Source organism: Paraburkholderia caffeinilytica, from assembly GCF_046030355.1.
Taxonomy (GTDB): domain Bacteria; phylum Pseudomonadota; class Gammaproteobacteria; order Burkholderiales; family Burkholderiaceae; genus Paraburkholderia; species Paraburkholderia caffeinilytica_B.
In genome coordinates, this window is sequence record NZ_JAQQCQ010000011.1 from 115,344 (window position 1) to 173,014 (window position 57,671).

The 57,671-nt window shown below is 62.0% G+C and carries 48 protein-coding genes and 1 pseudogene (2 of these 49 cut by a window edge); 34 read left to right on the top strand and 15 right to left on the bottom strand.

The features are described from left to right. On the bottom strand, nucleotides 1–1,276 hold the 5' portion of the coding sequence (locus tag PQQ95_RS18290) for a GntP family permease (protein ID WP_201126580.1). 125 nt of this gene lie to the left of the window's left edge; the window shows 1,276 of its 1,401 coding nt (coding positions 1–1,276); its start codon is at nucleotides 1,274–1,276; its stop codon lies off the left edge, out of view. Nucleotides 1,277–1,589: 313 nt separating this feature from the next. Here PQQ95_RS18290 and PQQ95_RS18295 point away from each other — a divergent pair, with 313 nt between their 5' ends. The 9 genes from PQQ95_RS18295 (at nucleotide 1,590) to PQQ95_RS18335 (ending at nucleotide 12,073) form a co-directional block, all read left to right on the top strand. Then, nucleotides 1,590–3,056: a sigma-54 interaction domain-containing protein gene (locus PQQ95_RS18295; protein WP_408438899.1), complete on the top strand. Its 1,467-nt coding sequence runs from the start codon at nucleotides 1,590–1,592 to the stop codon at nucleotides 3,054–3,056. 87 nt (nucleotides 3,057–3,143) lie between these two features. Further along, entirely contained in the window at nucleotides 3,144–3,404 is a 261-nt protein-coding gene (locus PQQ95_RS18300) for a hypothetical protein (protein ID WP_408438901.1), read from the top strand. A 511-nt stretch (nucleotides 3,405–3,915) separates the two neighbouring features. Then, on the top strand, nucleotides 3,916–4,119 hold the full coding sequence (locus tag PQQ95_RS18305) for a hypothetical protein (RefSeq protein WP_408438902.1): 204 nt from the start codon (nucleotides 3,916–3,918) through the stop codon (nucleotides 4,117–4,119). Nucleotides 4,120–4,582: 463 nt separating this feature from the next. Then, nucleotides 4,583–4,873 carry an H-NS histone family protein gene (locus PQQ95_RS18310; RefSeq protein ID WP_408438903.1) on the top strand — a complete coding sequence of 97 codons (291 nt, stop codon included), beginning with the start codon at nucleotides 4,583–4,585 and terminating at the stop codon, nucleotides 4,871–4,873. A gap of 639 nt (nucleotides 4,874–5,512) precedes the next feature. Beyond that, complete coding sequence (gene fae, locus PQQ95_RS18315) at nucleotides 5,513–6,037, top strand: formaldehyde-activating enzyme (protein WP_408438905.1); 525 nt, start codon at nucleotides 5,513–5,515, stop codon at nucleotides 6,035–6,037. Between the two features lie 66 nt (nucleotides 6,038–6,103). Then, the gene (locus PQQ95_RS18320; RefSeq protein WP_408438906.1) at nucleotides 6,104–7,141 is read left to right on the top strand and encodes an aldo/keto reductase; all 1,038 of its coding nucleotides are present in this window, start codon (nucleotides 6,104–6,106) and stop codon (nucleotides 7,139–7,141) included. Continuing rightward, on the top strand, nucleotides 7,138–8,577 hold the full coding sequence (locus tag PQQ95_RS18325) for an NAD-dependent succinate-semialdehyde dehydrogenase (protein WP_408438907.1): 1,440 nt from the start codon (nucleotides 7,138–7,140) through the stop codon (nucleotides 8,575–8,577). Before PQQ95_RS18320 ends, PQQ95_RS18325 begins: the two co-directional genes overlap by 4 nt. Before the next feature lie 130 nt (nucleotides 8,578–8,707). Beyond that, nucleotides 8,708–10,093, top strand: a complete 1,386-nt coding sequence (locus tag PQQ95_RS18330) for an MFS transporter (protein WP_408438908.1) — start codon at nucleotides 8,708–8,710, stop codon at nucleotides 10,091–10,093. Nucleotides 10,094–10,471: 378 nt separating this feature from the next. After that, nucleotides 10,472–12,073: a peptide chain release factor 3 gene (locus PQQ95_RS18335; RefSeq protein WP_408438910.1), complete on the top strand. Its 1,602-nt coding sequence runs from the start codon at nucleotides 10,472–10,474 to the stop codon at nucleotides 12,071–12,073. A 107-nt stretch (nucleotides 12,074–12,180) separates the two neighbouring features. Here PQQ95_RS18335 and PQQ95_RS18340 read toward each other — a convergent pair whose 3' ends face one another. The 4 genes from PQQ95_RS18340 to PQQ95_RS18355 all read right to left on the bottom strand — a co-directional run bounded on the left by PQQ95_RS18340 (nucleotide 12,181) and on the right by PQQ95_RS18355 (nucleotide 15,163). Further along, nucleotides 12,181–13,515, bottom strand: a complete 1,335-nt coding sequence (locus PQQ95_RS18340) for a type II toxin-antitoxin system HipA family toxin (RefSeq protein WP_408438912.1) — start codon at nucleotides 13,513–13,515, stop codon at nucleotides 12,181–12,183. A gap of 11 nt (nucleotides 13,516–13,526) precedes the next feature. Beyond that, a complete protein-coding gene (locus PQQ95_RS18345; protein WP_408438914.1) occupies nucleotides 13,527–13,850 on the bottom strand; it encodes a helix-turn-helix domain-containing protein in 324 nt (107 codons plus the stop codon). Between the two features lie 180 nt (nucleotides 13,851–14,030). Beyond that, nucleotides 14,031–14,900 (bottom strand): LysR substrate-binding domain-containing protein, encoded by an 870-nt coding sequence (locus PQQ95_RS18350; protein ID WP_408438916.1) that lies wholly within the window; start codon nucleotides 14,898–14,900, stop codon nucleotides 14,031–14,033. A gap of 113 nt (nucleotides 14,901–15,013) precedes the next feature. Next, nucleotides 15,014–15,163: a hypothetical protein gene (locus PQQ95_RS18355; protein WP_408438918.1), complete on the bottom strand. Its 150-nt coding sequence runs from the start codon at nucleotides 15,161–15,163 to the stop codon at nucleotides 15,014–15,016. Nucleotides 15,164–15,255: 92 nt separating this feature from the next. On the opposite strand from PQQ95_RS18355, the gene PQQ95_RS18360 reads away from it, so the two are divergent. Continuing rightward, nucleotides 15,256–17,829 carry a bifunctional acetate--CoA ligase family protein/GNAT family N-acetyltransferase gene (locus PQQ95_RS18360; protein ID WP_408438919.1) on the top strand — a complete coding sequence of 858 codons (2,574 nt, stop codon included), beginning with the start codon at nucleotides 15,256–15,258 and terminating at the stop codon, nucleotides 17,827–17,829. Nucleotides 17,830–17,930: 101 nt separating this feature from the next. Here the strand turns inward: PQQ95_RS18360 and PQQ95_RS18365 are convergent, their stop codons facing one another. Together PQQ95_RS18365 and PQQ95_RS18370 are read right to left on the bottom strand one after the other, a co-directional pair. Further along, nucleotides 17,931–18,476 (bottom strand): hypothetical protein, encoded by a 546-nt coding sequence (locus PQQ95_RS18365; RefSeq protein ID WP_408438921.1) that lies wholly within the window; start codon nucleotides 18,474–18,476, stop codon nucleotides 17,931–17,933. Nucleotides 18,477–18,610: 134 nt separating this feature from the next. Next, entirely contained in the window at nucleotides 18,611–19,399 is a 789-nt protein-coding gene (locus tag PQQ95_RS18370; RefSeq protein WP_408438922.1) for an IclR family transcriptional regulator, read from the bottom strand. Nucleotides 19,400–19,671: 272 nt separating this feature from the next. Between PQQ95_RS18370 and PQQ95_RS18375 the strand changes: the two genes are divergently transcribed. The 9 genes from PQQ95_RS18375 to PQQ95_RS18415 all read left to right on the top strand — a co-directional run bounded on the left by PQQ95_RS18375 (nucleotide 19,672) and on the right by PQQ95_RS18415 (nucleotide 28,829). Further along, nucleotides 19,672–20,721, top strand: a complete 1,050-nt coding sequence (locus PQQ95_RS18375; RefSeq protein ID WP_408438924.1) for a sugar ABC transporter substrate-binding protein — start codon at nucleotides 19,672–19,674, stop codon at nucleotides 20,719–20,721. Beyond that, nucleotides 20,718–22,238 (top strand): sugar ABC transporter ATP-binding protein, encoded by a 1,521-nt coding sequence (locus PQQ95_RS18380; RefSeq protein WP_408438926.1) that lies wholly within the window; start codon nucleotides 20,718–20,720, stop codon nucleotides 22,236–22,238. Before PQQ95_RS18375 ends, PQQ95_RS18380 begins: the two co-directional genes overlap by 4 nt. After that, nucleotides 22,228–23,283, top strand: a complete 1,056-nt coding sequence (locus PQQ95_RS18385; protein WP_408438928.1) for an ABC transporter permease — start codon at nucleotides 22,228–22,230, stop codon at nucleotides 23,281–23,283. The genes PQQ95_RS18380 and PQQ95_RS18385 overlap by 11 nt, the downstream gene beginning before the upstream one ends. A 19-nt stretch (nucleotides 23,284–23,302) precedes the next feature. Then, nucleotides 23,303–23,653, top strand: a complete 351-nt coding sequence (locus tag PQQ95_RS18390; RefSeq protein WP_408438929.1) for a UxaA family hydrolase — start codon at nucleotides 23,303–23,305, stop codon at nucleotides 23,651–23,653. Nucleotides 23,654–23,695: 42 nt separating this feature from the next. Next, entirely contained in the window at nucleotides 23,696–25,009 is a 1,314-nt protein-coding gene (locus PQQ95_RS18395) for a UxaA family hydrolase (protein ID WP_408438931.1), read from the top strand. A gap of 231 nt (nucleotides 25,010–25,240) precedes the next feature. Continuing rightward, a complete protein-coding gene (locus PQQ95_RS18400) occupies nucleotides 25,241–26,281 on the top strand; it encodes an aldo/keto reductase (RefSeq protein WP_408438933.1) in 1,041 nt (346 codons plus the stop codon). A gap of 7 nt (nucleotides 26,282–26,288) precedes the next feature. Continuing rightward, nucleotides 26,289–27,119 (top strand): amidohydrolase family protein, encoded by an 831-nt coding sequence (locus PQQ95_RS18405; RefSeq protein WP_408438934.1) that lies wholly within the window; start codon nucleotides 26,289–26,291, stop codon nucleotides 27,117–27,119. Between the two features lie 55 nt (nucleotides 27,120–27,174). Beyond that, a complete protein-coding gene (locus PQQ95_RS18410) occupies nucleotides 27,175–27,918 on the top strand; it encodes an SDR family oxidoreductase (protein WP_408438936.1) in 744 nt (247 codons plus the stop codon). Between the two features lie 62 nt (nucleotides 27,919–27,980). Then, nucleotides 27,981–28,829, top strand: a complete 849-nt coding sequence (locus PQQ95_RS18415) for an ureidoglycolate lyase (RefSeq protein ID WP_408438937.1) — start codon at nucleotides 27,981–27,983, stop codon at nucleotides 28,827–28,829. Nucleotides 28,830–29,038: 209 nt separating this feature from the next. Here the strand turns inward: PQQ95_RS18415 and PQQ95_RS18420 are convergent, their stop codons facing one another. Further along, nucleotides 29,039–29,473 (bottom strand): PaaI family thioesterase, encoded by a 435-nt coding sequence (locus PQQ95_RS18420; protein ID WP_408438939.1) that lies wholly within the window; start codon nucleotides 29,471–29,473, stop codon nucleotides 29,039–29,041. Between the two features lie 267 nt (nucleotides 29,474–29,740). Between PQQ95_RS18420 and PQQ95_RS18425 the strand changes: the two are divergent. Beyond that, nucleotides 29,741–31,362, top strand: a pseudogene (locus tag PQQ95_RS18425) (methyl-accepting chemotaxis protein). Nucleotides 31,363–31,474: 112 nt separating this feature from the next. On the opposite strand, the gene PQQ95_RS18430 reads toward PQQ95_RS18425, so the two are convergent. Beyond that, nucleotides 31,475–31,678 carry a cold-shock protein gene (locus tag PQQ95_RS18430; RefSeq protein ID WP_007178724.1) on the bottom strand — a complete coding sequence of 68 codons (204 nt, stop codon included), beginning with the start codon at nucleotides 31,676–31,678 and terminating at the stop codon, nucleotides 31,475–31,477. Nucleotides 31,679–31,896: 218 nt separating this feature from the next. Between PQQ95_RS18430 and PQQ95_RS18435 the strand changes: the two genes are divergently transcribed. Continuing rightward, nucleotides 31,897–32,172: a hypothetical protein gene (locus tag PQQ95_RS18435; protein ID WP_408438941.1), complete on the top strand. Its 276-nt coding sequence runs from the start codon at nucleotides 31,897–31,899 to the stop codon at nucleotides 32,170–32,172. Between the two features lie 54 nt (nucleotides 32,173–32,226). On the opposite strand, the gene PQQ95_RS18440 is transcribed toward PQQ95_RS18435, so the two are convergent. Beyond that, nucleotides 32,227–33,336, bottom strand: coding sequence for an AGE family epimerase/isomerase (locus PQQ95_RS18440; RefSeq protein WP_408438943.1), 1,110 nt, complete (start codon nucleotides 33,334–33,336; stop codon nucleotides 32,227–32,229). 265 nt (nucleotides 33,337–33,601) lie between these two features. Here PQQ95_RS18440 and PQQ95_RS18445 point away from each other — a divergent pair, with 265 nt between their 5' ends. The 5 genes from PQQ95_RS18445 (at nucleotide 33,602) to PQQ95_RS18465 (ending at nucleotide 38,286) form a co-directional block, all read left to right on the top strand. Then, complete coding sequence (locus tag PQQ95_RS18445; RefSeq protein WP_408438945.1) at nucleotides 33,602–34,288, top strand: MgtC/SapB family protein; 687 nt, start codon at nucleotides 33,602–33,604, stop codon at nucleotides 34,286–34,288. 132 nt (nucleotides 34,289–34,420) lie between these two features. Then, nucleotides 34,421–35,869: a hypothetical protein gene (locus PQQ95_RS18450; protein WP_408438947.1), complete on the top strand. Its 1,449-nt coding sequence runs from the start codon at nucleotides 34,421–34,423 to the stop codon at nucleotides 35,867–35,869. Between the two features lie 465 nt (nucleotides 35,870–36,334). Continuing rightward, a complete protein-coding gene (locus PQQ95_RS18455) occupies nucleotides 36,335–36,493 on the top strand; it encodes a hypothetical protein (protein ID WP_167470499.1) in 159 nt (52 codons plus the stop codon). Between the two features lie 430 nt (nucleotides 36,494–36,923). After that, nucleotides 36,924–37,223: a hypothetical protein gene (locus PQQ95_RS18460; protein ID WP_408438949.1), complete on the top strand. Its 300-nt coding sequence runs from the start codon at nucleotides 36,924–36,926 to the stop codon at nucleotides 37,221–37,223. 148 nt (nucleotides 37,224–37,371) lie between these two features. Further along, nucleotides 37,372–38,286, top strand: coding sequence for a 3-hydroxyacyl-CoA dehydrogenase family protein (locus PQQ95_RS18465; protein WP_408438951.1), 915 nt, complete (start codon nucleotides 37,372–37,374; stop codon nucleotides 38,284–38,286). Between the two features lie 110 nt (nucleotides 38,287–38,396). Here PQQ95_RS18465 and PQQ95_RS18470 read toward each other — a convergent pair whose 3' ends face one another. Further along, nucleotides 38,397–39,752 carry a type II toxin-antitoxin system HipA family toxin gene (locus tag PQQ95_RS18470; protein ID WP_408438952.1) on the bottom strand — a complete coding sequence of 452 codons (1,356 nt, stop codon included), beginning with the start codon at nucleotides 39,750–39,752 and terminating at the stop codon, nucleotides 38,397–38,399. Nucleotides 39,753–39,754: 2 nt separating this feature from the next. Continuing rightward, nucleotides 39,755–40,150 carry a helix-turn-helix transcriptional regulator gene (locus tag PQQ95_RS18475; RefSeq protein WP_408438953.1) on the bottom strand — a complete coding sequence of 132 codons (396 nt, stop codon included), beginning with the start codon at nucleotides 40,148–40,150 and terminating at the stop codon, nucleotides 39,755–39,757. Nucleotides 40,151–40,410: 260 nt separating this feature from the next. On the opposite strand from PQQ95_RS18475, the gene PQQ95_RS18480 reads away from it, so the two are divergent. Then, nucleotides 40,411–41,022, top strand: coding sequence for a flavin reductase family protein (locus tag PQQ95_RS18480; protein WP_408438955.1), 612 nt, complete (start codon nucleotides 40,411–40,413; stop codon nucleotides 41,020–41,022). A 283-nt stretch (nucleotides 41,023–41,305) separates the two neighbouring features. After that, nucleotides 41,306–41,740, top strand: coding sequence for a cupin domain-containing protein (locus tag PQQ95_RS18485; protein WP_153142139.1), 435 nt, complete (start codon nucleotides 41,306–41,308; stop codon nucleotides 41,738–41,740). Nucleotide 41,741: 1 nt separating this feature from the next. Here the strand turns inward: PQQ95_RS18485 and PQQ95_RS18490 are convergent, their stop codons facing one another. Further along, the gene (locus PQQ95_RS18490) at nucleotides 41,742–43,202 is read right to left on the bottom strand and encodes a polyhydroxyalkanoate depolymerase (protein ID WP_408438957.1); all 1,461 of its coding nucleotides are present in this window, start codon (nucleotides 43,200–43,202) and stop codon (nucleotides 41,742–41,744) included. Nucleotides 43,203–43,421: 219 nt separating this feature from the next. Here PQQ95_RS18490 and PQQ95_RS18495 point away from each other — a divergent pair, with 219 nt between their 5' ends. After that, complete coding sequence (locus tag PQQ95_RS18495) at nucleotides 43,422–44,075, top strand: glutathione S-transferase family protein (RefSeq protein WP_408438959.1); 654 nt, start codon at nucleotides 43,422–43,424, stop codon at nucleotides 44,073–44,075. Between the two features lie 113 nt (nucleotides 44,076–44,188). Here the strand turns inward: PQQ95_RS18495 and PQQ95_RS18500 are convergent, their stop codons facing one another. Next, entirely contained in the window at nucleotides 44,189–46,498 is a 2,310-nt protein-coding gene (locus tag PQQ95_RS18500; protein ID WP_408438960.1) for a heavy metal translocating P-type ATPase, read from the bottom strand. Between the two features lie 365 nt (nucleotides 46,499–46,863). Here PQQ95_RS18500 and PQQ95_RS18505 point away from each other — a divergent pair, with 365 nt between their 5' ends. Both PQQ95_RS18505 and PQQ95_RS18510 read left to right on the top strand, forming a co-directional pair. After that, entirely contained in the window at nucleotides 46,864–48,279 is a 1,416-nt protein-coding gene (locus PQQ95_RS18505; RefSeq protein ID WP_408438962.1) for a DUF1254 domain-containing protein, read from the top strand. 312 nt (nucleotides 48,280–48,591) lie between these two features. Continuing rightward, nucleotides 48,592–52,401 (top strand): DUF748 domain-containing protein, encoded by a 3,810-nt coding sequence (locus PQQ95_RS18510; RefSeq protein ID WP_408438964.1) that lies wholly within the window; start codon nucleotides 48,592–48,594, stop codon nucleotides 52,399–52,401. Nucleotides 52,402–52,410: 9 nt separating this feature from the next. Here the strand turns inward: PQQ95_RS18510 and pdxR are convergent, their stop codons facing one another. Then, nucleotides 52,411–53,964 carry a MocR-like pyridoxine biosynthesis transcription factor PdxR gene (pdxR, locus tag PQQ95_RS18515; protein WP_408438966.1) on the bottom strand — a complete coding sequence of 518 codons (1,554 nt, stop codon included), beginning with the start codon at nucleotides 53,962–53,964 and terminating at the stop codon, nucleotides 52,411–52,413. Nucleotides 53,965–54,094: 130 nt separating this feature from the next. Here pdxR and PQQ95_RS18520 point away from each other — a divergent pair, with 130 nt between their 5' ends. From PQQ95_RS18520 to PQQ95_RS18530, 3 genes are all read left to right on the top strand, one after another. After that, nucleotides 54,095–55,192 (top strand): ABC transporter ATP-binding protein, encoded by a 1,098-nt coding sequence (locus PQQ95_RS18520; RefSeq protein ID WP_175049712.1) that lies wholly within the window; start codon nucleotides 54,095–54,097, stop codon nucleotides 55,190–55,192. Between the two features lie 115 nt (nucleotides 55,193–55,307). Further along, on the top strand, nucleotides 55,308–56,357 hold the full coding sequence (locus PQQ95_RS18525) for an ABC transporter substrate-binding protein (RefSeq protein WP_408438968.1): 1,050 nt from the start codon (nucleotides 55,308–55,310) through the stop codon (nucleotides 56,355–56,357). 134 nt (nucleotides 56,358–56,491) lie between these two features. Continuing rightward, nucleotides 56,492–57,671 carry the 5' portion of an ABC transporter permease gene (locus PQQ95_RS18530; RefSeq protein ID WP_408439122.1) on the top strand. It continues 89 nt past the right edge of the window, so only the first 1,180 of its 1,269 coding nucleotides appear in the window; its start codon is at nucleotides 56,492–56,494; its stop codon lies off the right edge, out of view.

The window sequence follows — 57,671 nt, forward strand, 5'->3', positions numbered from 1 at the left end:
TGATCACCGCGCCGTTATGCGGCAGCGTGTCCATCCCGCCGCTCGCCATTGCGACGACCCGGTGCAGCACTTCCATCGGGATATGCGCCGCTTCCGCACCCTTGATGAACGTGTCCGACATGGCCGCGAGCGCGATGCTCATCCCACCCGACGCTGAACCCGTGATACCTGCAAGCGAACTCACCGAAACGGCGGCATTGACCAGCGGGTTCGGAATGCTCTTCAGCGCGTCGCTAACCACCAGGAAGCCCGGCAAAGCCGCGATCACGCCGCCGAAGCCATACTCCGACGCCGTATTCAACGAAGCCAGCAGTGCGCCTGCCACCGCAGCCTTGGTGCCGACCGCAAAGCGTTCGCGCACGCGGCCGAATGCCGTCACCACGACCATCACGATACCGAGCAGCAGGGCGCCTTCAACGGCCCAGATCGCGACGACGCTTTTGATCGTCGTCGTAACCGGCGCATGGATGCCCGGCAGGATGTCCGGTGCGATGGTGTACGTTGCGCCGTACCAGTTCGGAATCCAGCGGGTCAGCAGGAAGTTCGCCACGCCAACGAGCACCAGCGGCGCGACCGCGAGCAGCGGATGCGGCAGTTGCTTCGATTCGACGCGTTCCGGCTCGTTGACGAGGTCCGTGCCGTAGCCTTCGCCGGTCGCCATCGCTGCGCGGCGGCGCCATTCCAGATACGTGAGACCCACCACGATGATGAAGAGCGAGCCGATCACGCCAAGCGTGGGCGCGGCCCAGGACGTCGTCTTGAAAAAGGTGGTCGGGATGATGTTCTGGATCTGCGGCGTGCCCGGCAGCGAATCCATAGTGAACGAGAACGCGCCGAGCGCGATGGCGCCAGGCATCAGGCGTTTCGGAATATTGCTCTGACGGTACAGCTCAGCGGCGAACGGATACACCGCGAACACCACCACGAACAGCGAGACGCCGCCGTAGGTGAGCAAGGCGCACACTGCGACGATCACCGCGTTGGCGCGTGAGCGGCCAATGTAGCGGATGGCCGCCGCCACGATCGACTCAGAAAAGCCGGACAATTCGATGACTTTGCCGAACACCGCGCCGAGCAGAAACACGGGAAAGTAAAGCTTCACGAAGCCGACCATCTTCTCCATGAAGATCCCGGAGAACACCGGTGCGACGGCGCCCGGATCGGTCAGCAGCACCGCGCCGAGGGCGGCGATCGGCGCGAACAGAATGACGCTGTAGCCGCGATACGCGGCAAACATCAGAAACGCCAGTGCGGCGAGGACGATTACAAAGGACATTGAGTCTCCAAAGCTTGGTTGTTCTACGTGTACGCCGTTCCGGTGAGTGCGACGGCCCGGCGCCCGCAAATGCAGATTCCATGCCACGCACGCCGCAGCGGCCTGTCCGTTGATTTCACAGGCCGAAGTTCGAAACGTGATGCGGCCGATTGTACCCAAACGTCTCAAAAACGGGATGCGGATCAGCCAAACATCGCCCTGATTGAGGTTAAACCCTTATAGAGCGGACTTGATGGCGATCTCGCCAATGAGATAAGCTTGTCTACGAAATGAGATATGCATAAATAGAACAATAGCCGGAGACAGCGACACCATGATGAACGACTGGGCGGGCCTTCCTGCCACTTATGGCGACGTACTCCGCCGGGCGATGGATTCGCTCTTCCGCACGTTCGAAAACTTCAGCGAAGGGACGTTTATCGTCGATGCCCAGGCGCGCGTCGTCTGGATCAACAAGCGCTACGCGGCGCGCTTCGGTTTTTCGGACCCCGAGCAGGCGATTGGCCGGGATTGTGAAGAAGTCATTCCCAATAGCCTGATGCGCGAGGTCGTGAACACCGGCAAACCGATTCTGCTCGACATTCTCGAAACGGACCGCGAGCCGCTTGTCGTGACGCGCCTGCCGCTGAAAGACGATGCGGGTGAAACGGTCGGCGCGGTGGGCTTCGCGTTGTTCGACGAGTTGAAGGCGCTCACGCCGCTTTTTTCCCACTACTCGCGCGTGCAGCAAGAGTTGATCGCGACGCGTCAATCACTCGCCCAGGCAAGACGGGCCAAGTACACGTTCGGCAGTTTTGTCGGCACGAGCGCGGCCAGTCTCGAAGTAAAACGGCAGGCGCGCCGCGCCGCGCAACTCGAGTCGCCGGTGCTGCTGCTCGGTGAAACCGGCACAGGCAAGGAACTGCTGGCGCATGCCATTCACGGCGGGTCGGCGCGGGCGAATCAGCCGCTCGTGACGGTCAACGTCGCGGCGATTCCGGACACCTTGCTCGAGGTCGAATTCTTCGGTGCTGCGCCCGGCGCCTATACCGGCGCCGACCGGAAGGGGCGGGTCGGCAAATTCGAACTTGCGAACGGCGGCACGCTGTTTCTCGACGAAATCGGCGACATGCCGTTGCCTTTGCAGGGCAAGCTGTTGCACGTGCTGCAGGACAAGGAATTCGAGCCGCTTGGCTCGAACCGCATCGTGCGCGCGGACGTGCGGATCATCGCCGCCACGTCGGCTGATTTGCCGGCGCTGGTCGCGGCGGGGCGTTTTCGCGCGGACCTGTTCTATCGGCTGAACGTGCTGACGATCCAGGCGCCGCCACTTCGCGAGCGTTCGTCCGATATCGAGGCGCTGGCTTACGCCATGCTCGAAGACCTGTCGACGCAAGCGCGCGGCGCCAGTCACTTCGAATTACAGGACGACGCGTTGCGCCTGCTGTGTGCGTATGGATGGCCCGGCAATGTGCGCGAACTGCGCAACACGCTGGAGCGGGCGGTGATGCTCGCGGACAGCGAGCGAATCGATGCGCGTGCGCTGGCGCCGTTCATCGGCCCGGCACAAGGCGGTCACCGTCCGCAGGTATCGGCCGTCTCTAAAGCGCACGTTTCTGACGTGACTGCACAGGCGCCCGAAACGACGTCGTGGAGCGACGCCATGGCCGCGTTCGAAAAGCGCTACCTGGCCGACGCCTTGCGCGCCAACGGCGGCCGCGTGATCGAAACGGCCCTGCAGATCGGCATGGGTCGCGCGACGCTCTATAAGAAGATCGCGGCATACGGTATCGAGGTGTGACGAGGTCCAGCAACATGGTGTGACGCAGTGCAATTGCCGCGTGGCACAATCGCGTGATCGAAAAACAAGATGTGATCGGGGTTTCTAATGAAACGCAGTCTCTCCTCTTTCGCGCGCCGGGCCTGTGCCTCACTGGCGCTTCCCGCCATCGCCATGCTGAGCGGTTGCAGCAGCAGCGCACCGCTGTTTCTGTCGGACGGCCGTCCGACCACACTGGTTCAATGTCCAGCAGGCTCCGATTCGTGCTCGCAGCAGGCAAACGCGGCTTGCGGCGGCGCTTTTGATGTCGTGCGCCAGTCCAGCGACAACGGCACGCTCAGCCTGATATACGCCTGTCGGGCGAAGTGACACATTGCCGGCCCATGTGTTGGCTTTGCGCAGACGATTGACACTTTTCTTTCATGATCCGTCGCTCGGCTATGGCGGCGGGCGTCCCCCTCTCTCTGCAGATTTCGCTTAATCGAACCACGCCCGGGTTATGCGCCGAGCGCGTGTCATGCAAAACGCATATGCCGGTCATAATGTCTGGCTCTAATGCGGATTTACCGAAACGGTTATGATGCGCAATAATATTTAGCGAAATGCTTCGAGATTATTACTTTACGGTTTTCACTGGCAACAAAGCGCTCGGGTTTCACCGTTAAACGAAGTCGGTGCGGCATCTAACGGAACGCGAAGTTTCGCCGCAGTATCCTCATCTGGCCGGCTCACAATCAAAACAATCTGCAGGTTTTGCCGGTTCTGCTGCGGCCCGAATTATTGACTTCAGAAAGATTTTCCGTTTCAACAGAATGGCTGAAGCAATAAAGGCACGCTTTATGCTTTTAAACTGGCTCATTGAGGAATTCCGGGGACAGCAATGAATCACCTCCAACTTGAAAAAGATATTGAACACCTTGAAAAGGTAATCACCCATCTTTCTGCTGAAGACCGCATCCCGCTGTCCTATTGGCGCAACCGCATTGACTCGGTGTCCGGGGCGGTACTGGTGCCGGCGCAGGCCAGTCGCGTCAAACGGCTCAATGCGGCCCTCTGCGCACTGGAGGCGCGCCAGAAAGCGTAGCCATCCACGGGAGGAGGATGATGCGTACCGTCTGAGGGGTAACGTTTCCTGCAAAAATAAGGGAACGTAACGCCGGTTGACGCTGCGGCTTTCAACAGCATTAACGCGCGTGGGATGCCGCTGAGCAACTCACGCTTTGGCGATGGCGTATGGCGTCGAGCCGTCGAACGCTTCCCAATATCGGTCGATTTTGAGCGCCGCGTGTACGATGCAATTGACGATTGAGTGCGCTGGCCGCGGCAGTTGGGCGGGCAGCCTTAACGGCGGTTAGTCGCGGGCCGTTCTGCGCGGACCACGCTCCGCTCTGCGTGGCGTTCCCTGTGCGGGCCCCCTGCGGGTTACCCTGCGCTGACTACCCCATCGGGCCACCCTATGCGGGCCACCCTATCCGGCACTTTATTCGTCTGATAGTGTCCGCAAGTGTTCGCACTGCAGTTCGCCAAAATCGATCGGAGTACCCGCCATGGCCTCATACAAACAGTTGACTGCCCAGCTCGAAAAGCTCCACAAGGAAGTCGCGGTGGCGCGCGAAAAAGAAATCGCGCAAGCGATTGTCGAGATCAAGCAAAAAATCGTCGAATACGATCTGACAGCGGAAGAGCTGGGTTTTACGAGCAAGCGTGCAGCGGTACGCAAGACGGCCTCGGTCGCCAAGTACCGCAACCCGAAAACCGGCGAGACGTGGAGCGGCCGCGGCCGTTCGCCTGGCTGGCTCGTGGGCAAAAACCGCGAGCGCTTTCTGATCGAAGTCTGAAGCCCTGTCGAGCATGGCGTTTGCGCGCGCAACGCGTCGAACTTTTCTGAAGTGAAGTTGCCTCGGGGTTTTCTCGCACCGCTGAGCGGGTCCCGAAAACGCTCACCTTTCGTGTGAGTGTGCTGCGCGCGCCGCGAGTTTCGCGAGGCGTCTCGCGTCAGGCTTTATTGTTTCGGTGAGCCTGGTTTACTCGGACGACGCACCTTGCGGGGTGGTTGCCGCTGCTGTTCCCCGTAGCTGCATCATCTTCCTTGAAACCCGCGTCAGCCTTTGCTGGCGGGCATTCCCAGGCAGCGCGAAGCGTCGCGCAGGCCGTCGTTCGGTTCTCACACCATCTTTTCCGCAGACCTTGCTTCGCCGCTGAGCTTCGCGCTGCGGGTGCGTAAGCGGTCGCCGGCATGTTCACCTTTCACCTCGATTCGAGGCTCGTCGACACAAGTCCCGAAAACGCTCACCTTTGCGCTCGTCCGTGTGCGCGACCCGATGCGCCGACTAGCCGCCAACTAGCCGCCACCTAAGGCGCCCCGGGGCAAACCCGGAGATGAGTTTGTCTCATACCCCGGATCAAAACTCATCGCTACATGGTCGCGAAGACCGAACCGCACAATCGGTCATCCACTCAACCCCGACGGAAAGACCATGAGCGTATCGACGGACAAACAACTCTTTATCGGCGAAGGATTCGAAGGCCCCGGCGTCAACCTCGCACACATCAACGTACTGGTCGGCCCGCGCAACGGGCCCGCGGGGCAAGCCTTCGCCACGGCGTTGGCGACACCTTCCGCGGGGCATGCGCCGTTCGTCGTGATCGCGCGGCCGGGTGTGCCGACCAAGCCGTTGACGCTGTATGTGAACAAGGCGCAGATCGGCAGCGACTTCCACGGCAACGCAACGTGGGGCGCCTCGCAGGCCGGCATCGCGAAGGCCGTGGCGGAGTCGCTCGAGAACGGCACGCTGCCGCCGGAAGCGGAAAACGATTGGGTCGTGGTGTCGGCGAACTGGGTCAACCCGGGCACCGACGATCTCGACGCCGTCTTCGAGAACAACTACCGCGCGTGCAAGAACGCGATCCTCGCTGCAATGAAGGGACTGCCGCATCGCGATGAAGTGTTCGCCGCCGCGCGCGACGTATCGAATCCGTTCTACACCCCCAAACAACGTTAATCACACGTCACGCGGTTCGCGCTGCTGCGTGGACTACTGAATGCGATCAGGAAGGAGACAAACACGATGGAATACATTCGCCTTGGCCAATCGGGTCTGAAGGTATCGCGCCTATGCCTCGGCACGATGAACATGGGCACGCCGCAATGGAAGCCGTGGATTTTCGATGAAGCGCAGAGCGAGCCGATCGTGCGTCACGCGCTTGAAGCTGGCGTCAATTTCATCGACCTCGCCGATTTCTATTCGACGGGTGTGGGCGAAGAAGTGGTGGGCCGCATTTTGAAGCGCATCGCGCGCCGTGAGGAAATCGTCGTGACGACCAAGGTCGGCTATGACATGGGCGCGTATCAGAACGCCGGCGGCCATTCGCGCAAGCACATCATGGACGGCATCGACGCATCGCTCACGCGCCTCGGCATGGATTACGTCGATATCTACATGCTGCATTTCTTCGACGTGAACACGCCCGTCGAAGAAACCATGGGCGCGCTCAACGATATCGTGTGTGCCGGCAAGGCGCGCTATATCGGCGTGTCGACCATGTACACGTGGCAGTTCGCGAAGATCATGCAGGTCTGCGAGCGCCACGGCTGGCACAAGCCGATCAACATGCAGTTGCAATTGAATCTCGCGTACCGCGAGGAAGAGCGCGAAATGATTCCGTACTGCCAGGATCAGGGCGTCGGCGTTTCCGTGTTCAGTCCGCTGGCGCGCGGTCTGCTAACCTGCGACGCGAATTCCACGCGCAATCAGACCGATTTCTTCACCGCGCAAATGTACGGCGATATCGCCTCGCGTGAGATCGCTGCGTCGGTGGCGCGCGTGGCGGCGCGGCGTGGCGTGTCGGCTGCGCAGATCGCGCAGGCGTGGGTGCTGAATCATGGCGGCGTGGCAAGCATGCTGGTCGGCGCCGACACGCCCGCGCAGTTCGATAGCGCGCTGGCCGCGCTCAGCACCAGGCTCTCCGCCGACGAGCTGTTCGAACTCGAACGTAACTACACGCCGTGCGACTTGATCAACGACTACACCGCGGGCAAGCGCATCGCTCGTGAAGCGCGGCTCGCACAGGGTGTGTTCGTCGAAACCTTGGAGAAGGCAGCATGAACGCGTTTCTTCGAACTGGACACTACATTGGCGGCGAATGGTACGACAGCGCCACCACGTACCCGGTGCTGAATCCCGCGACCGGTGAAACCATTGCACACGTGGCACGCGGCGGCGCGGCGGAAGCAACCCAGGCCGTCGCCGCAGCCGAGCGGGCCTTTCCCGCGTGGCGCGCGCTGACGGCGAAGGAGCGCGGCGCACGTGTCAGACGTTGGGGCGAGCTGATGCTGGAAAACCGCGATGCGCTGGCCGAGTTGCTGACCCTCGAACAAGGCAAGCCGTTGGCCGAAGCGCGTGGCGAAGTGGGCTACGCGGCCAGCTTTTTCGAATGGTTCGCGGAAGAAGCGAAGCGCAGCTATGGTGACGTGATTCCCAGCCCGAACCCGAATGCGAAAATCATCGTGACGCGCGAGCCGGTCGGCGTGGTCGCGGCGATCACGCCGTGGAATTTCCCGCTCGCGATGATCACGCGCAAGGCTGGCCCGGCACTCGCAGCAGGGTGCACGATGGTGCTGAAACCCTCGGAGGAGACACCGCTTTCCGCGTTCGCACTCGCCGTGCTGGCGGAGAAGGCTGGCGTTCCGCCCGGCGTATTCAATATCGTCTCCGGCGATGCGGTGGCGATCGGCGGCGTGCTGACTGAATCGGAAGTCGTGCGCAAGCTGTCGTTCACCGGCTCGACGCGGGTGGGCAAGCTGCTCGCGAAGCAGTCGGCGGATACGTTGAAGAAGCTGTCGCTGGAACTGGGCGGCAACGCACCGTTCATCGTTTTCGACGATGCCGATATCGACGCGGCCGTCCAGGGCGCCATGGCCTCGAAATTCCGCAACACCGGGCAGACCTGCGTGTGCGTGAATCGTTTCTACGTGCAGGACGGCGTTTATGATGCGTTCACGCGAGCGTTGACCGCGGCGGTGCAAAAAATGCGCGTGGGCAATGCGTTGCAAGGCGAGGTCGAGCAAGGTCCGCTGATCAACGCGGCGGCGCTGAAAAAGGTCGAAACGCATGTCGCCGACGCGTTGCAGAAAGGCGCGAAGGTGCTGACCGGCGGCAGGCCGCACGCACTGGGCGGCACGTTCTACGAACCGACGGTGTTGGCCGATGCATCGAAGTCGATGCTGATTGCCGCGGAAGAAACCTTCGGTCCGGTTGCCGCGTGCTTCCGCTTCAAGACCGAAGACGAAGCCATTGCTGCAGCCAACGACACGCCGTTCGGCCTCTCCGCCTATTTCTACACGCGCGACCTCGCGCGCGCCTGGCGCGTTGCCGAAGCGCTGGAAAGCGGCATGGTCGGCATCAACGAAGGGATCCTGTCCACCGAAGTCGCGCCGTTTGGTGGCGTCAAGCAGTCCGGACTTGGCCGCGAAGGTTCGAAGTACGGCCTCGATGAATACACCGAACTGAAATACATGATGATGGGCGGCCTCGGCCGCTAGCCGTCGCATCGAGCGTTTACGCGTCCGCTTCGCGCTACACGCAGGCGAAGCGGACGATGCAGCCCTGTGTACAAAAAAGCCGGTTACACGCCGGCTGCGCAAGGGTTGTCCATATAACGAAGGAGACAGTGTGAGCAATCAGGAATTCCCGGCCGCCACTCTCGGCCTCGCCCCCACTTTGCCGTCCGCCGCTGCTGCGGCCGTGCGCGGCCCCATTTCTCTCGACGACGTTCCGCTGAACGCGTTTCACGTCAAGATCGCCGGGCTGACATTCGGCGCCCACTTTACCGAAGGTTTCGCGCTCGGCACGATCGGCTACGCGCTTGCTTCGCTGAATCGCCAGATGCCGCTCGACGCGTTCTGGATGGGCATGATCGGCAGCTCCGCGCTGATGGGCATCTTTGTCGGCAGCCTGGTGTTCGGCTGGCTGTCGGATCGGCTGGGACGGCAGAAGATCTTTCTGCTGAGCTTCCTGATCATCACGGCTGCGGCCTTCGCGCAGTTTTACGTGAGTTCGCCATTCGAGTTGTGTTTGCTGCGGGTGTTGATCGGCTTCGGCATGGGCGGCGATTTTGCGGTTGGACATGCGATCCTCGCCGAATTTTCGCCACGCAAACATCGCGGCACCTTGCTTGGGTCGTTCAGCGTGGTGTGGACCATCGGCTATGTCGTGGCTAACGTGCTCGGTATGCACTATGCCGACGCGTCGCCCGATGCGTGGCGGTGGCTGCTTGCGTCGGCGGGCATTCCGGCGCTGATCGTGCTGATCTTGCGCATGGGCACGCCGGAGTCGCCGCGCTGGCTGTACGGCAAAGGACGCGTTGCCGAAGCCAAAGCGATCGTGCTCAAGCATTTTGGTCCGAACGTGACGCTCGATGGCGGCGACGATGAGCACACGCAAGCGCGTGGCGGCTTCATGCGCCTGTTCAAGAAGGATCTGATCCGCAGAACGGTTTTCAATTGCGCATTTTTCGTGTGTCTCGTGATTCCGTACTTCGCGATCTACACGTTTCTGCCGACCATTCTTAAGGCAATCCATTTGAACGACGGCTCGGGTGCGGATTTTCTGCTGAACGGTTTCCTCGTGCTTGGCGCGTTGATCGGCATCTGGCTCACGATCAAATTGTCGCGTCGCATGTTTCTGATCGGCTCGTTCGCGGTGACCTGTTTATCGCTGGTGGCGTTGAGCGTGCTGCCGGAATCCGCAACGCTCGCAATGATCGTCGCGTTTGCCGTCTTTACGCTGACGATGTCGGCGTTCTCGAATCTGGTCGGCGTGTTTCCGCCGGAGTGTTTTCCGACGGAAGTCCGCGCGTGCGGTGTTGGGCTTGCGATCGCCTGCAGCCGTCTTGGCTCTGCGGTCGGCACTTTTCTGCTGCCGCTCGGCATCCTCCACCTGGGTTTCCACTTGACGATGATGGTGCTTGCCGCTGTGCTGCTGATCGGTATGGTCGTATCGATCGCCTGGGCGCCCGAGACAAAGCACTTGACGTTGAACGAAGCTAGCGGCGCGTAACGCGTTTACGCCTCGCTATAACCCGCCTCACTGGCAACGGTGCGGCGGGTTTTTCTATGATGGGCCACCAGTTCGAAGTCAACACCGCATTTCGCAGGCTGCGCCCCGTCGCACCGCATCTGCCCCCCAAAGCCCGTTTTCCATACGACAGCCCCCATGACGTGTATCATTCGTTCCCTGCGCTGTTCTGTGCCGGCAATTCCCGTATTTTCTAACGCCCGTTCGTAACCTGGTTGCGACGCGGCGGAGTTGCCGCGTGAAGCGGGTCTTCAGACCCAGCTCCCGCAGCAGCTCGACGCCGCCGCGCAAGGCGCGGCAGACCGGAAGCCGCAAGCTTCCGGAGACCGCCCGAACCCCTATCCGTGACCGCCAGACCCGATGTCAGTCTCCGAACTCAAACGCCGCCGCACGTTCGCGGTCATTTCCCACCCGGACGCGGGTAAGACCACGCTCACGGAAAAGCTGCTGCTGTTCTCGGGCGCGATCCAGATCGCCGGCACCGTGAAGGGCCGCAAGAGCAATCGCTACGCGACCTCCGACTGGATGGAGATCGAAAAGCAGCGGGGCATTTCGGTGGCCAGCTCGGTGATGCAGTTCGAATACGGCGACGCCGTGATCAACCTGCTCGACACCCCGGGTCACGAAGACTTCTCTGAAGATACCTACCGTGTGCTGACCGCGGTCGATGCCGCCGTGATGGTGATCGACGGCGCGAACGGTGTCGAAGCGCAAACGCTCAAGCTGCTCGAAGTTTGCCGCAGCCGCAAGACGCCGATCGTCACGTTCATCAACAAGCTCGACCGTGAAGTGCGCGAACCGCTCGAACTGCTCGACGAAATCGAGCAGCATCTGGGCGTCGCCGCTGTGCCGTTCACCTGGCCGATCGGCATGGGTAAGGAATTCCAGGGCGTCTACGACATCCAGCGCGATCAGGTGCGCTTGTTCCGCGCCGGGCAGGATAAGGCGGGCGGCGACGTAGAAACGCTGCAAGCGCTCAGCGACGAAGAAGGTGAACGCCGCTTCGGCCATAGCTGGATCAAGGCGAAGGAAGAGATCGATCTGATTACCGGCGCGTCGCCTGATTTTGACCGCGAGCAGTTCCTGGCAGGTCAGCAATCGCCGGTGCTGTTCGGCTCGGCGATCAATAACTTCGGCGTGAAGGAAATTCTCGACGCGTTGGTCGATCTGGCGCCGCCGCCGTCGATGCGCATGACCGTGCAACGTCCGGTGCTGCCGGATGAACCGAAGTTCACCGGCGTCGTGTTCAAGGTGCAGGCGAACATGGACCTGGCGCACCGCGACCGCGTGGCGTTCATTCGCGTGTGTTCAGGGCATTTCGAACGCGGCATGGCTGTGAAGGTGACGCGCACGAACAAGACGTTCCGCGCGAATAACGTGGTGACGTTCCTGTCGCAGCGCCGCGAGACGGTCAGCGAGGCGTATCCGGGCGACATCATCGGTATCCCGAATCACGGCACGTTGAGTCTTGGCGATACGCTGACCGAAGGCGAGCAATTGCAGTTCGTCGGCTTGCCGTTCTTCGCGCCGGAAATTTTCCAGACTGTCGAAGTGGTCGATCCGATGCGCGCCAAGCAACTCGGCGAAGCGCTCAAGCAGTTGGGCGAGGAAGGCGCGATTCAGGTGTTCCGTCCGGAAGTCGGCGGCTTGATGATTCTTGGCGCGGTTGGTCAACTGCAGTTCGAAGTGGTGTCGCATCGCTTGTCGACGGAATACAAGGTCGATGTACGGATGGCGCCGGCGCGTTACCGGATGTCGCGTTGGGTGACCTGCGACGATGCAGCCGAATTGCGCCGTTTCACCGATTCATACGCGGCGCGGATCGCGCTCGATGCATCGGATGCGCCGACGTATCTGGCCTCGCATGTGTCGGAAATCGAAGTCGCGCAGAAGGCGTGGCCGAAAATCGTCTTTAATGAATTGCGCGAGCATTCGGGTGCGCCGTTCAAGAAGGCGATGTAAGTGCTGATACGCCGGGCTGGTGAGGCCCGGCGGGTGTTTGGGTACTAGTCCATCACGCAAAAGGCCCTGTTCACGTATGTAGTACGGAAAGCCTGGTTGCCCGCTCGCTATCTTGCTTCTTTCTCAAGTTCGGGCCGTAGTATCGGCCGCCCCAGCAGCTTGCGAGCCTGATCCGTCTGGTCATGCTCAAAGGCATCCTCGAAGTCCGGCAGTTCGTGAAGCGTAAGGCCGACTTCGGGCGTGACCGCCACCTGCTTCCACTCCAGTACCGCGTCGAGAACTTCGGCCAGGATGACGAGTGCCTGATCCTCGGACAGCGCAAAATAGGCGCACGCATCCAGAAGCATCTGAACCGAATCAATAGGCCCCGCGTCTTCCGTGAGCCAGGTCTTGGACTCGCGAAGCTTGCCGGGCATCGGGTTCACGTCGAACGCTGGCGCGATGCGCCACTGACCGTTGCCGTCGTACAGGAAGCCCAGGTTCTGAAGATGGTCATCAGTGTTGGTGATGAGAAGGTTAAAGACCAGCCTTCGCCACAGTTCCCGCGCATCCTTGTCAGGATGTGAGCACTTCTGCTGCATGACATCCACGATTTCGGTGTAAGCGTGTTCGTCCTGACGCGAGGCCTGCAACATGGACGCGGCGGACAGGTAGGGAATACGCAGGTCAGCGCCTTCCCGATCAAACCGCTCGATGACGGCGACCGGTGTGCCATTGAGATCGACGCAACGGGCATCGGCTGTCGTGATGCCTGCTTTGCGCGCGAGGTGCAGTGCAAGTACTTCGGCCCGCGTAACGTTGAGGGTGTCATTGACGCTTGGGAACTTGCCGATGGCAAGCTTGCCATTTTCATCCAGCAAGGTGCATTTGGGACGCATGCCTCCAAGCGAGGTGCCCTTGCCTTGCAGATAGCGCAGGTCTTCGGTGGTGTCCTTGTTCGTCTCGACCGCACGCGTTGCCTTATACATCCGCTCAAGCTCAATCAGAGGCGGTGTCGCGCGCCGGCCTTCTGCAACCGTGCGTAGATATACACCGTTCTCGCAAAGTCGGAGCGCGCCAACGCGGCTGAAGTCATCCACGCTGCACAGGTAGTCGAGTTCGTTCAAGGGCGGTAGGCGTGGATTGCGCCTGCGCTCCCTGGCGCGTGCCCGTTCGATGACGCGGCGCCCCCACGCGTCAGGGGCGGTATCCGCCAGCGCAAAATGAAATGGCGAGTCTCCTGCATTGGCTGCCCGACGCGACTGATAGCCCGAAACCAGCGGCAGATCAGGCGAGACCTCAAATTTGTCCGGGTTCGTCAACCAGGTGTCGTCATAGACGAACTGTGACACCTCGCGACGCCCCTGACTCGCGTAGGTCAGATGCCCGACAAGTTGCCCAGACGCCCCGAGGTGAACCTCGAGGTTCTGGCGAATGCCGGGTTTGGCAGCTTTGGTTTCCATTCGCAAGGACTTCAGAATGCTTTGGTGGTTTTTTTGCGGGTGCGCACCCGCTGAGGGAGCTTCTCATCCATCAACATGAGACCTGTATCGTCCTGGCCACTGTCGAGGAGATCATTGAGGCGCTGCAATTCTCCGAACAGATAGAGTGCTCGAACCAGGAAGTGCAGTTGCACGCGCGGGTCGCCCGCCTCCATCCGCTTGACAGTATTGAGCCCTGCCCCAATTCGCTCGGCGAGCGCCTGCTGCGTCAACCCTCGCCGACGACGTGCACGATTGAGGTCTTCGCCGAGTTTCGAAAGCGTTCGCTGCACCGGTGTGGGGAGCGGTTTTTCCACGTTACGGCCCTCATATGGGCTTTTAACTGATTTAGTAGACTCCATGAGGGCCATTATAGTTGGTATAGCCAAATCGCGTTAACAAAACTATTTAACGGCCCATGCAAGGGCCTTTAAATTACTTAACAGCCCTTGCACGGGCCGTTAAGAATGTGATCGCAAGATTTGACCTCGCGAACCTCACCCCATCTTCAAAACCTCTTCCCGCATCCAGCTGGCAAACGCCTGCACATATTCAAGCGCCGCGTGACGTTGCGCCACGTCGAGCCAGTAACCGAACGGTCCGGCCACTTCGATATCGGAAAACTGCGCGAGACTGCCATCCGCCAGTTCTTCAACAATCATGTTCCGGTCGACGATCGCCAGCCCCGCACCTTTGCGCGCCGCACGGATCGCCTGCTCCAGCGTGGAGAACTCCGTGCCGTTTTCCGCGTAACGCGCCGGCAAGCCGGCCTTAGCCAGCCAGTTCGGCCATAGGTCCAGGCGCGCATCGTTATGCAGTACGTGCAATGCGGGCATATGCTCGAGCAGCATGTCGAGTGATTCACTGAGCAGACGCGGTGCGCCGACCAGTACGTGGCGCTCGGTCATCAGCAATTCGGAATGGGCGTCTGCCAGCGCATCGCGGCCGAAGCGGATGATGCAGTGGCAGTCTTCCGAGGGCGACGTGCGAACCGACAGTTCGACATCGGGCATTTCGTCCGCCAGCGAACCGAGCCGCGGCGAGAACCACTGTGTCGCAAAAGTGGGCGGCACGGCGACGACGAGACGCCGCCGTTCTTTGGCTGCAGTGATCTGCCGGAAGCCGCGCTCGATCGTGTCAAAGGCGTCGGAAAGGCAGGGCAGGAGTTGCAGGCCGGCGGGCGTCAAGCGGATACCCTTGTGATCGCGCTCGAACAACTTCTCGCCGAGTGATTCTTCGAGCAGCTTGATTTGCCGGCTCACCGCGCCTTGCGTCACGCAGAGTGCGGTGGCGGCGCGATTAAAACTCATATGACGGGCCGTTTCTTCAAAGAAGCGCAACGCGATGAGCGATGGCAAGCGCCGCATAAATCACCTTCTGTCTCTTTGATCATCCGCGCACGGCTGAGGTCGGGCCGTCGCCGTCGCGGAATCCATGTTGGTGCCGCGCGTTGTCTCCACGCGCTCTGCAAGCCGTTTAATCAGCCTGCAAATTCCTTGCCGATGCGCCGTTCGGCATCCCGAAGATTGTCGCATTTCGGCTCGATATTTTGCTTGGACACGCTAAAAAATTCTGGTGCGCATTGGTGGAGATCAAGATGGATTTCACGCACCTTGCGCAACCCAATCATTCATAAACAGCGCGCGGGTCTTCGACTTCGCCTATCCTGACGAAGACGCGCGCCGCGCTGCCGGTGCGCTTTCCCCACTTCGCGGAGCGCCCGTGACCGTTCGAAATCTCGATGCCTTGTTCCGACCCAAATCCGTCGCCGTGATCGGCGCTTCCGAGCGGCCCGGCAGCACGGGAGCAATGGTGTGGGCGCGCGTGCTCGAAGGCGGTTTCGACGGCCCTGTCTGGCCGGTCAATCCTAAATACGAAACGCTCGGCGGTTATGCGGTAATCGGTGACACGGGCGATCTGCCGCAAGCGCCGAGCGTGGCGCTGATCTGTACGCCGCCCGATACCTGGCCCGGCATTATCCATAAACTGGGGGGCTTGGGCACGCGCGCGGCGATTATCGTCGGCGAGGCGCGTAGTGATGACGATCGCCTGCAACTTCGGCATGCGCTCTCGGCGGCGCGGCCGCATCTGCTGCGCATTGTCGGGCCGGGCAGTCTCGGCGTGGTGTCGCCGGCGCTGCATGCGCATTTCGGCGCGCCGTCGTGCACGGTGAAGGCCGGCGGCGTGGCGTGGGTGTCGCAGTCGAACGCGCTGACCAACGCCGTGCTCGGTTGGGCGCATGCGCGTGGCCTTGGCTTTTCGCACGCCGTGGCGTTGGGTGGCGAAGCCGACGTGGATGCCGGCGATGTGCTCGACTATCTGGCGAGCGATCCTGGCACGCGCGCGATCCTTCTGGAACTGGATACGGTGCGCGCGGCGCGCAAGTTCATGTCGGCGGCGCGGGCGGCGGCGCGCAACAAGCCGGTACTGGCGTTGCGCTCGGGCCGTGCCGATCCCGCCGATGGACTCTACACCGCCGCGTTCCGTCGCGCGGGCATGGTGCGCGTCGACTCGCTCGACGATCTGCTCGACGAAATCGAAACGCTCGGTGTCGGACGCGTCGCGGCGGGCGCCACGGCTACGCTGATCACCAGCGACAGCGGCCTCGCCACGCTGGCCTGCGACGCCTTCGCAGCCGCTGGCGACACACTCGCGCCGTGGCCCGCCGAAGCCGATGCGGCGCTTACAGAAGCGCTGCCGTACGCGGTGCCGGGCAACCCGCTGCAACTCGGCAACGACGCCCGTCCCGAGCACTTCGGCACGGCACTCAAGCTACTTGCCGAACATCGCAGCACCGGCACGGCCTTCGTGGTCCACGCGTCGACGCATGGCGCGCCGGTCGGCGAGGTCGCGCAGGCGTTGATTGCGAATCAGCGTTTCGCGTATCGTGGTTTGCTCGCATGCTTTTTTGGCGGCGTGGATGCGGCCACACGCGATGCGCTGCACGCGCAGGGCATTCCGGTTCATACGACGCCGCAGCGGCTCGCTCGCGCTTTCGCGCGGCTGGTCGATTACCGGATGGGCCGCGAACTGCTGATGCAGACGCCGGAAGGTTTGCCGGCACAGATTCCCGAAGCGATCGACGCCGCTCAAGCGCAAGCGCGTGCCGCCATCGCTGCAGGTGAGCACCAACTAACTGGAGAGGCAGCGACGCGGTTTCTAGCGCGTTTCGGGCTGCGTGTCGAACCGCAAGTGGGCGAGCGGACCGTGCGTGCGACGCAAACAGCGGCGCTGAAGTCGACGAAAGAGCAAGCGCAAGGGCCGATGCAAGGAACGGCGCTAGAGGTGACGCAAGAGCCAGTGCAAGAACCGGCGCCGCCGCCTGCAGCGGGACCACTAGACCTAGCGACGGGCGACTGTTCCGATCAGGCCGCCGGGCAGTCCAGCAAACCCGTTGTCGACATCGACGTCGAGCTTCATGACGACGACAACTTCGGCCCCGTCTTCCGCTTCACCGCACCGTCGATGGATGGCGTGTCCGATCCACTCCGTGTCTACGGTCTGCCGCCGCTCAATCCGATACTCGCGCGCGACATCGTCACGCGCTCGCGTTACGCGAGGCTGATCGCGCCGGAGCCGGCGTTGGCCGCGTTGACGGCGCTGTCGCAGGCGGTCTGCGACGTCAAGGAGATCGTCGGTCTCAATCTGACACTGCGAGTGTTCAGCGACCATGTCGTGGTGGTCGAGCCGACTCTGAGCATCGCTTCGACGCGCAGCCGTCTCGCAATCGTTCCGTATCCGCGCCGTTTCGAAGAGACGATCGACTGGCAAGGCTTGCGTGTGACCGTACGGCCGATCCGCCCGGAAGACGAAGCCGCGCATCACGATTTCGTCGAGGCGATGACGCCCGAGGACTTACGCCTGCGGTTTTTCGGCGCGGTCGGCAGTTTCGACCACTCGCAACTCGCGCGGATGACACAGATCGACTACGACCGCGAGATGGCGCTGATCGCGACCGTGACGAGCGAAGAGGGTTTCACGCGCACACTGGGCGTGGTGCGTGCGGTGGCCGATCCGGACAATGAAACCGCGGAGTTCGCAGCCGCGGTGCGCTCGGACCAGAAAGGCCGGCGCCTTGGGCAATTGCTGATGGACCGGATCATCAAGTACGCGCGGGCGCGCGGGATTCATTGGCTCGTCGGCGAGGCGTTGCGCGAAAACACTCCGATGATCGCGCTGGCCCGATCCTGTGGCTTCACCATTACGCCGACGGAAGATCCGGGCGTGGTCGGTTTCAGGATGGCGCTGGATGAAACGGCGGGGGACAGTGCGAACGTGGCGAGCGCCAGGAATTGAACCGGGAAGCGGGCGATCAGGCGGGGCAATCACTGCCCGCGCCGATGAGGCGGCTAAGGCAGTGATCGGAAAGCCGGCGACACTGACGGCCGCCAGCCTGATTACGCCGGCAGCTTCGCCGCGGCTTCGTCGACCTGCGTGCGGGTCACGGACAACTCTTCCAGCCACGTTTCTGCGTAGACCGCGCCGGTCTCGCGTTCCAGACGCGCGATGGTTGCCGCGCAACGATTCGTGTCCTTCAGCGTCGCGATGAATGGCTTCACTGATTCACCGGCCTTGAAGGCGTCGAACAGCGGCACGCGGATGTCGTCCGGCAGCGGACGCGTCGTCCATTGATACGGCTTGCCGTTGAACGTGAACTGAGGCGGCAGCACGCGCTCTTTCTTCGCGGCCGGAATCAGACCAAAAGTACGCGCGGCGTCGCCGATCTGCTCGGCCGAAAACAGCTCGTCCGGGCTGATGTCGAATTGCTGAATGAAGGTCTCGATGCTTTGCATCGCCGCGGCGCGGTCGTCACGGCGCTTTTGCGCATGAGCGACGATGTCGCGCAGTTCGTCGGCTTCTTCAGGCGTGATCGTGAAGCTCGACTGCTTCTGCTGGAGTTCGGAAAAACGCAGGAATTCGGAATCGGTCAGAAGTTTCGCCATTGCTTGATCGTTGGGCGCGCATGGGGGGACCCATGCGGCGTGATTTTTGAGAGGGTCGCCATTCTAAACCATGTGCAGAAACGGACGATTTGTGCGCAGCCTGCCGCAACCATTCGTCCTCCGGCAACGGCGCGCTAGACGGCTTCTTCCCGAAACATCGACAGCGCCTGCACTGTCTCGCGCAGCAATGCAGTCGCCGCCTCCAACGTCGGCGCAACGTATTCATCGATGCGCCTCAAGTACGGGCAAGTGAGTACTGCGATCGCCTGGCCTGACGGCCCTTGGATCGGGAACGTGACGTCGGTCACGCCGAACGTCTGCTGACTGTCCTTCTGTGAAAAACCCGCCGCGCGAATCCGCTCGCATGCCTGTTCCAGGGCTTCGCGATCGATCGTGACTTCGCCTTTCACCTTGGTGTGTTCGACCAGCATCTGGTCGCGCTGCTCGATGCTTTGAAACGCGAGCATCACGCGGCCCGAACCTGTATCGATCAGGCCGACCCGCGAGCCGAGCCGCACCGACATGCCCCAGGTGCCCGGCCCATCCACCTGGGCGATCACCAGCAGATTGCCGCGGTCGTACACCACGAGGTGACACGATTGCTCGGCGGCATCGGCAAAGCGCTGCATGAGCGGCAGCGCTTCGGAGATGAGGCGGTTCATCGGCGGATGACGATGCGCGAGCGCATACAACTTCAGACTCAGCGAATAACGGTCGCCCCCTGCCGACCGCACCACGTACTGCCGCGCGACCAGGCGTTCCAGCATCCGGTACATCTCGCTCGCGTTGCGTCCCAGCAGCTTGGTGATTTCGGCGCGCGTCAGCCCCTCTTTCTGCTCGGCGAGCAGTTCGAGGATATCGAGGCCCTTGTCCAACGCGGGGGCGCGATAACGGTCCGCGTCGTCTTTGTCTTCTGCGTCCATGGTGAGCAGGGTTCCGTGTGTAGTTCTCATTATCTGGCGCGTGAGTGTAAGTGCGTGGGGAATCTCATGCGAGGTGGCACTGCGCCAGGGGAAACACTGACGCATGGTGCAGTGCACGTTGCTTGACTTCAAAAGGTTTGTATATGAATAATGCGTTCATTGGTGAATAAACGCACACCAATACTTCATAAGAAAGCGCAGGACCAGGTGCTCACCACTCGCATGGCGGGTTCACGCAGTTCCCACAACGCAAGCATCAGTAGGAGACAACCATGTCGTTCGCGAAAGGGCCGCACGCGGCTCGCCGTTTGTTCCAGAGTTCGTTGTTCGCCGTTGCGGCGGCAGCTTGCGTCGCCGGCCTCGCCGTCAGCGGTGCGGCACAGGCTGCCGATGCCGGCAAAGTCGGTCTCGGTTTGCCGCTGCTCACGTCGCCTTTCTGGCAGTCGTACAACAACTATCTGCCCAAGTACGCGAAGGACATGGGCATCGATATCCTCGCGCCGGTCAATTCGAATGGCGATCCGGCCCAGCAGATCACTGACATGAACAACCTGCTGAACCTCGGTGCGAAAGGCATCGTGGTCGGCCCGCTGGATTCGGCGGCGATCAGTCGCGCGCTCGATGCGGCATCGGCGAAGAACGTGCCAGTGGTCGCCGTCGACGTCGCGCCGACGCAAGGCAAGGTGGCGATGGTGGTGCGCGCCGACAATCACGCCTACGGCGAGAAAGCGTGCAAGTACATCGGCGAGCACGTGAAGTCGGGCAAGGTCGTGCAGATCATGGGCGACCTGGCGTCGGTGAACGGGCGCGACCGGTCCGAAGCGTTCCGCTCGTGTCTGAAGGGCTTTCCGGGTTTGTCGCTGCTGGAAATTCCGGCAAGCTGGAAGGGCGACGTCGCGGCTACCGCGCTCGACAGTCTGCTCACCGCGAATCCTGACGTGAAGGCTATCTACATGCAGGCAGGCGGTGTCTATCTGTCGCCCACGCTGCAAACGTTGCGCCGCAAGCAGATGCTGTTTCCGGCCGGCGATGCGAAGCACGTTGTGATTGTGAGTAACGACGGTATTCCGCAGGAATTCGACGCCATCCGTCGCGGTGATATCGACGCCACCATTTCGCAGCCTGCCGATTCCTACGCGAAATACGGTCTCTTCTACATCAAGGCGGCGTTGGCTGGACAAACCTTCAAGCCGGGCCCGACGGATCACGGCAGCAACATCGTCCAGTTGGCGCCGGGCATTCTCGAAGATCAATTGCCCGCACCGCTCGTCACGAAGTCGAATGTCGACGACAAAGCCTTGTGGGGCAATACCGTTAAATGAGCGAGCCGACGCCCTCCGTGCCGGTCGTCGAAGCGCTTGAGGTCACCAAGCGCTTCGGCTCCACGGCCGCGCTGAAAGACGTGAGCATCCGCGTGATGCCCGGCGAGTCGCATGCGCTCGTCGGGCGCAACGGTGCGGGCAAATCGACGCTGGTGTCGATCCTCACCGGCCTGCGCAAGCCCGACACCGGCGAGGTGCGTTTCGGCGGCGCTTCGGCGCCGCCGATCGCGGATCGCGATGCGTGGCGTGAACGCGTGGCCTGCGTGTATCAGCATTCGACGATCATCCGCGATTTGAGCGTCGCGGAGAATCTGTTCATCAACCGGCAGCCGTCACGCGGCGGCGTGATCGATTGGCGCGCCATGCGCCGCGACGCGCGTGAGTTGCTCGATCACTGGAAGATCGACGTACGCGAAGATGCGCGTGCCGGCGATCTGAGCGTGGAAGCGCGGCAACTGGTGGAGATTGCGCGGGCGCTGTCGTACGGCGCGCGCTTCATCATTCTCGATGAACCGACCGCGCAGCTCGACGGCGACGAAATCAAGCGCCTGTTCCGCCGCATCAGCGAGTTGCAGCGCGAAGGCGTGACGTTCCTGTTCATCTCGCATCATCTGCAGGAGGTCTATGAAATCTGCCAGGCGGTGACGGTGCTGCGCGACGCGCGGCATATCGTCAGTGCGCCTGTTTCCGCATTGCCGCGCGAGCAATTGATCGAGGCGATGACCGGCGAGCGCGGCGGCCTGGCCGTCGCCGATGCGGCGGCGCGCGCTGCGCTGCCTGCGGACACGGCTATCGCGCTGGAAGTCAAAGAGCTGGTGGGCTCCGATTACGAAGGTGTGTCGTTCACGGTGAAGCGTGGCGAAGTCGTCGGACTGACGGGGGCCACGAGCAGCGGCCGCACGAGCGTGGCCGAAGCGATTGCCGGCTTGCGCGCGGCCAGGCGCGGCTCGATCAGCGTGGATGGCGCGACGCTGCCGCCTGGCGACGTACCGGCTGCGCTGGCGCACGGCATCGGCTGTGTGCCGAAGGATCGCCATCACGAAGGGCTGGTGCTGACGCAATCGGTGGCGGAAAACGCCTCGATGACGATCGCGCGTCTGCTCGGCAAATTCGGCATCGCAACGCCGGCGAAAAAAAACGCCTTCGGTCAGAAGATGATCGACGCGCTCGGCATTGTCGCGCAAGGCCCCGAGCATGTCGTGTCGGGGCTGTCGGGCGGCAATCAGCAGAAGGTCGTGATGGCGCGCGCACTCGCCACCAATCCGAACGTACTCGTATTAATCGACCCTACGGCAGGCGTCGATGTGAAATCGAAAGAAGCGTTGCTGTCAGTCGTGGATCGCGTGCGCGAAGAGGGCAAGGCCGTGCTGGTCGTGTCCGGCGAACTCGACGATCTACGCACCTGTGACCGTGTGCTGGTCATGTTCCGTGGCCGTGTTGCGGCCGAATTTCCCGCGGGTTGGCAAGACCACGACCTGATCGCATCCGTTGAAGGAGTCAGTCTCCATGAAGAATAGTGTGCCCAGCCCTGCATTCGGCACGCCCCAGGGTCAAGCGCAGCCGCAGGCCGTCGCGCAGGCGGCGCGCGGCAAACGTGCTCGCAGCGAACTTGCCCGATTGCGCGAACTGGCCTTGCTGCCCGCGCTTGCGTTGCTGCTCGTGATCGGCGCGTTTGTCAGTCCGAGCTTTCTGACGAAGGCGAATCTGATCAGCGTGCTGGGGGCGTCCGCGGCTTTGGCGCTGGTGGTGCTCGCCGAATCGCTGATCGTGTTGACCGGCAAGTTCGATCTGTCGCTCGAATCGACGGTGGGCATTGCGCCCGCTGTCGGCGCGATGCTGGTGATGCCGGCCGCGTCCGCGGGTTTCGGCATGCAATGGCCGGCAGCGGCGGGTTTGCTGGCTATCCTCGTCGTCGGCGCGGTGATCGGCTTCGTCAACGGGTTCCTGGTGGTGCGTTTGCGGCTGAACGCCTTCATCGTCACGCTGGCGATGCTGATCGTGTTGCGCGGCATGCTGGTCGGTGCGACCAAAGGCGGCACGCTGTTCGACATGCCGCCGTCGTTCTTCTCGCTCGCCACCACTATCGTGTTTGGTTTGCCGTTGTCGGTGTGGCTCGCGGCGGCAGCGTTCGCCATTGCTGCGTTCGTGCTGCGCTATCACCGCCTGGGCCGCGCGTTATACGCGATCGGCGGCAATCCGGAAGCGGCGCGCGCGGCCGGGATTCGCGTCGAGCGCATTACGTGGGGCGTATTCGTGCTCGGCAGCATGCTGGCCTCGGTGGGCGGCTTGATCGTCACCGGCTATGTCGGCGCGATCAACGCGAACCAGGGCAACGGCATGATTTTCACGGTGTTCGCGGCAGCGGTGATCGGCGGCATTTCGCTCGACGGCGGCAAGGGCTCGATGCTCGGCGCGCTCACCGGTGTGCTGCTGCTGGGCGTTGTGCAGAACCTGCTGACGCTGGCCCAGGTGCCGTCGTTCTGGATTCAGGCGATCTACGGCGCGATCATCCTCGGCTCACTGATGGTGGCACGGCTCGCCAGCGGCGAAGGCCAGAACTAATGCACACGCATCACGGAGAATGCACTTGACCAGCCGCCCGTTGCACACGCCGCAAACATTGCCAACCGACCCACGCCTGATCCTGCTCAGCCCCGCGGACAACTGCCTGATCGCGGCGGCGCGTCTCGACGCGGGCACGCAAGTCGAGATCGAAGGCGAACGCGTGACGCTCACCAAAACCATCGACCTCGGCCATAAGGTGGCCCGTCATGAACTCGCGAAAGACGACAAGGTGCTGCGTTACGGCGCAGTGATCGGGCACGTGACCGAAGCGGTGGCGCGCGGTGCGCATCTGCACACGCACAACCTCGAAAGCGATTACTTGCCCACCTATACGCACGACGCGGGCCACGAGTTCGTCCATCACTGAATTGAGCACATTGACGTGGCTTTGCGCCGCGCTGGATTGATCATGACTGACACTTCCGTAGCATCCGCCGCTGCGCAGCAGCCCATGTTGCAGGGCTATCCGCGCAAGGATGGCCGTAAGGGCATCCGCAACGTGGTGGCGGTGGCGTATCTGGTCGAGTGCGCGCATCACGTCGCGCGCGAGATCGTCACGCAGTTTCGCGAACCGCTCGACGCGTTCGACGATCCCTCAGCCGAACGCGAGCCGCCGGTGCATCTGATCGGCTTTCCGGGTTGCTATCCGAATGGATACGCCGAAAAAATGCTTGAGCGCCTCACCACGCATCCCAACGTCGGCGCGGTGCTGTTCGTGTCGCTCGGGTGCGAGAGTATGAACAAGCATTATCTCGTCGACGTCGTGCGCGCGAGCGGCCGTCCCGTCGAAGTCCTGACGATCCAGGAAAAAGGCGGCACACGCAGCACGATTCAATACGGCGTCGACTGGATTCGGGACGCCCGCAAGCAACTGGCCGCCCAGCGGAAAGTGCCGATGGCGCTGAGCGAACTGGTGATCGGCACGATTTGCGGCGGCTCGGACGGAACCAGTGGCATCACCGCAAATCCGGCCGTGGGCCGTGCGTTCGATCATCTGATCGACGCGGGCGCGACCTGCATCTTCGAAGAAACCGGCGAGCTGGTGGGCTGCGAGTTTCATATGAAAACGCGTGCAGCAAGGCCGGAACTCGGGGATGAAATTGTTGCGTGCGTGGCGAAGGCGGCGCGCTACTACTCGATTCTCGGACATGGCAGCTTTGCGGTGGGCAATGCGGACGGCGGCCTCACCACGCAGGAAGAGAAATCTTTAGGGGCGTATGCGAAAAGCGGTGCGTCACCGATTGTCGGCATTATCAAACCCGGTGACGTTCCGCCGACCGGGGGCCTTTATCTGCTCGACGTCGTACCTGACGGCGAGCCGCGCTTCGGCTTTCCGAACATTAGCGACAACGCAGAAATCGGCGAACTGATCGCATGCGGTGCGCATGTGATTCTGTTCACGACCGGACGCGGGTCGGTGGTCGGCTCGGCGATTTCGCCCGTCATCAAGGTGTGCGCGAATCCCGCGACGTATCGCAATCTCGCCGGCGATATGGACGTCGACGCGGGCCGCATTCTCGAAGGCCGCGGCACGCTCGACGAAGTCGGCCGCGAGGTGTTCGAGCAAACGGTGGCGGTGTCTCTCGGTGCAGCGTCGAAATCGGAAATGCTGGGTCATCAGGAGTTCATCCTGACGTACAAGGCTTTCGAACCGGTGGGTCCGGCTTGTTTGCCGTCGAGCGCTGCACTGCCGCATCGGGTTGTTGCGATCGAGCAGCATTGAGCCGCTAGTCGGCATTCGATCGGCGCTCGAACAACGGTCAAGCCGTGGTCTATTTGACGGCCATTCATACGGTGGGCAAAGATCGTTCGCGCGTGTTAAAACACTATAAAACAGCAACTATCTTGCATGGCATCGGAGTAACGGCTGAAGCGCCAGCTCCGGTCGATAGCTTTGCATGGGACGCGGGTAAGCGCTAAAGCGCTAACTCGGGTCGATAAGGAGACGTGGTCAATGACGGCAACGATCGGTTCGAAGATCGAACAGCGGCGCGGCATCGGCCGCCGCGCATTACAAGTCACCGGACTCGGGCTCGGTACAGCGCCGTTGGGCGGGCTGTACCGCGATCTGTCCGAAGAAGAAGCGCACGCGACTATCGCCGCCGCGTGGGACGTCGGCGTGCGTTACTTCGATACCGCGCCACATTACGGTCACACGAAAGCAGAGCACCGCCTGGGCGATGCGTTGCGCGGATATCCGCGCAACGAATACGTGCTGTCCACCAAAGTCGGGCGCCGCTTCGTACCGCGCACTACGCCGTACGATGGCAGCGAAGGCTGGCAAGACCCGCTGCCGTTTCAGGCGATCTACGACTACACGCACGACGGCATTCTCCGTTCGTTCGAAGACAGCCAGCAGCGTCTCGGCATTGTCGATATCGACATTCTGCTGGTGCACGATATCGGCCGCATGACGCATGGCGACCAGAACCCCCATTATTGGCGGCAACTCACCGAAGGCGGCGGCTTTCGCGCGCTCGACGATTTGCGGTCCTCAGGCGCGGTTAAAGCAGTCGGGCTAGGCGTCAACGAAGGCGCGGTCATCCTCGACGCGATGGCCGAATTCGATATCGATTGCGCGTTGCTTGCGGGCCGTTATACGCTGCTCGAACAGGCCACGCTCGACGACCTGCTCCCAGCATGTGAACAACGCGGCGTCAGCATCCTGTTAGGCGGCGCGTTCAACTCGGGCATTCTGGCGCGTGGCGTCGCAGGCGATCTGAAATTCAACTACGGCGACGCGCCGCGCGAAGTGATCGAGCGTGTCGCGCGGCTGGAAGCGGTGTGCCGGGTGCATGGCGTGCCGCTTGCCGCCGCGGCTTTGCAGTTTCCGTATGCGCATCCGGCGGTCGCCACCGTGTTGACCGGCGCGCGCAGTGCCGACGAATTGCGCGAGAACGCCGCGTCGTTCGAGCAGCCGATCCCGGCGGACTTGTGGTCCGCGTTGCGTGACAAAGGCTTGCTCGATAGCCGCGCGCCCGCGCCAGAGGACTGAATTGACGATGCATATCGACGCCCACCAGCACTATTGGGACCCCGCTCGCGGCGACTACGAGTGGCTCACGCCGGAACTGAAACTCCTGTACCGGCCGTTCGGTCCCGCCGATCTCAAGCCCCTGCGCGAAACAGCGGGTGTCGAGCGGACGGTGGTGGTGCAGGCGGCGCCGACTATCGATGAAACGCGTTACTTGCTGGACATCGCGCGGCACGAGCCGTCGATTGCCGGGGTGGTCGGCTGGGTGCCGTTGTTGTTGCCCACGGCGCCGGCTGTGATTGGCGCGTTGGCGCATGAGCCGAAGTTCAAAGGCGTGCGGCCGATGCTGCAGGACCTGCCCGACGATACGTGGATTGCGAACCCGGATCTCGCGCCTGCAATTGAAGCGCTGATCGCGCACGACCTTGCGTTCGACGCGTTGATTTACGCGCGGCACGTCGAGCCTTTCGAAACGTTCGCGGCGCGTTTCCCTGCGCTGCGCATCGTTGTCGATCACGGCGCAAAGCCGCCGATTCGCTACGGTCGCGCGGGTTGGCAAACATGGGCCGATGCGATCACGCGGCTCGCGAAGTTGCCGCAAGTGCATTGCAAGCTGTCGGGGCTCGTCACGGAAGCATCGCCTGGCTGGACCGAAGAAACGCTTCATCCCTATGTCGACCATTTGCTGAAGTCATTCGGCCCCGCACGTTTGATGTGGGGCAGCGACTGGCCGGTGCTCGACCTGAATGGCGACTATCTGCTGTGGCACTCGGTGGCGAACACCTTGCTCGCGTCTTTGAGCGACGCCGAGCGCGAGGCGGTTTTCGGCGGCAATGCCGCTGCGTTTTATCGACTTTGATGTGACGGACACGCGTGACGAAGACAAGAGCAAGCCTACTCAACTGGAGTCGTAGATGACACAAAGACTGGCCGGCAAGACGGCCCTGATCACCGCGGCGGGACAAGGTATCGGTCTCGCCACCGCAGAACTGTTCGCGCGCGAGGGCGCGCGCGTGATCGCCACCGATATCCGCATCGACGGACTCGCCGGCAAGCCGGTCGACGCGCGCAAACTCGACGTGCGTGACAACGCGGCGATCAAGGCGCTGGCCGCCGAACTCGGCGCGGTCGACGTGCTGTTCAATTGTGCGGGCTTCGTGCATGCCGGCTCGATTCTCGAATGCAGCGAAGAAGATTGGGACTGCGCCTTCGACCTGAACGCGAAGGCGATGTACCGCATGATCCGCGCGTTTTTGCCCGCCATGCTGGAGAAGGGTGGCGGCTCGATCATCAATATGTCCTCGGCGGCGTCGAGCGTGAAGGGCGTGCCGAACCGCTTTGCGTACAGCGCGTCGAAAGCCGCGGTGATCGGGCTGACCAAGTCCGTCGCTGCAGATTTCATCACACGTGGTGTACGCTGTAACGCGATCTGCCCGGGCACGGTGGCTTCGCCGTCGCTCGAACAGCGGATCGTCGAGCAGGCCAAAGCGCAAGGCGCGACGCTCGAGGCCGTGCAGGCGGCCTTTGTCGCGCGTCAGCCGATGGGCCGCATCGGCAAGCCGGAAGAGATCGCCGCGTTGGCGCTGTATCTTGCGTCCGACGAATCGTCGTTTACCACCGGTCATGCGCATGTGATCGACGGCGGCTGGTCGAACTGACGCGCGCTGATCAACGCTGAAACACGAACCGAATACTACTGAACGGAAAGGGAAGTGCAACGATGAAACTGCTTCGTTATGGGCCGAAAGGCCAGGAAAAGCCGGGCCTGCTCGACGCGCAAGGCAAGATTCGCGATTTGTCGAAGGTGGTGGGTGATATCGACGGCGCCGCGCTGACCGACGAAGGCCTCGCCAAACTGCGCGCGCTCGATCCGGCTTCGCTGCCGGTTGTGGAAGGCAATCCGCGCCTGGGACCGTGTGTCGGCAAGATCGGCAAGTTCATCTGCATCGGGCTGAACTATGCGGACCACGCCGCCGAATCGAATCTGCCGGTGCCGGCGGAACCGGTGATTTTCAACAAATGGACGAGCGCGATCAGCGGCCCGAACGACGACGTCGAAATCCCGCGCGGCTCGAAGAAGACCGACTGGGAAGTCGAACTCGGCGTGGTCATCGGCAAGCCGGCGAAATATATCGACGAAGCCAACGCGCTCGATTACGTCGCCGGTTACTGTGTGATCAACGACGTGTCGGAGCGCGAGTGGCAGATCGAACGCGGCGGCACGTGGGACAAGGGCAAGGGCTTCGATACGTTCGGCCCGATTGGCCCGTGGGTCGTGACGCGTGACGAAGTCGCCGACCCGCAGAATCTGAGCCTGTGGCTCGAAGTGGACGGCCACCGCTATCAGAACGGCAGCACGAAAACGATGGTGTTCGGCGTCGCGAAGCTGGTGTCGTATGTGTCGCAGTGCATGAGCCTGCAACCGGGCGACGTGATTTCGACCGGCACGCCGCCGGGCGTCGGCATGGGCGTGAAGCCGAATCCGGTATTCCTCAAGCCGGGCCAGACGATACGTCTCGGTATTGAAGGTCTCGGCGAACAGACGCAGAAGACTTACGCTGCGGAGTGATTCGCCCGCCTGGTTGAAAAACGTTGTTGCCGTGAAAATTGAAGAGGCTGTTCCCGCGTGATGCGGGAACAGCCTTTTTTATGGAGTCTTCGGGCGGCCGCCCAAGCGCATTAGTCCGCAAACGAACGCGCGAGCAGTGCGATCCGCTGAACAGGCGTGTCGTCGATAAGCTAACGACTACGTCGCTAGTACGAAGCGCATTCGTTCCCTCAACCCGCCGGTTCGTGCTCGCCGTTCTCGCTGATGCGATTGATCGTGCCCTGCGCAACGGCGACGAGTTTCTCGTGTTGCCCATCCATCACATACACGTTGCACTGGCAGGTCGCCTGATAGCGGCCCGCGTAGACGACCTTCGCGCGCGCGATCAGCGTGCCGTTCACCACCGGCCGCAGATAGTTGATCTTGTATTCGCCGGTCACGACCTTCGGTCCCAGCGACAACGCGCCGGCGAACGTCAGCGCATTGTCGGCGAGATAACTGATGACACCGCCATGCACGAAGCCATGTTGTTGCCGCAACTCGTCGCGGATCGGCAGACACAGCGTCAGTTCGTGGGTGCCGGTGTGCATGAGTTCGGTGCCTAGCAGCATGCTGAACGGCTGGGCATGCAGTGCGCCGCGCGCCCGGTCGAGGATGTCGGTCATCGTGATTCCTTCGGGCGTGGCCCGCAGTGGCATCTGCACCGGCGTGCATTGTGCAGTCCCTACCCACTCTAGGAAGCGCCGACGCACCGCGTCAAGGTGAATCCAAAATATCTGCGCGGCATTGTTGCGGAAAATGACAGGGATGGCGGAGTTGGCCGATGAAAAGGGGCTGTAAGACGATTTTTGACGACATTGATCTCAAGCAAAGTCCGCGTATGCCGTTAACCCTGACGTAGATCCCGTCATTCTTTGCTTTAGGTGTTCACGATGTTCAGCAAGATCAAGGTCGCCTCCGGCCTGTTGTGTGTTTGGCCGCGTTCTGCGTTTTTCAGCTCGTCACGGTGGGCTTGGGGTTCTGGTCGCTCACGCGCACGCATGACGACGTGGGCGATCTGTCGAATATCGCCTTGAAGCAGGTGGACGCCGTCAATGAAACGACCCAGCGTCTGATGGATGCGCGTATCAACCTGTCGCGCGCCGGTACGCGCATGGTGCGCGGCGGCGCCGAGCCGGCCGACATCGTGCAGCATGCCCGCGAACAACTGACGGCGGCCGATCAGTCATTCGGCGCGTTCATGAGCGCGCCGAAGACCAGCGACGAAAACAGCACCCGCGCCGCCGCGCTCGCCGAGCGCTACAAAAAGCTGCACGACGCGCTCGCGGAACTGGTGCAGTTTCTCGACGCGAACAATATCCAGGCTTTCCTCGATCAGCCGACCCAAGGCTTTCAGGACGCCTATCTCGCCGAGTCGCACAATTTCGTGCAATTCGGCACCGCGGCGAGCCGGGCCTCGATCGATTCGATCGACACCCGCATGGCCATGTTCCGCGCCGTCAGCATCGCGATCCTGCTGCTACTGGTGGCGGGCACAATCGGTGTGTACGCGGCGCTTCGTAAGGGCGTGGTGGCGCCGCTGGAAGAAGCTGGCCGTCACTTCGACCGCATCGCGCAAGGGCGTCTCGATCAGCCGATCGCCTCGCGCGGCACCAATGAGATCGGCCGCCTGTTCTCGGGTCTCGCGAAAATGCAGGCCAGCGTGGCGCGCACCGTGCAAACCGTGCGCGAATCCGCCGACTCGATCCACCTCGGCGCCGACGAAATCGCCACCGGTAATGCTGATCTGTCGGCACGCACGGAAAACCAGGCGGCATCGCTCGAAGAAACTGCGTCGAGCATGGAGGAATTGACCGCCACGGTGCGCCAGAACGCCGATCACGCCCGTGAAGCCAATGCACTCGCCGAAACCGCGCTCGAGGCGACCTCGCGTGGCAGCGAAGTGGTCAACGAGGTGGTCAGCAAGATGCGCGGTATCGCGCAAAGCTCGGACAAGATCGCCGAGATCATTTCGGTTATCGACGGCATTGCGTTCCAGACCAATATCCTGGCACTGAACGCGGCCGTCGAAGCGGCGCGCGCGGGCGAACAGGGCCGTGGTTTCGCCGTGGTGGCGGGCGAAGTGCGGGGTCTGGCGCAGCGCAGCGCGCAGTCGGCGAAGGAAATCAAGACGCTGATTAGCGAGTCGGTCGCCGAGATTCGGGGTGGTTCGGTGCTGGTCGAGCACGCCGGTGAAGCGATGAGCAACGTTTCCGCGTCGATTTCGCGCGTCACGCAGATGATGGCGGAAATCAGCGCATCCTCGCTCGAGCAGAGCACGGGCATCGAGCAGGTCAACCAGGCGGTGGTGCAGATGGACGAGATGACGCAGCAGAACGCGGCGCTCGTCGAGGAAGCCGCTGCGGCGGCCGCCTCGCTGCATCAACAGACGCAGCAATTGAAGGACGCCGTTTCCGTGTTCGAAATTTCGGAAACTGTGTTGCGAATGCAACAAATGGACGATTTGCGCGGCCAAACGGCGGGGTTCGCGCTGTCAGGGATGCGGGCGATCTAAACCGCTCATGTGCCCAAAAAGAGGGCATCCGCAATAGAAAATGGCCCGCCGAAGCGGGCCATTTTGCATCAGACGCAAGCGCCTAAGCGTGCCTCAAAGTACCTGAAGGTACTTAGGCCGGCTGGATGTTCGCAGCTTGCTTGCCCTTCGGGCCTTGCTTGACTTCGAACGTCACTTTCTGGTTTTCCTGCAGGGACTTGAAGCCGCTGCCTTGAACTTCCGAAAAGTGTGCAAACAGGTCTTCGCCGCCGTCGTCCGGGGTGATGAAGCCAAAGCCCTTTGCATCGTTAAACCACTTCACAGTACCTGTTGCCATTTTTAATCCAGTAAATGTTGTGTGTTGCATTCGCGACCGCTATTTCTCAACACGAGATCGAGCGCGAAGTACGAGTTGTATCACGTCTTTATGATGGACGCCAATCAACAAGTATTCGGGTATTCCCCTGATTGGACCCTTTTGAGGTCCGGAAACCATTTTATTGGGGGTTCCAGCCGGTAGGGTAAACTGCTTGTATTACTCTTCCAGGAAAAACATTGACACATTATTTGCAAGATGAACTCACCTCATTCTGGAGTCGTTTGACCCCTTATCTCGCGATATTGGAGTCGAAATCACCTCAAGAAGGCGCCCCGGACCCGGTCGGCCGTATCACGGTCGATACCGAAGCGCACCAGGCTTTCGCCCTTCACACCACCGATAAAAAGCCGCACGGCGACACATCGGAAACCCCCACGGGACACAGCGCGACCTATACGCGATTTAAAACTGCCGACGCCGATTGGGGACCTTGGCAACGCGAAGAATATTGATTGACCGGTCGGTCGGCTTTTAGCGCCGACGCCCCGGAAGACGGCGGCCGGCGCTTAGCGCGGCAAGGCGTCATAGGCGGTCGCGAGGTGATAGGGGGTGGTCGACGGCATGTCGGCACGCGCCACGTCACCAGCGGCCGTTTTGCATTCGAACCAGCCTTGTGGACGCAGGAAGCGTTGCTGAAAGCGCTCGATTTGCCGCGGCAGCGCGGCGAGCACAGCGGGGTCGTCATGGCTCGCCAGCGCGCGCAGATACTCGGTTTGCGCCCAGATCCGCTGGGTGGCGTCCTTGATTCGTCCGGTTTCGTCGAGCGAGGCGCATACGCCGCCCGTTTGCGGGTCCACGCCGTATTGCTGCGCGAAGCTGAATGCGCGTGTCAGCGATTCGTCGAGACCGGAGGCTTCGAACAATGCGCCCGCCTGCTTGACCAGCCAGAACCATTCGAACTGGTGTCCCGGTTCCAGCCGATTGTCGTCCGCGCCAATCGGCAATTCGGCGACGCAGCCGGTCGGCGCATGCACGAAGTGATGTGCGATTGCGCCGGCAAGACGGCGCAACGCGGCGTCGAAGGCGTTATCGTGCGTGGCGGCACGGGCGGCCAGCCAGGCTTCCGTGAGGTGCATCAAGGGATTCTGGATCGGCGTGCCGGTCACGCGGGCGAAGTCCGCGGTGAGCGCGGCGTTGAACAGATCGTCTTCGGCCGCGAAGTGCGACTGGATCAGTGCCGACGTGTGATGCACGACTTCGAGCGCGTTGCGGTTGCCGGATCGGCGGCCATATTCCGCGCAGGCGAACACGACGAACGCGTGCGTATACAAGTCTTTGGTCGTATCGAGCGGCGCGCCGTGCGCATCCACGCTATAGAACCATCCGTCGTGGCGCGTGTCCTGAAAAGTGCGTACCAGCGAATCGAACAGCACCTGGGCGTGGGCTGCGTCGCCTGCTTGGGAGAACACGAACAATTGTCGCGCGCATGCCATCGCCCGGTAACGTTCTGCGGGTAACGGTTCGGGACCCTCGGCGCTGACCGCTTCGTACGGCAGCTTCAACGCGGGGTTGAAACCGGGCCCGCGCCACAACGGCAGCACCACACGAGTGAAATGATCACGTAGTGTGGCGGCAAGGGTAATCGTAGAGGCGGTGAAGGGGGTCATGCTCTGCATAGTTCGGTTGGTCAAACGCGGTCATTCGAAGCGTCTGCGGACTTTGGCTTTCGCCACGTCGCGGCGCGCGCCACCGGCGATTGTGCCGTGCCGACGGTCATAGCGGCCAACGGGTCTGCAATGAGGCGGCTCGCAAGCTGCATGACGACCATCCTGGCAAGCCGCGCGGCGGTGTGCGGCCAAGCATAAAGCAAACGGCTGCCGCTGACACTCCGCTACCCGCGCGGAATACGCTTCAAATAATTTCAGAAAAGGAGGAAAAGCAATGTTGGGGAACCTCGAACTCATTTCCCGTCTGATACTGGCCGCTGCGCTCGGCAGCGTGATCGGCTTCGAGCGTGAACGGCTTTCCTGGGCCGCGGGGCTGCGCACGCACATGTTGGTCTGCGTTGGATCGACGCTCATCATGATCGTGTCGGCCTACGGTTTTGCCGAGGTGCTCTCGGGCGATCATGTCGTGCTCGATCCGTCGCGGATGGCCGCTCAGGTGGTCTCCGGCATCGGCTTTCTCGGCGCGGGTTCGATCCTGCTGCGTGGCGAAATCGTGCGCGGGTTGACGACGGCGGCAAGCCTCTGGTCGGTCGCCGCGATCGGGCTGGCGGTGGGCGGCGGGTTGTACACGGCGTCGATCGCCGCGACCATCATCATTCTGATTATTCTCGCCGGGATCAAACCGCTCGAACGTCGCTTCATCACGGTGAAGCAACGGCGCCAACTGACGATGATCGTCGAGCGCGGCACCATGACATTTCATTCGCTGCACGACGAGCTCGGCGCGGCGAGCCCACGCGTCAAACAGTTCGTGATGCAGCAAAGCGATGACGTGCCGGAGTGCGATGAAGTCGTGATCACGTTGCATCGCGTGTCGAATACCGAATATGAGGCGATCTGCGCGCGCTTGCGACAACTGCACGGCGTCAAGCAGTTCCGGCAGGACCCGACGTCGTCTTAAAAGCGGAAAATCGTCGGCGAATGGCTTCGGCAGGGGCGGGCGGCCATGCGACAATGCGGTCTCGAAAAATTCCAATGGCTTTGACGAGCGGTGCTCTGCGCCCGCTTTCCGGCGACGACCGCTTTTTTCTCTATGGCAGATTCCGCAGCATCCACGCAGTCCCGGGCTCAGCGCGCCGCTTCGAAGAAGCGGCGGCAGGCCACCGTCTCGACCGAAACTGAAAACAAGCTGGCGCGCGCCGCGCGTTCGGCACAACGTCTCGCGCAACTGAGCGATGCCTCGCGCGACGACAGCACGCTCGACCTGTTCCCCGACGATCCGACCCGCGCCACACTGGAGGCGATGAACATCGACGTCCGGCAAGGCACGCTGCATGGTTTTGAACTACCCGATGTCGTGCTGGCCGCGGTTGGCGCGATCGATGCCGACGGCATGTCGCCCGAGGCACGGGCGGCGCGCCGCGCGCCTCGGGCTGCGAAATCCGATGAACCGGCGCCGGTGAATGCGCAATTGAGCGGACTGGAGACGGAGGTCGTGGAGGTTGCGGCATTGTCTGTTGGCGAGCCGGGTTTGGGGGAGGTGAAGGCGGCAGCGAAGGCGTCGGCTGAAGAGAAGCCGGCGGCATCGGCACGTGAAGCGGCTGCGCCGCTGACGTCTGCGATGGCGGCGGCGACCGTGGCGCGCAGCGTGACCGCGCTGCGCCAGGCGGCTGAGTCGGCTGCCTCGACGACGGATGCGGCGGGTGTATCGACTTCTGGTGGTGCCAGGCCGTCTATGCCGCCGCAGCGCTTCGCGGCGACCTTTGCCAAGGCGACAACGGCTTCGCGAGAAGTGGCCGGGGCCGAAGGTGCGAATGTGGGAGCTGAGCGAGTTTTGTCTTCCGCTTTATCTTCATCCGAGTCTGGGACTATGTCTGAGTCTGGGTCTGGGTCTGATTCCGGTGAGGCCGTTGCTGAGCCGAAGCCAGTTGCGAAGTCATCGGGCGATGTGTCCGTATCTACGCTCGCACCCGCACCCGCACCCGCACCCGCACCCGCACCCGCACCCGCATCCGCACCGGCATCGGCCACGCGCACAAACGCCGCTTTTGCTGCGCCGTCCTTCCGGGAAACCCAGCGCGCCGAAGCAGCCGCGGCAGCGCTGCGGGCCGCGCCTGAACTCGACCGCGCGCGTGCGACGGCCTTCGCGGATACCGTCGATGCCCTATACGGCGTGATCGCCGATCAACGCCTCGCCGCCACCGATCATTCACGCCGCATGAAGTGGATGCTGTCGATCGTGGTGGGCGCATTGCTCATGACGGTCGCGATCGGTATCACGCAGACGGTGCTGCTGATGCGCCTGACCCGTGAAACCACGGCCCAGCAGCACCGCATCGAACAGTTGATGCAGAACCAGCAGGCCGCCATGGCCAGCTTGCTCGACACGCACATGGCGATGGCCAACGCGGCGGCGGCCAATGCGGCTTCTGACGCAACCGCGCCCGCGGCGCCTCAGCCGGCCGCGGCTACGCCGGCTCATGGCAAACGCGGCGTGCGCGCACAGCACGCTCACAAGCCGAAAGTCACCAACTCGCACTGATCTTCCGCGACTGCCGCGCCGGCGTTAGCCGGCCGCGGCGGATCGTTGTGCCGGCGCAGTCGGTCGGGCGTATATTCCCGCTTCCCGCTTCCCGCTTCCCGCTTCCCGCTTCCCGCTTCCCGCTTCCGATTCGGCCTCTCTGCAACCCCGCCCAGAATAGGCGCGTAAGGCATCCATCCGCCGCCGTCGATGCCGCCGCAATTAACCTTCCCAAAAGCGTGACGAGCACGAAATCCACGCGCAGCAGGAAGCTGCAGTCGACCCCCTTCAGTAAGCAGACGCTTTTGACCCTGAAATATCAAAAACGGGGACGTAGTCATGACGCAACGCACCATGGACAAAACCCTGTGACAACACACCACACCAGAGAAATTGCTGCATTGCACTAGCTTTTGCCTAGGGAAAACCCTATAATCTTTCTTAAGGGAAAACCCTAGCAAATGCAGTAACCAACCGGGAGTCGCCATGAGCTTCATTTTTGCATTGTTCCAAAAGGTCAGCGACCTCTTTGCGTCGCCCCATCTGCCGCTGGATTCGGACTACTCGTACGCAGCGCGTAGCCGCGAAGCAGAGCGTATGCGCAGAGCGCAATCCACGTTGTTCGGCATCAAGCTGAGCGACTAAAAAGCAAAGTTGTACAGCCTGAGCGCGGACCATCGCGCATGGGCGCGCACGTCGAGTGCACTCGCACCATTGAAGCCACCGCCCGCGAAACGCGTGCCGTGGCTTTTGTTTTGTGCGGTTACCGCCCAATTCCAGTCTTTCAGAATATTTCCTGGCCGAAATGAATGTAACGACAGCTGACACGGCGCTGTCGTGCCATCCAGGTGATCCATCGCGCATGCGCTGTAGACGAGCGGCGAACGCTGAAAGGGCTGCCATCCATCAGTCCCTTTCATTGAAATGTACGCTTACAAGTGCTCACGTCTTCATGCGGTTTGCCCCGCTAAAGTTGGTTTCAAGCGTACGGCGTCTGGTCCGAACCGAAATTGCGGTTCGATGTCGACCGAACACGGGCGCTGGCTTGATACAAAACTTTGCATGGGAGGTCACTATGAAAACCTTTAACAAGACGTCGCGTTCGATCATTGCAACCCTGCTGGCAGGCGGCGCGTTGCTCGCAGCCGGCAGTGCTTTCGCCCAGGAACGGGTGATCGTCGAGAATGGTCCGGGACCGGCGGTTTACGGTCAGCCGCACATGATGCCGGTGGGCGTGTCGATCAACATCGGCTGGCACGGCGATCGTTACTACGACGGCCACCGCTACTGGGCTCATGACGACTGGATGCGTCATCATCCGCACGACTACGATCCGCATCACCATGACGACCATCGCCCGCCCCCGCGCTACTAATGCGCGCATGACGGCGCCGCATAACACGGCGTGAAGTCAACAAAGCCGGTCCTTCCTCACGGAAGACCGGCTTTGCCGCATTCGGTCTTGGAAAACGGCGCGCTGCGCTATGCTTGAGCGCTTTCATCGACAGTAGCAGGAGAGCGGCGTGGACAAGGCAGTCATAGGCGTAGTGGGCACGGGATTGATGGGCGTCGGCATTGCGACGCAAAGCGCGTTGCATGGGCATCGGACGATCGTTCACGACGTCGACCCGGCGCGCCTCGCGAGCGTTGCGCCGAAGGCGGAAGCGGTGCTCGACGAGCTGATCGACGCCGGACGCATCGGCCATGCCGCCAAACAGTCGGCGCTCGCGCGCATTGAAACGCATGCGCAACTCGACGTCATGGCATCGGCGCAATTCGTAATCGAGGCGATTCCCGAGGTGCTCGAATTGAAGCATCGCCTGTATGCGGCGCTGGCTGAGTTGATGGCAGACGATGCGATTCTCGCGAGCAACACCAGCGGTTTTCCGCCCGATCAACTGGTTGCTCCATTGCGCGCGAAGGAGCGTTTTCTGATCGCGCATTTCTGGAATCCGCCGCACATGATCCCGCTCGTCGAAGTCGTGCCGGGTACCGCGACCGCGCCGGAAGTCACCGAACGTACCGCAGCGTTGATGAGCGCGATCGGCATGGAGCCGGTGGTGCTGGCGAAGGCGATTCCGGGTTTTGTCGGCAACCGGCTGCAGTTCGCGGTGCTGCGCGAGGCGTTGAATATCGTGCGTTCGGGAGCGGCGACGCCTGAGGTGGTCGATCGGGTTATGAAGGCGTCGCTCGGACGCCGGTGGGGGATCGTCGGGCCGCTCGAAGGCGCGGACATGGGCGGCCTCGACACTTTTCTCGACATCTCCACGCATCTGATGCCGGAACTCGCGAAGGACGAAGACGTGCTCGATCTGCTGCGTGCGCAAGTAGAGGCAGGGCGTGTGGGTGTGCGCAGTGGCGCGGGTTTTTATGAATGGGACGACGCCCATTTGTCGCAAGTCAAAGCAGGCCGCAAGCAGGTGATTAGTCGCGGTTAATGGCGCTATGCCTATTAGTCCAGGCTTTCACTTTCTGCGACTCGGTGCGTTTGCAGGGCGATCAAAGTGAGCGGTGCCGATAGGCAAATCCATCAAACGATAATCAACGGTCAGTCATAGAGGCTTGCGCTGACCGGTGCCGCCGCCAACTTATCCTTCTGCTTTCTAATCCCACCCAGAATCGATTCCGCCAATCCGTCAGGAAATCCCGAAGGGACCCTGGCGCCCACCGCATTGATCACATCATCAGTCGCGTCAACCACTTCGGCAATGATGTCTTGCGCCGTCTCGCTTCCCAACCCAACCTGTCGAGCCTGTTCGATCCAGTGCCGCCGCTGAATCTTTTCAATCAGATAGTGATTGGTAGTACCGCGAACGGCCATCGCCATCTTTACCTTCTGACGCGCAATCTGACTGCGCCCGGGTCCAATGATCGGATGGGCGGAGAGGACGTCATAAAGTGGCGTCGACCGGTATAACCCGCCCGGCAGATGAAAAATACTGAAGTTCTTCGCATGCCCATCCGTTGCCGCCATTAGCCAGAACACAAGTTGAGTCTTGAAGAACTGCCGCCGATCCTGATCCGCGTTTTCCGAGCCGAGCAACACGTCCATGATCTCTGCGATACCCGGCCCGCCGTCGGCCTGGTATTTCAGATGTGAGGGCCGTCCGGTAGCCTGGCACATGTCTTCCTGCGGAAGGCGCACGATCCAGCTCGCGTCGCTCGACAACCTACGGTCGAAACGCTCGACCACGAGCGCTTTCTGATTCTCGAACGTTGCAATCTCGCAGTTCGCCGCGGGGAGTCCATACGCCGATACGATTTTCGAGCACAGCCATTCGTTCTCGATCGAGGTTCGCATATCCGCCTGCATGTTCCCAACCAGGCCGAGTGGGAGCTTGAAGATATGCGTGGTCGGCGTGCTGCCAGTCGGGTAGATCCACTGTTCGTCGTGGCGCAGCAGCGCCGTTTTCTCCTGAGCCCCGGCAATGGATAACCTTAAATCCGCACCGCTATCGTGTTGGCCGAGCGGCGCCGCTGAGGTGGCATTGCGCAGTAGCAACGCGATCTGCGGCTCGGATAGCGGCGTTCCAGAGATATCGTAGAGATCGGTGGGTTGCTCGTCAGGCGGGAGTAGCTGGATCGCACCGACGCAGTCCCGGCCAAGCGCTACCAGCAGATCGAACGCGTTCGTGCTGCCCGTGCGATGCCGTTGAGCCAACCGCCGGCGGATCGCATCGCTATCGGGAAGCAGATTGTCAAAGAATGCGCTGACCACGTCGCCGCGGTACGGTTGGTTCCCAGGCGTGAACGGCATCGATAAGGAAAGGGGGCGCCCCTGTTCGTCTTCGATCCACTCGTTGAGATAACTCAGGCGATCCCCTTCCCGTGCTTTTTCCCAGTAGCCTACGGGCAGCCCGTTCATCCAGATGTTGAGTCGTTGTGTCTGAGAGCGGCGCGCCATGATTACCAGTTTTCCCGTTTCTTTTTGGTCGTGATTGTCCCAAGGGGTTGCTTCGAACTCGACGCTTTTGGGGGGCGGCCTGAGCGGTTGGCGACCGGCGGAGATTTCGCTTTCCTTGCGGCGGGGACGTGTTGTTGACGCTTCGGTGTCTTGGCCTGCGCTGGTTTACTGTCAGGCGCGGACGATGCCTGACTCATGCGCAACTCCACGTTCAGCAAACGCATGACCTTAAAAAGTCGCTCTACGCTTGCCGATGCCGGATTGGCTTCCAGTTGCGCGTAGCTTTGCTGCGTGATGCCTAGCAGTTCGGCCACCGCAGCTTGTGTGAGCCCTGCGGACTTGCGGAAGCCGAGCAGAATGGGACGGAGCTGACTTAGCGTCTTGATAGCGTAATCCATTGGATTTTCTTCGGGCTCGTACAGTCTTTGGACTGTATCACGAAAATACAGCCAATAAGCTGTAAATAGAATAAACAGGTTATAGGCTGTAATTGTAATTTACAGCTTAAAGCCTGTTAAGACGAAGCGCGAAGCCAACCGATGAACCGGAATCACAGGAGGCACGAATCGCAGCAGTCCGCTTCTCTCCCGCTCCAGCAGCCCTGGCGACTCTGCGGTATAAATACCTCCCGCCTCACCTGCAAACCCCAACACAAACCATGCCCCATTACTTTTACGACCCGGCTGCCGGTCACGGCCTCCCGCACGACCCATTCAAGGCCATCGTCGCTCCGCGCCTGATCGGCTGGATTTCCTCACGCGCCATCGACGGCACGCTGAACCTCGCGCCTTACAGCTTCTTCGGCGCATTCGCCAGCTTCCCGCCGATCATCGGCTTTTGCAGCGAAGGCCGTAAAGACAGCATCGCCAACATCGAGGCGACCGGTGAATTCGTCTGGAATCTGTCCAGCAAGCCGCTCGCCGAGCAGATGAACCACTCCTCCGCACCCGTCCCGTCCGATGTCGACGAATTCGAACTCGCGGGCCTTACGCCCGCACCTGGCCGTAATGTCGCCGTGCCGCACGTCGCCGAATCGCCGGCCGCGCTCGAATGCAAGCTGCTGCAAGTGGTGCGTCTACATACCCTCGACGGCAAGCTGATGGACAACTACCTGTCGCTCGGGCAAGTGGTCGGCGTCCACATCAACGAGGCTTATCTGAAAAACGGTCTGTTCGACACCCACGCTGCGCAACCGGTCATGCGCGCGGGCTACCGCGCGGACTACGCAGAAATCGGCGAGATGTTCCAGATGTTCCGCCCGACCGCATAACGGTCGGCATCAGCCGAAGCGTTTGAAGCACACCGTGTCGCGCATGCGCGGCGCGGTCTCAGCATGATCGCCTCCGAGCGAAGCGGCGCGGCATCCACGCTACCGCCTTCACGCAAAGCCTCGCGGCGCCCACAACATCGCTTCCGAACACCGCAGCGCTGCAACCACCTCATCGCCCTTACACGGCGCGAAGCCTCCCGCGCAAACTGGCCCGCTTGATGCTTGCAACCGACGCTCCAACGCGTCGTTTTCAACTGCCGGCTCACTCAAGAGGAGCGCGATCATGTCCACCGAATTCGCTACGCAGTTCAGCCATATCCGTCCGCAAGACACGTCCTACGTGGATCAGGGCCTACGCGACTTTTTTCTATACCGCGATTTAGGCATCGCGCAGGCAACCGGCGGCAAGGTGCTCGCGCAACTCGTCAAGGCGAATCACGCACCAGAGCAAGGCACCGGTTGGCACCGTCATGAGGCCGATTTCCACATTGTGATCATGTTGAAGGGCTGGGCGCGCTTCATGTACGGCGACAAGGAGACGCTCGTCGCCGCCGGCGATTGCGTGCATCAGGCGCCGGGCATCGTCCACTATCTGTTCGATTACTCTGAAGATATGGAGTACATCGAGATCGTCTCGCCGGCCGATTTCAAGTCGATCGAAGTCGAAGGTCCGTGCGAAGTGCCGGCCGTGCAGCCATGGAAGAGCGCGGTGGCCTGACTCACGATTGTGTCGCGGGCGGCCGCCGGCGCGGCGCCCGTGACGCCTGCTGAGGCTTGGCGACGCCGCCGGAGCTAACTGCGCCCGGCGAGCCAGTGGCCGCTGCTGCTGCAGAACCGACCTCTACACCGACCACCGCCGCTGCGGCCGGCGCTGCCGCCATAACCTCAGTCGCCGCGGCCACCGATACCGGCTGAATCGTTCGCGCCCGGGAACTCACCAGCACCGCGCGCGGTTCGTTGTCGTAAATCACGGCCCGCACGCGTGGGTAGATCTGCCGCTCCCAGCGATGCCCATTGAACACGCCATAGTGCCCCACACCCGTCTGCACATGATGTGTCTTCAGATACGGCCTCAACTTGTCGCACATATCCTGCGCAGCGAGCGTTTGCCCGACCGCGCAGATATCGTCCTTCTCACCCTCCACGGTCAGCAGTGCAGTACGTCGAATCTTCGAAGGCTCCACAAGCCGCCCCTTCACCTCGAGTTCATTTAACGGCAGCGCATGCCGCTGAAAAACTGTATCGACCGTCTCCAGATAAAAATCCGCCGTCAGGTCCATCGTGGCGAAATACTCTTCATAGAAGGTGTGGATCGTATCGGCCTTCGCCGGATCGCCTTTGGCGCGCTCGTAATACATGGTCTCGAACGAGTCGAGATGGCGGTTGAGATTCATCGACATGAACGCGGTCAGTTGCACGAAGCCGGGATACACGCGACGGTGCGCGCCCGCAAAACCGAACGGCACCGCGCTGATCAGGTTCTGCTCGAACCACTCGAGCGGCTTGCTTTTGGCCAGTTCGTTGACGCGCGTCGGGTTGATGCGCGTGTCGAGCGGGCCGGCCATCAGCGTCATGCTGGCGGGTTGCGCGGGGTTGTCGTCGGCGGCCATTAGCGCGACGGCGGCCAATGCGGCGACCGTCGGCTGACACACTGCCAGCAAATGCGCGCCCGGTCCGATCGTTTCGGTGAAATCGATCACATGCTGCACATATTCGTCGAAACCGAAGCGCCCCTGGCTCAGCGGCACATCACGCGGGTTGTGCCAATCGGTGATGTAAACATCGTGCTCGGCCAGCATCGTGCGTACGGTGCCGCGCAGCAGCGTCGCGAAATGGCCGGACATCGGCGCGATCACCAGCACGCGCGGCTGCGGATGCGAAAGCGTGGTGTCTTTACGGAGATGCAACAGCGAACAGAACGGCGTATGCGCGGCGACTTCCTCGACGATCTGTACGGATTTGCCTTCCGCCACCACGCTATCGATGCCGAACGGCGGTCTGACAGGCGTGAGTCCAGCGAGTGTCAACAACTCGCAGGCCGCGCGTATCGAGCGTCCATGCGACGTGTCGCCGAACGCGGGCCAGGCGTCGAGCGAATGATTCACCAGCGCAGCGCCGTGCCGCATCGGCAGCATCATGTCGGCGAAAGCCTGGTATGTGGGATATGCGAACAGGTTCATAACCTTCGCACGAGTGCAGGAAAGGAAGGAGCCCAAATAGAGGCAAGTCATGTGCCAATCATGCCGTCGCACTGGCGCGGCCGTCCCTGCACGTTGGCATAGCATTTGCGCGAGTCTTGGGGGCGGGCTGAATTTGCCGCGCTTTGGTGCGTCCGCGCACGACAACGTGCATGTGCATCGTCAGGCGTCGGACGAACGCCTCATCTGGAGGAGAATCGTATGGCGAATACCACGCTCACCATCAGCAGCAAGAATTATTCGTCGTGGTCGCTGCGCGGCTGGCTGCTGACCAAATTCAGCGGCCTGCCATTCGAAGAGATCGTGATGCCGATCGACGATCCCGCCGCGCGCGCCGAATTGCTGCTGCTATCACCGTCGATTCTGGTGCCGTGTCTCTTTCATGACGGCATCAAGATCTGGGACACGCTGGCGATTGCCGAATATCTGAATGAGGTGAAGCCGGAAGCCGCGCTGCTGCCGAAAGATATCCGCGCGCGAGCGCATTGCCGCTCGATTTGCGGCGAGATGCATTCGGGTTTTGGTTCGCTGCGCTCCGCGTTGCCGATGAACCTGAAAGCGCATTTTCCGGGCTTCAAGGTGTGGGCGCGGGCGCAATCGGACATCGACCGCATCGTGACGATCTGGAGCGAGTGCCTGAAGCAGTATGGCGGCCCGTTTCTGTTCGGCGAGCTCAGTGCGGCGGACGCGATGTACGCGCCGGTGGTGACGCGTTTCGTGACCTACGACGTCAAGCTGGATCCGGAAATTGTCGACTATGGGCAGCGCATCATGGCGCTGCCCGAAATGCAGCAATGGATCGCGGACGCGCAGCAGGAGGTGGAGGAAATCGACGAACTGGACGTGGAGTTTTGATGAAATTGCGTGGCGCTGTTAGTGTTGCCGCCACGCTCACGCCAGGCTAACTTCCGCCGTGATCGCGCGTACCTGGCCTCTTCCACGATATTGCCCGTCACCCCGCCAATGCATCACCGAGCCGACGCGCCGCGCCAGGTGCGCAGCAGCAACGCATTGGTGACGACGCTTACGCTTGAAAACGCCATCGCCGCGCCGGCCAGCATCGGGTTCAACAAGCCGAAAGCGGCAAGCGGAATGCCGATCAGGTTGTAGACGAACGCCCAGAACAGGTTCTGCTGGATCTTGCGCCAGGTCTTGCGCGAAATGTCGATGGCGTCGGCCACCAATGCCGGGTCGCCGCGCATCAGCGTGATGCCGGCCGCCTGCATCGCGACGTCCGTGCCGGTCGCCATTGCGATACCGATGTCGGCGGCTGCGAGCGCGGGGGCGTCGTTGATGCCGTCGCCCACCATCGCGACGATGCCGGCGCTGCGGATCTTCAGGTCGCGAATGACACGGGCCTTGTCGTCGGGCAGCACTTCGGCGTGGAATTCGTCGATGCCGAGTGCCAGGGCGACGCTCGACGCGCTGCCGGGGTTGTCGCCGGTAACGAGCACGCTTTTGATGCCCATCTGGGCAAGCCGTTCGACGGCCGCGCGGGCGGTCGGCTTGACGGTGTCGCCGAAGGCGATCAGTGCGAGTGCGGCGGGCGCAAGCGGCGCGCGCTGCATCAGCCAGGAAACCGTGTTGCCGGCGGCTTCCAGCTGTTTGGCGCGCTCGGCGAGTTGCGGCGTCAGCGGGATGCCGAGTTCGTTGAGCCAGCGCGTGCTGCCGAGCGCCAGGGTGCGGCCCTCGACGTCGGCTTCCACGCCACGGCCGGGCACCGCGCGTGCGGCGCTGGCCGTGGGTGTCGGAACTTGCGATGCCGCCGCGACCGGCGACGCCACTTCATACGCCTTCACCACGGCCCGCGCCAACGGATGATCGCTCTGTTGCTGCACGGCCGCTGCGAGCGCCAACGCTTCGTCGCGCCCCATGCCGCCGATCGCCTCGAACGCTGTCACCGACGGTTGCCCAAGTGTCAGCGTGCCGGTTTTGTCGAACGCGACGATATTCACCCGATGCGCGGTTTCCAATGCCTCGGCGTCCTTGATCAGCACACCGCGCCGCGCCGCGACCCCGGTGCCGGCCATGATGGCGGCGGGCGTCGCCAGTCCGAGCGCGCACGGGCAGGCGATCACCAACACGGCGACCGCATTCAGAATCGCGGTTTCGCCACCCGCGCCCGCGATCAGCCAGCCCACCAGGGTGAGCGCAGCAATCGCCAGAATCGCCGGTACGAAGATTTCGCTGACGCGGTCGACCAGACGTTGGATCGGCGCCTTCTCGGCCTGCGCGCTTTCCACGAGGCGAATGATTCGCGCGAGGGTGGTCTCCGCGCCGATCGCGGTGGTCGTCACCGCAATCGCGCCTTCACCGTTGATCGACCCGGCGGTGACCGGATCGGCCAGTTGCTTCGGCACTGGCAGGCTTTCGCCCGTAATCAGCGACTCGTCGATATGGGTGCGGCCTTCGAGTACCGCGCCGTCGACCGGCACGCGTTCTCCGGGACGCACGATCACCACCGTGCCGACCCGCACTTGCGCGAGCGGTACTTCGCGTTCGTCCGTGCCGACGCGGATCCGCGCGCGGTCGGGGCGGAGTGCATTGAGCGCGCGGATCGCATCCGTAGTCTGGCGCTTGGCGCGCGCTTCGAGCCACTTGCCGAAACGCACCAGCGTAATCACGACCGCCGACGCTTCGAAATACAGATGTGTCATGTCGCCCGGATGGGTCGCCAGTTCGTAGACGCTGATTCCATAGGCCGCCGACGTGCCGAGCGCCACCAGCAAGTCCATGTTGCCGGCGCCGGCCCGGACCGCACGGTAGGCCGCGCGATAGAAGCGTGCGCCGAATACGAACTGCACGATCGAGGCGAGAGCGAATTGCAGCCAGGGGGACAGCATGGCGTGCAAGCCGAACCATTCACCGACCATCGGCAGGACGAGTGGCAGCGTCAACACGGCGGAAGCGAGCACGGCCGCCAGTTCGCGGCGCGTCTGGTTGTGTTTGTCGGCGGCGGCGGAGGTGGGAGTGGCATTTCCTGCCGCCGATGCCGGCGCGTCCGGCGGTGCGATCAACGTCGCCTCGTAGCCCGCTTTCTTGACCGCGGCGATCAACGCGTCGGGCGTGGTGCCTGCGGCGGGCGCCACGTCGCCAAGATTGACGGTTGCCGTCTCGGTCGCCAGATTCACCGACACGCCGGTGACGCCCGGCACCTTCGCGAGCGCCTTCTCCACGCGCATCGCGCACGAGGCGCAAGTCATCCCGCCGATGTCGAGTTCGGTGGTTCTGGAGGGTGGTGCGTCCGCGGGACGCAGCGGTGTGGCAAGTTCGGTCATGGCAGGCAGGCTCGTCGCGGCATTGGGCCGCATCATGAACCCAGTATCGACCTTCCCATGATGGGAAGGTCAAGGGTGTTTTTGGTGGCACGCCTGGCCGGCCCGTCAGGTGATGATCAGCCAGGCAAGAACCTGCGCGGGAGTGACAAAAATTGACAACCGCACGTTATATGGTGTCCTCGCGCGCATTACCCGGCGCTATTCCTGCCTTTGCGCTTGCCTGGTGAGCAAGGATACGATACAACCCGATGTTGTCGGAATCGCGAGCCGCGACCTGGCTGCGCTGGGCTTAGGGAGGCCACGCAAACAGATTCCTCTGCGCACCGACGCCTCCCTTAGGACCGCACGTTCTGCCACCTGAACGAATGATAAAAAATCGCCAAGAACTGTTTTCGTTTCACTGGACCTGCGCATCGTTCGCAGGCCTCGCATTTCTAGCTGGTTGTGCGTCGACGCCGTCCACGACGCAAAAAACCAACAGCTGGATCAAGGACGAAGTCGCCGATTCATACGTATTCGGCTATCCGCTGGTGCTGATGGGCCTCGCGCGCGACGCGGCGGTCGGCACCGATCCCGGCCAGGCGCCGATCAATACGCTGCGCCACGCGCAGGCCTTGCCGCCGATCGGCGCAGCCAACCCGTTGCAGCCGAGTCTCGATACGTTTGATTCGACTGGCTGGCTGGACGTCGGCAGCGAGCCGGTTATCGTCTCGCTGCCTGACTCGCACGGCCGCTATGTCGACGCCCGCGTGCTCGACATGTGGACCAACGTCGTCTGGTCGACCAGTTCGCAATTCGCCACCCGCGCCTCAGGTATCAAGTCGCAGACGATTGCGTTCGTCGGCGCGGGTTGGCAGGGCGATTTGCCCAAGGGCGTGAAGCGCGTCGACGTGCCGACCCGCAATGCGTGGGTGAGCGTGCGCATTCAGTCGAACGGCACCCGCGATCTGACGGCGGTGCGCAAGCTGCAGCGCGCCATTCGCGTCGCGCCGCTGAGCGTCTACGCGGGCAACACGCGCTCGGCATCCATTACGCCGCCGAGCAGCAATGCTGCCGATGCCGCGGCCGTTTCCGGCGCGCCGGCCGCGCAAGTCGCCGCGCTCGATGCGAACGGCTTCTTCAGCCGGCTCGCGCAGGCGTTGCCGGACAACCCGCCGACGCCGGCCGATCCTCATGCGCTGAAGATCCTTTCGGATTTCGGCGTGACGCCTGGCGATCCGGTGCAACTGCCGAACGCACCCGAAGCAATTGCCGCGGGCCTGGCCGACGGCCACCAGCGCGTCGTGACACCGCCGTCCAACCTGCTGACCGGCAACGGTTGGAGCTGGTTCGGCGACGGCGTGGGCAACTACGGCCCCGACTATGCCATGCGCGCTTACGCCGCGGTGACCCAGCCGGGCATCGGCACGAAGGACGATGAAGTGCGCGCGGTCGTCACTCAGGACAGCGACGGTCATGCTCTCAACGGCGCAAACCGCTACGTGATCCATTTCGCACCGAACCAGCTGCCGCCGGTGCGCGGTTTCTGGTCGATTACCGCCTACACGAAGGACGGCGCGTTAGGGGAAAGCGCGCCGGCGCGTCTCGCGGTCGGCGATCGCAACGGCGCTCGCCGCAATCGCGACGGTTCGCTTGACGTGACGGTGTCGTCAACGCGCGGCAAGAGTGGCAACTGGTTGCCGGCGCCGCGCGCCGATTTGCAACTGGTGCTGCGTTTGTATGCACCGAAGCCGCAAGCGACCGACGGCAGCTGGCAACCGCCGGCCGTCGTGCGCCAGTGAGTTGCATCGATGAAATTCGCCGTTGAAATGTCTCGGCGAAGTGGGGTGGCGCAGTGCCTCAGTGAAGCGTCTCAATGACGTTCCTCAAGTGGCTCAAGGCTGTGCGTCACTGCTGTGACAACAAGATAGGAGCGGCGCATAAATCAGCCCATGTCCGCCGCTTCGTGCCGGCGGACATGCGGTGCTGCAGCGTGAAACAATGTGTAAGCCACGGCTTACATTTCTATCCCGCGTAAGATTCACCACTTATACTGCCGCTTGCGGGATTTTCGTTTCGCGGCGGGCTTGTCGCCGCATTACCCAAGACCGAGCATGGCAAGCCTCAATAAAGCATCAATCGCCTCTTCCATGCAGACCGTGCGCGATGTCGCGCAGTCACGCCGCACCCGGCGTGTCATCACGGGTCTGCTGATCTTCCTCGTATTGTTCGGTCTGCTGGGCTTTTTCGCGGCACCGCCGTTGATTCGACACATTGCCGAGCAGCAACTCAGCAAGCAACTCGACCGGCCCGCTACGATCGGCCGCATCGCGCTCAATCCCTACACGCTCAAGCTCGAAGCCGATCGCGTGCATATTGGCGAGCGTGGCGGCGCGGGCGACTTTGTCGATATTTCGCGGCTCATCGTGAAGCCGTCGTGGAGCTCGCTGTTTCGTGGCGCGCCGATCGTCGACGAAGTGCAACTCGATTCACCCCGCTTTCATATCGTTCGCTACGATGCGCAGCGCTTCAATTTCACCGACCTGATCGAGAAATTCTCGAAGCAGCCGGCTAAGCCCGATAGCAAGCCGACGCTATTCTCGGTATCGAACATTCGCCTCGAAAACGGCCAGATCACGTTCGACGACAAACTGCTCGGTGCAACGCACGTGATCGATCAATGGAAGCTCGGCATTCCGTTCATCGCTACGCTGCCTTCGAAAACGGATATCTTTGTCGAGCCGTTGCTGCGCGCGCGTATCGACGGCAGTCCGCTGGCGATTGACGGCAAGACCAAGCCATTTGCCACGTCGCGCGAATCGGAAGTGTCGCTGCGCTTCGACGGGCTCGACGTGCCGCAGCTCATGTCCTACGCGCCGACCAAACTGCCCGTTATTGTGCAGAGCGGCAAGCTGTCCACCGATCTCAAGCTCAACTTTGTCGTGTCCAACGACGCACCTTCGTTGCGCGTGGCGGGCACCGTCGATCTGAACGACGTGGACGTGCGCGATCAGGGTAAGGCGCCGTTCTTTGCGGCGCATGCGGTGCATGTGGCGGCCGGCACGCTGGAGCCGTTGAAGAGCCTGTATCACTTCGACGATATCCGCATCGACGCGCCGAGCGCCAATCTTGCGCGTGACAAAGACGGCGTGTTGAGTGTCGAGCGGATGTTCGCACCTGCGCCTGCTGCGGAGACTTCTACATCGGCGTCTGCTTCTGCACCGGCGGCCGCTTCGACCGCGACTACGACCGCCGAAAACGCGGCGAGCGCGCCCGTCGTTACATCCGGTGCAAGCACCACGGACAAGAGCGCACCGCCTCTCGACCTGTCGATCAAGCGTTTCGTACTCAACGACGGCACCGTGAACATTCACGATGAAGCCGCCTCGCGTCCGATCGACGTTGGCCTGCAAAAACTGGCTGTCACGCTAACCGATTTTTCGACGCTCGCCACGGCGCCCGCACACTACACGCTGAACACCGACTTCAAGGACGGCGGCGGTTCGCTCGGCGCAGCGGGCGCGTTCGGCCTCGTCGCGAAGACGGCCAGTTCGAAGCTCGATCTGAAGTCATTGAAGTTGCCGTTGTTGCAACCTTATCTCGATACCGCGACCGCCGCGCAGGTGGTGGACGGTGCGCTATCCGCCACTGCGAACGTCGGCGCGAACTGGTCGAAATCGCCGACCGCTGTCATGGTTACCGACACCCAACTTGATCTGCAATCGCTCAAACTCGCGGCGCGCGGCAGCAAGGATCCGGTTGTCTCGCTTGCGCAAGGGCAGGTGACGGTCAAGCAGGTGGATGTGGTGGGACGTACGGCCGATATTACCGGCGTCGACACGACCGGCCTGGTGATCAATGCACAGAGACTGAAAGACGGCAGTATCGACCTCGCCGCGCTCGCCGGTCCGCATCAGGCCGAGCAGCAGCGCACGGCGATTCATGCGGTCAAGAAGGCGCAGGAGCAGGGCCCTGCCTGGCACTACAAGATCGGCGAACTCAACCTGAAAGACGCCACCGCGAATTTCACCGACAACACCACGCCGCGACCGGTGAAGCTGAGCGTGACGCCGCTGCAACTGAAGGTGCAGCAGATCAGCGACGATCTGGGCAAGCCGCTGCCGATCGATCTGCAAGCCACGCTCAACAAGAAAGGCACGCTCGGCGTAAAAGGCAACGTCACGGCGACGCCGCTCAAGGTGGCCGTCAAGGTAAATGCCAACCGGCTGGATGCGGCGGCCTTCGAACCGTACTTCGGCAACAAGCTGAATGCGTTGATCGCGAGCGCGTTGCTCAACGCGACCGGCGATCTCGCGCTCAGTCAGACGAAGGCGCTCAAAGCGACCTACCGCGGCGACGTGGCGCTGGTCGACGTGCGGATGCTCGACAAGGCGACGTCCGACCCGTTCGCGGGATGGGGTTCGCTCGCATTGACCAACCTGAAGGCCGACTACGACGAGCACGGCACGGTAGTCGATGCGGGGCGTGTCACGTTCACGAAGTTCTATGGGCGTGTGCTGCTCGATGCGCAAGGCAAGCTGAATCTCAAGGACGTGGTGGCGCAGCAAAGCGGCGCCGCGCAATCGCTGACACGCGACAAGAGCGGCGCCGAGCCGGTGCCGTTGACGCCGCAAGCGGCCTCGTTGCCTGAGGTGGCGTCCGCGCCTGTTCCGGCTTCTTCCGCAACGCCAGCAACCCCGGCCACGGTTACCGCCGCAACGCCGCCGCAAAGCCCCGTTAAGTTGCACTTCGGCCAACTGGTGCTGCAACAGGGCCGCGTGACCTACACCGACAACTTTATCAAACCGAACTTCACGGCGAACCTGGTCGGCATCCAGGGCACGGTCGGCGCGTTCGGCACTCAATCGACCACACCCGCGCCCGTGGACATTGCCGCGAAGCTGGCGGCCAATGGCCCGCTGTCGATTCGTGGCACGGTCAATCCGCTCATCGCGAAGCCGGCGCTCGATTTGACGGCGAGCGCGCACGATATCGAACTCACCAACCTCACGCCGTATTCGGCGAAATACGCCGGGTATCCGATTACCAAGGGCAAGCTGAACGTCGATCTGCATTACAAGCTCGATAACGATCAGTTGAACGCGAACAATCATATTTTTATCGATCAGCTCACGTTCGGCGATCACGTCGAGAACGATACAGCGACCAAGCTGCCGGTGCGTCTCGCGATCTCGCTGCTGAAAAATTCGCGCGGTGAAATCGACGTGAATCTGCCGGTATCGGGATCGTTGTCGAATCCGGAGTTCAGCATCGGCGGCCTCATCTGGCATGCGGTGCTCAATCTGCTGCAGAAGGCTGTCACCGCCCCGTTCTCGCTGATCGCCAATGCCTTTGGCGGCAATGGCGAGGAATTAGGCTACGTCGAATTCGAACCGGGGTCGGCGAAGCTGTCCGACGCTGCGGACAAGAAGCTCGACACCATCGTGAAAGCGCTGGCCGACAAGAGTTCGATCCGTATCGATCTGATTGGCCGCGTCGATCCGGCCGTCGACGAACCCGGTTTGCGCACGCAGTACGTTGAACGCCAGGTCAAACAGCAGAAGATCAAAGACGTGGTGGGCAACGGCGAAAGCGTCGATTTGTCGACGGTCACCGTGGATCCTAAGGAATACGACAAGTATCTGACCAAGGCCTATAAGTCGGGCGACTTCAAGAAGCCGCGTAATTTTGTCGGCTTGACCAAGGGCCTGCCGGACGATGAGATGAAGGCCGCGTTGGCCGCCAACGCGCCGATCAACGACGCCAGCTTGCGCGATCTCGCGCAGCAGCGGGCGCAAGCCGTGCAGCAGTATTTCGAAGGTAAGATCGACAGCAGCCGCGTGTTTATCGTCGCGCCGAAGCTGAATGCGGATGGCATCAAGGACAAGGGCGCCACGACGCGGGTGGACTTCGGGCTAAAGTGACGCGCGCAGTTAAGCGGCGCGCGTCGGTGCTTTCTTTAACGCCGTCTGCTCGATGACCCGCGCGAGCGTGTCGAATGCCGGACCGATCTTTTCGTTCGCCACGCACGCGTATCCCAGCAATAGTCCGCGCCGTGCGGGCGTCTCGCTGCTGTAGTAAGCGGCGAGCGGCCGCACGATCACACCGGCATCGTAAGCGGCTGCCGTGACCGCGCGATCGTTCGCATGATCGGGCAGGCCGAGCACCAGGTGCAGACCGGCCTCGTCACCCATCACCGGCAATTCGCTGCCGAAACGCGCGGTGATGGCGTCGATCAGAATCTGCCGCCGCTCGCCGTAGAGCGCGCGCATACGGCGAACATGTGACGTGAGATGGCCGTCCATAATGAAGTCGGTCATGACCGCCTGCTGCATCAATTGTCCCTCGCGATACAGTTCGGCCACGCCCGTGCGGAACGTATCCACCAGGTGTTCCGGCGCGATCATGTAGCCGATCCGCAAACCCGGGAACAGCATCTTTCCCAGGCTGCCCACGTAGATCACCTGCCCGGCGTCGTCGAGTCCTTGCAGCGATGCGAGCGGCCGGCTGCCGTAGCGGAACTCGCTGTCGTAGTCGTCCTCGATGATCCACACGTTGTGCTGGCGCGCGTACTCGAGCAACGTGCGGCGGCGCGCGAGACTCATCACCATACCGAGCGGATACTGATGCGACGGCGTGACGAGCGCGAGGCGCGGCGGCTGTTGCAAATCCTGTTCGCGCGGGTTGAGGCCTTCTGCGTCAACCGGTACGGGCACCAACGTGATCCCCGACGATTGCAGCACGCTGCGCGCGCCCCAATAGCACGGTTCTTCCACCCACGCGCGATCGCCGACGTCGGTCAATAGACGCACCGCAAGATCGATCGACTGATGAATGCCCGTCGTGATGATGATCTGATCGGGCGTGCAATTCACCGAGCGCGCGACGCGCAGGTAGTCGGACAACGCGCGCCTCAACGGCCGATACCCGCCGCCCGGCGCGTAGGTCAGCAGATCGGGATTGGCCTCTTTCCACAATCTGGCTTGCAGGCGGCTCCATGTGCGCGCCGGAAACTCGGCGACATCGGGCACGCCCGGCATGAACGCCCCCCACTGTTTGGCGGACACGCCAGCCTGATCGATCAGCCTGCGTCCGCGGGTGGAGAGGTCGCTTGCATCGCGTTTTGGAGGCTTCGTTATCTCGAGGGCTGGCTTGGCGTTGTCCGTATCGATGCTCGCCACTACCGGCTTCTTGCGCGTATTCACCGCCGCAGTGTCCGGCCGCGTGTCGGCGACATAGGTGCCGCTGCCGGTGGTCGAGATCACATAGCCTTCGGCAGTCAACTGATCGTAGACGTGCAGCACCGTATTGCGCGCGATGCCGAGGTCTTCGGCGAGCGTGCGCGAACTCGGCAGCTTGGTGCCGGGCGGCAACTGGCCGGTCAGGATGGCCTGCTGCATCAGCCGCAACGTTTGTCTGTAAACCGGTTCGGCGGCCGAGCGGTCGAGCCGCGCGGCAAGCCAGTCCGACAAGATCACTGTGTCCAAGTGGTTCTATCCGGAATAATGAAATGGTTCCATATTGTAGAACCGTAAGGGACTATAGTGAGCCACGCAATTAATGCAATCCCGCTGTTTTGTCGCGGGGACCAGCCGGACCGCAGAGGAGACTAGTGCGATGAAAACCGATGACGTGATCGTCAGCTTTCGAGGCGTGCGCAAGACATACGACGGCGAAACGCTGGTCGTCAAACAACTCGATCTGGATATCTACCAGGGTGAATTCCTGACGCTGCTCGGACCTTCGGGATCAGGGAAAACCACATGTCTGATGATGCTGGCGGGTTTTGAATTCCCCACCGGCGGCGAAATCTGGCTCGACGGCACGCTGCTCAATACCGTGCCGCCGCACAAGCGCAACATCGGCATGGTGTTTCAGAACTACGCGCTGTTTCCGCATCTGACGGTCGAGCAGAACGTCGCGTATCCGCTCACGGTGCGCAAACTCTCGGCGGAGGAGCGTGCGCATCGCACGAATAACGCACTGAAGATGGTGCGCATGGAGAGCTTCGCGAAGCGTTATCCAGCGCAGCTTTCCGGCGGCCAGCAGCAACGCATTGCTTTGGCGCGGGCGCTGGTGTTCGAGCCGAAACTGGTGTTGATGGACGAGCCGCTCGGCGCACTCGACAAGCAGTTGCGCGAACACATGCAGTACGAACTTAAATCATTGCACGAGAAGCTGGGCGTGACGTTCGTTTACGTCACGCACGACCAAGGTGAGGCGCTGACTATGTCCGACCGTGTCGCCGTGTTCGATAAAGGCATCGTGCAGCAACTCGATACCGTCGACCGTCTGTACGAATCCCCTTGCAACGAGTTCGTCGCGAACTTCATCGGCGACAGCAACAAGCTGCGCGGCACGATTGCGAACGTCGACGGCGAGTACTGCGAGTTTCATCTGATTGACGGCACGCGACTCACGGGACGCAATATCGGTGGCGCGCGGGCGGGCACGCCGGCGGTCGCTTGCATCCGGCCCGAGCGCATGAAGCTCGCCAACGGCGTGTCACGGCCCGGCGCTAACGCGCTGAGCGGCGAAGCGCGCGGGCTGATCTATTTCGGCGACCACGTGCGCATGCGCTGCGGCCTGCCGGAACAGGACGAATGTTTCGTCAAGGTGCCGCTCGGCACCGACGCACTCGAAACCTTCGCGCCTGGCGCGCCGGTGGCGCTGGAGTTTGCGCCTGAGCATCTGCGGGTGTTTGCAGGGGCGTGAGGTCGTGTGAGGCGTAGGGAGTTCACCGCAGGAAAAAAGGCAGTTCACGTAGCAGCACATAACAAGTCGCACTGTACTTAGCTTGAAGTACACCACCAAAGGAGAGCAACACACCATGAGCAAGATCGGGAAATCGCGCTGCGCCATCGCTGTCGGTGCTGTGGCGCTCGCGCTGGGCGCCGCGCAAGTCAATGCAGCCGAACTGACAGTCGTCAATTTCGGCGGCGCGAATGGCGACGCGCAAAAGGTCGCCTTCAACCAGCCGTTCGAAACGCAAACCAGCAATAAGGTCACCGCCGTCGAATACAACGGTGAGCAGGCCAAAGTGAAAGCGATGGTCGAAGCGAAGCATGTGAACTGGGACGTGGTGGAGGTGGAATCGGGCGACATCGGCCGTGGTTGTGACGAAGGGCTGTACGAGAAGCTCGACTGGTCGAAGATCGGCAAGAAGTCCGATCTGATCCCGGAAGCGCCGCAGACCTGCGGTGTGGGCTTTTTCGTGTGGTCGACGGCACTCGCCTATAACGCCGACAAGCTGAAAACCGCACCGACCGGCTGGGCCGATTTCTGGGACGTGAAGAAATTCCCGGGCAAGCGCGCAATGCGCAAGGGCGCGCGCTACAACCTGGAATTCGCCTTGATGGCCGACGGTGTGCCGCCGAAGGACGTCTATAAGGTCCTCGCCACCAAGGAAGGGCAGGATCGCGCGTTCAAGAAGCTCGACGAACTGAAGCCGAATATCCAGTGGTGGGAAGCGGGCGCACAGCCGCCGCAATTCCTCGTCGCGGGCGACGTGGTGATGTCCACCGCGTACAACGGCCGTATCGACGCCGCACAGCGGGAAGGCAAGAACCTGAAGGTGGTGTGGAACGGCAGCATTTACGACCTCGACTATTGGGCGATTCCGAAGGGCACGCCGAACAAGGCGTTGGCTGAGAAGTACATCGCCTATTCGATTTCGTCGAAACCGCAGCAGGACTATGCGCACAACATCGCGTACGGTCCGGTGAACGTGGCGGCTATCAAGTCGCTCGATCCGAAGACGCTCGCGAATTTGCCGAATTCGCCGGCTAACGGCAAGAACGCCGTGCTGCAGAATCTCGCGTTCTGGACCGATCATGGCGATGAGCTGGAACAGCGTTTTTCGTCGTGGGCTTCGAAGTAATTAACCATGTGAGAGACGGCGCGGCTTTACTTTGAGTGAAGCCGCGCTGGTTCGATGCAATGTGACGTGTGCGCAGATCCGATCGATGTGCGCGCACGGGCTGGTGCATGGGATAGGAGACGGGTGTGACTAGCATGACGATTTCCGCTGATTCGACGCCCGAGTCGAGCGTAAGGCTCAAGCGTGAACTGAAGGCCGCAGAGGCGAAGAAGCGCGCCATGGCGCTCCTGCTGATTGCGCCGCTCGCTATTTTTCTACTGCTGATTTTTGTCGTGCCGATTGGTGCGTTGTTGACGCGCGCCGCGCAGAATCCTGAAGTGGTCAACGCATTGCCGCACACGCTCAGCGCGTTGAGCGCCTGGGACCGTAAGGCGCCGCCTCCTGACGCTGCTTACGTCGCGTTGGCGACCGATCTCGCCGCGATTGCGGATAGCGACGGCATGGGTGCGCTGGCTCGGCGGCTGAACGTTGAGATTCCGGGTTATCGCTCGCTAGTCGCGAAGTCCGCGCGCGCGATGCCATTCGTCGACGACAACAACAAGCCATTGACGCTGACACCCGCGCAAATGCACGCCAAGTTCGTCGAACTCGACGAACGCTGGAACGACGTGGCCTACTGGCAAGCAATCGCGAAGAACGCTGGCGCGTACTCGCCGTTCTATCTGCTGGCCTCTTTAGACCATAAGCAGGACGCGTTCGGTCACATCAAGGAAACCGATCCCGACCAGCAGATCTATCTGCACGTGTTCAGCCGCACGTTCGTGATCGGCGCGGCCGTTACGTTTTTCGCACTGCTGCTCGGCTACCCGCTCGCTTACTGGATCTCGACGCTGTCCGATCGTCGCGCGAATCTGGTGATGATTCTCGTGCTGATTCCGTTCTGGACGTCGATCCTGGTGCGCGTTGCAGCATGGATCGTGATTTTGCAAAGCGAAGGGCTGGTGAACAAAGCACTTATCGCGAGTGGCCTGCTGCATGATCCGCTGTCGCTGCTGTTCAACCGCACCGGTGTGTACATTTCGATGACGCATATTCTGCTGCCCTTCATGATCCTGCCGTTATACAGCGTGATGAAGTCGATCCCGCCGACGTATCAGCGCGCCGCGATCTCGCTCGGCAGTCACCCGTTCGCGGCTTTCTGGCGCGTGTATGTGCCGCAGACGTATCCGGGCATCGGTGCGGGCGCTTTGCTGGTGTTCATTCTGGCGATCGGCTACTACATCACGCCGGCTCTGCTCGGCGGCCCGAACGATCAAATGGTCAGCTATTACGTCGCGTACTTCACCAACGTGACGATCAACTGGGGTATGGCGT

What these genes read in the sequence shown, in the direction of transcription:
- PQQ95_RS18295 (WP_408438899.1), top strand. Translation starts at nt 1,590, where the DNA reads ATGATGAACGACTGGGCGGGCCTTCCTGCCACTTATGGCGACGTACTC.
- PQQ95_RS18300 (WP_408438901.1), top strand. Translation starts at nt 3,144, where the DNA reads ATGAAACGCAGTCTCTCCTCTTTCGCGCGCCGGGCCTGTGCCTCACTG.
- PQQ95_RS18305 (WP_408438902.1), top strand. Translation starts at nt 3,916, where the DNA reads ATGAATCACCTCCAACTTGAAAAAGATATTGAACACCTTGAAAAGGTA.
- PQQ95_RS18310 (WP_408438903.1), top strand. Translation starts at nt 4,583, where the DNA reads ATGGCCTCATACAAACAGTTGACTGCCCAGCTCGAAAAGCTCCACAAG.
- fae (WP_408438905.1), top strand. Translation starts at nt 5,513, where the DNA reads ATGAGCGTATCGACGGACAAACAACTCTTTATCGGCGAAGGATTCGAA.
- PQQ95_RS18320 (WP_408438906.1), top strand. Translation starts at nt 6,104, where the DNA reads ATGGAATACATTCGCCTTGGCCAATCGGGTCTGAAGGTATCGCGCCTA.
- PQQ95_RS18325 (WP_408438907.1), top strand. Translation starts at nt 7,138, where the DNA reads ATGAACGCGTTTCTTCGAACTGGACACTACATTGGCGGCGAATGGTAC.
- PQQ95_RS18335 (WP_408438910.1), top strand. Translation starts at nt 10,472, where the DNA reads ATGTCAGTCTCCGAACTCAAACGCCGCCGCACGTTCGCGGTCATTTCC.
- PQQ95_RS18340 (WP_408438912.1), bottom strand. Translation starts at nt 13,515, where the DNA reads ATGGAAACCAAAGCTGCCAAACCCGGCATTCGCCAGAACCTCGAGGTT.
- PQQ95_RS18350 (WP_408438916.1), bottom strand. Translation starts at nt 14,900, where the DNA reads ATGCGGCGCTTGCCATCGCTCATCGCGTTGCGCTTCTTTGAAGAAACG.
- PQQ95_RS18355 (WP_408438918.1), bottom strand. Translation starts at nt 15,163, where the DNA reads ATGATTGGGTTGCGCAAGGTGCGTGAAATCCATCTTGATCTCCACCAA.
- PQQ95_RS18365 (WP_408438921.1), bottom strand. Translation starts at nt 18,476, where the DNA reads ATGGCGAAACTTCTGACCGATTCCGAATTCCTGCGTTTTTCCGAACTC.
- PQQ95_RS18370 (WP_408438922.1), bottom strand. Translation starts at nt 19,399, where the DNA reads ATGGACGCAGAAGACAAAGACGACGCGGACCGTTATCGCGCCCCCGCG.
- PQQ95_RS18375 (WP_408438924.1), top strand. Translation starts at nt 19,672, where the DNA reads ATGTCGTTCGCGAAAGGGCCGCACGCGGCTCGCCGTTTGTTCCAGAGT.
- PQQ95_RS18380 (WP_408438926.1), top strand. Translation starts at nt 20,718, where the DNA reads ATGAGCGAGCCGACGCCCTCCGTGCCGGTCGTCGAAGCGCTTGAGGTC.
- PQQ95_RS18385 (WP_408438928.1), top strand. Translation starts at nt 22,228, where the DNA reads ATGAAGAATAGTGTGCCCAGCCCTGCATTCGGCACGCCCCAGGGTCAA.
- PQQ95_RS18390 (WP_408438929.1), top strand. Translation starts at nt 23,303, where the DNA reads ATGCACTTGACCAGCCGCCCGTTGCACACGCCGCAAACATTGCCAACC.
- PQQ95_RS18395 (WP_408438931.1), top strand. Translation starts at nt 23,696, where the DNA reads ATGACTGACACTTCCGTAGCATCCGCCGCTGCGCAGCAGCCCATGTTG.
- PQQ95_RS18400 (WP_408438933.1), top strand. Translation starts at nt 25,241, where the DNA reads ATGACGGCAACGATCGGTTCGAAGATCGAACAGCGGCGCGGCATCGGC.
- PQQ95_RS18405 (WP_408438934.1), top strand. Translation starts at nt 26,289, where the DNA reads ATGCATATCGACGCCCACCAGCACTATTGGGACCCCGCTCGCGGCGAC.
- PQQ95_RS18410 (WP_408438936.1), top strand. Translation starts at nt 27,175, where the DNA reads ATGACACAAAGACTGGCCGGCAAGACGGCCCTGATCACCGCGGCGGGA.
- PQQ95_RS18415 (WP_408438937.1), top strand. Translation starts at nt 27,981, where the DNA reads ATGAAACTGCTTCGTTATGGGCCGAAAGGCCAGGAAAAGCCGGGCCTG.
- PQQ95_RS18420 (WP_408438939.1), bottom strand. Translation starts at nt 29,473, where the DNA reads ATGACCGACATCCTCGACCGGGCGCGCGGCGCACTGCATGCCCAGCCG.
- PQQ95_RS18430 (WP_007178724.1), bottom strand. Translation starts at nt 31,678, where the DNA reads ATGGCAACAGGTACTGTGAAGTGGTTTAACGATGCAAAGGGCTTTGGC.
- PQQ95_RS18440 (WP_408438943.1), bottom strand. Translation starts at nt 33,336, where the DNA reads ATGCAGAGCATGACCCCCTTCACCGCCTCTACGATTACCCTTGCCGCC.
- PQQ95_RS18445 (WP_408438945.1), top strand. Translation starts at nt 33,602, where the DNA reads ATGTTGGGGAACCTCGAACTCATTTCCCGTCTGATACTGGCCGCTGCG.
- PQQ95_RS18450 (WP_408438947.1), top strand. Translation starts at nt 34,421, where the DNA reads ATGGCAGATTCCGCAGCATCCACGCAGTCCCGGGCTCAGCGCGCCGCT.
- PQQ95_RS18455 (WP_167470499.1), top strand. Translation starts at nt 36,335, where the DNA reads ATGAGCTTCATTTTTGCATTGTTCCAAAAGGTCAGCGACCTCTTTGCG.
- PQQ95_RS18460 (WP_408438949.1), top strand. Translation starts at nt 36,924, where the DNA reads ATGAAAACCTTTAACAAGACGTCGCGTTCGATCATTGCAACCCTGCTG.
- PQQ95_RS18470 (WP_408438952.1), bottom strand. Translation starts at nt 39,752, where the DNA reads ATGGCGCGCCGCTCTCAGACACAACGACTCAACATCTGGATGAACGGG.
- PQQ95_RS18475 (WP_408438953.1), bottom strand. Translation starts at nt 40,150, where the DNA reads ATGGATTACGCTATCAAGACGCTAAGTCAGCTCCGTCCCATTCTGCTC.
- PQQ95_RS18480 (WP_408438955.1), top strand. Translation starts at nt 40,411, where the DNA reads ATGCCCCATTACTTTTACGACCCGGCTGCCGGTCACGGCCTCCCGCAC.
- PQQ95_RS18485 (WP_153142139.1), top strand. Translation starts at nt 41,306, where the DNA reads ATGTCCACCGAATTCGCTACGCAGTTCAGCCATATCCGTCCGCAAGAC.
- PQQ95_RS18490 (WP_408438957.1), bottom strand. Translation starts at nt 43,202, where the DNA reads ATGAACCTGTTCGCATATCCCACATACCAGGCTTTCGCCGACATGATG.
- PQQ95_RS18495 (WP_408438959.1), top strand. Translation starts at nt 43,422, where the DNA reads ATGGCGAATACCACGCTCACCATCAGCAGCAAGAATTATTCGTCGTGG.
- PQQ95_RS18500 (WP_408438960.1), bottom strand. Translation starts at nt 46,498, where the DNA reads ATGACCGAACTTGCCACACCGCTGCGTCCCGCGGACGCACCACCCTCC.
- PQQ95_RS18505 (WP_408438962.1), top strand. Translation starts at nt 46,864, where the DNA reads ATGATAAAAAATCGCCAAGAACTGTTTTCGTTTCACTGGACCTGCGCA.
- PQQ95_RS18510 (WP_408438964.1), top strand. Translation starts at nt 48,592, where the DNA reads ATGGCAAGCCTCAATAAAGCATCAATCGCCTCTTCCATGCAGACCGTG.
- PQQ95_RS18520 (WP_175049712.1), top strand. Translation starts at nt 54,095, where the DNA reads ATGAAAACCGATGACGTGATCGTCAGCTTTCGAGGCGTGCGCAAGACA.
- PQQ95_RS18525 (WP_408438968.1), top strand. Translation starts at nt 55,308, where the DNA reads ATGAGCAAGATCGGGAAATCGCGCTGCGCCATCGCTGTCGGTGCTGTG.